The 57,671-nt window shown below is 44.2% G+C and carries 55 protein-coding genes and 1 other RNA gene (1 of these 56 running past the window's edge); 16 read left to right on the top strand and 40 right to left on the bottom strand.

Going from position 1 to position 57,671, the window contains the following annotated elements:
* From AC1DPK_RS27155 to AC1DPK_RS27145, 3 genes are all read right to left on the bottom strand, one after another.
* Positions 1–1,268: the 5' end (the start) of a LamG-like jellyroll fold domain-containing protein gene (locus tag AC1DPK_RS27155; RefSeq protein ID WP_477512229.1), read on the bottom strand. 2,341 nt of this gene lie to the left of the window's left edge; the window shows 1,268 of its 3,609 coding nt (coding positions 1–1,268); the start codon lies at positions 1,266–1,268; its stop codon lies off the left edge, out of view.
* Positions 1,269–1,508: 240 nt separating this feature from the next.
* Positions 1,509–2,312, bottom strand: coding sequence for a GTP diphosphokinase (gene yjbM, locus AC1DPK_RS27150; protein ID WP_076266843.1), 804 nt, complete (start codon positions 2,310–2,312; stop codon positions 1,509–1,511).
* A 17-nt stretch (positions 2,313–2,329) separates the two neighbouring features.
* The gene (locus AC1DPK_RS27145) at positions 2,330–3,427 is read right to left on the bottom strand and encodes a quinone-dependent dihydroorotate dehydrogenase (RefSeq protein ID WP_477512228.1); all 1,098 of its coding nucleotides are present in this window, start codon (positions 3,425–3,427) and stop codon (positions 2,330–2,332) included.
* Positions 3,428–3,601: 174 nt separating this feature from the next.
* Between AC1DPK_RS27145 and AC1DPK_RS27140 the strand changes: the two genes are divergently transcribed.
* The gene (locus AC1DPK_RS27140; RefSeq protein ID WP_179089760.1) at positions 3,602–3,742 is read left to right on the top strand and encodes a hypothetical protein; all 141 of its coding nucleotides are present in this window, start codon (positions 3,602–3,604) and stop codon (positions 3,740–3,742) included.
* A gap of 5 nt (positions 3,743–3,747) precedes the next feature.
* Here AC1DPK_RS27140 and AC1DPK_RS27135 read toward each other — a convergent pair whose 3' ends face one another.
* From AC1DPK_RS27135 to AC1DPK_RS27125, 3 genes are all read right to left on the bottom strand, one after another.
* Positions 3,748–5,142, bottom strand: a complete 1,395-nt coding sequence (locus AC1DPK_RS27135; RefSeq protein ID WP_477512227.1) for a L,D-transpeptidase — start codon at positions 5,140–5,142, stop codon at positions 3,748–3,750.
* 159 nt (positions 5,143–5,301) lie between these two features.
* On the bottom strand, positions 5,302–5,538 hold the full coding sequence (locus AC1DPK_RS27130; protein ID WP_053376893.1) for a ferredoxin: 237 nt from the start codon (positions 5,536–5,538) through the stop codon (positions 5,302–5,304).
* 56 nt (positions 5,539–5,594) lie between these two features.
* A complete protein-coding gene (locus AC1DPK_RS27125) occupies positions 5,595–6,881 on the bottom strand; it encodes a DNA polymerase IV (RefSeq protein WP_441881032.1) in 1,287 nt (428 codons plus the stop codon).
* 202 nt (positions 6,882–7,083) lie between these two features.
* On the opposite strand from AC1DPK_RS27125, the gene cimA reads away from it, so the two are divergent.
* Complete coding sequence (gene cimA, locus AC1DPK_RS27120) at positions 7,084–8,700, top strand: citramalate synthase (protein ID WP_076266839.1); 1,617 nt, start codon at positions 7,084–7,086, stop codon at positions 8,698–8,700.
* A 64-nt stretch (positions 8,701–8,764) separates the two neighbouring features.
* On the opposite strand, the gene AC1DPK_RS27115 is transcribed toward cimA, so the two are convergent.
* Positions 8,765–9,304: a TlpA family protein disulfide reductase gene (locus AC1DPK_RS27115; protein WP_441881031.1), complete on the bottom strand. Its 540-nt coding sequence runs from the start codon at positions 9,302–9,304 to the stop codon at positions 8,765–8,767.
* A gap of 253 nt (positions 9,305–9,557) precedes the next feature.
* Between AC1DPK_RS27115 and AC1DPK_RS27110 the strand changes: the two genes are divergently transcribed.
* Positions 9,558–10,013 carry a M67 family metallopeptidase gene (locus AC1DPK_RS27110; protein WP_441881030.1) on the top strand — a complete coding sequence of 152 codons (456 nt, stop codon included), beginning with the start codon at positions 9,558–9,560 and terminating at the stop codon, positions 10,011–10,013.
* On the opposite strand, the gene AC1DPK_RS27105 is transcribed toward AC1DPK_RS27110, so the two are convergent.
* From AC1DPK_RS27105 to AC1DPK_RS27095, 3 genes are read right to left on the bottom strand one after another with little or no spacing between them, the layout of a single operon-like run.
* Positions 9,999–10,733 carry an exonuclease domain-containing protein gene (locus AC1DPK_RS27105; protein WP_477512226.1) on the bottom strand — a complete coding sequence of 245 codons (735 nt, stop codon included), beginning with the start codon at positions 10,731–10,733 and terminating at the stop codon, positions 9,999–10,001. The two genes, AC1DPK_RS27110 and AC1DPK_RS27105, sit on opposite strands and share 15 nt — an antisense overlap.
* 12 nt (positions 10,734–10,745) lie before the next feature.
* Positions 10,746–11,813: a DUF294 nucleotidyltransferase-like domain-containing protein gene (locus AC1DPK_RS27100; RefSeq protein ID WP_441881029.1), complete on the bottom strand. Its 1,068-nt coding sequence runs from the start codon at positions 11,811–11,813 to the stop codon at positions 10,746–10,748.
* Between the two features lie 42 nt (positions 11,814–11,855).
* Positions 11,856–13,220 carry an ammonium transporter gene (locus AC1DPK_RS27095; RefSeq protein ID WP_477512225.1) on the bottom strand — a complete coding sequence of 455 codons (1,365 nt, stop codon included), beginning with the start codon at positions 13,218–13,220 and terminating at the stop codon, positions 11,856–11,858.
* A 607-nt stretch (positions 13,221–13,827) separates the two neighbouring features.
* On the opposite strand from AC1DPK_RS27095, the gene AC1DPK_RS27090 reads away from it, so the two are divergent.
* Together AC1DPK_RS27090 and AC1DPK_RS27085 are read left to right on the top strand one after the other, a co-directional pair.
* On the top strand, positions 13,828–14,253 hold the full coding sequence (locus AC1DPK_RS27090) for a MerR family transcriptional regulator (RefSeq protein WP_372238962.1): 426 nt from the start codon (positions 13,828–13,830) through the stop codon (positions 14,251–14,253).
* Between the two features lie 35 nt (positions 14,254–14,288).
* Positions 14,289–14,969: a zinc metallopeptidase gene (locus AC1DPK_RS27085; RefSeq protein ID WP_076266832.1), complete on the top strand. Its 681-nt coding sequence runs from the start codon at positions 14,289–14,291 to the stop codon at positions 14,967–14,969.
* Between the two features lie 94 nt (positions 14,970–15,063).
* On the opposite strand, the gene gltC is transcribed toward AC1DPK_RS27085, so the two are convergent.
* Complete coding sequence (gltC, locus tag AC1DPK_RS27080; RefSeq protein ID WP_477512224.1) at positions 15,064–15,960, bottom strand: glutamate biosynthesis transcriptional regulator GltC; 897 nt, start codon at positions 15,958–15,960, stop codon at positions 15,064–15,066.
* A 34-nt stretch (positions 15,961–15,994) separates the two neighbouring features.
* Positions 15,995–16,642: a rhomboid family intramembrane serine protease gene (locus AC1DPK_RS27075; protein WP_477512223.1), complete on the bottom strand. Its 648-nt coding sequence runs from the start codon at positions 16,640–16,642 to the stop codon at positions 15,995–15,997.
* A 103-nt stretch (positions 16,643–16,745) separates the two neighbouring features.
* Between AC1DPK_RS27075 and tpx the strand changes: the two genes are divergently transcribed.
* Positions 16,746–17,264 (top strand): thiol peroxidase, encoded by a 519-nt coding sequence (tpx, locus tag AC1DPK_RS27070; RefSeq protein ID WP_076266829.1) that lies wholly within the window; start codon positions 16,746–16,748, stop codon positions 17,262–17,264.
* 77 nt (positions 17,265–17,341) lie between these two features.
* Here the strand turns inward: tpx and AC1DPK_RS27065 are convergent, their stop codons facing one another.
* The 4 genes from AC1DPK_RS27065 to cshA form a co-directional block, all read right to left on the bottom strand.
* On the bottom strand, positions 17,342–17,731 hold the full coding sequence (locus tag AC1DPK_RS27065) for a DUF1499 domain-containing protein (protein WP_083681704.1): 390 nt from the start codon (positions 17,729–17,731) through the stop codon (positions 17,342–17,344).
* 113 nt (positions 17,732–17,844) lie between these two features.
* Positions 17,845–18,027, bottom strand: a non-coding RNA gene (ssrS, locus tag AC1DPK_RS27060) — 6S RNA.
* A 48-nt stretch (positions 18,028–18,075) separates the two neighbouring features.
* Entirely contained in the window at positions 18,076–18,852 is a 777-nt protein-coding gene (locus AC1DPK_RS27055; RefSeq protein ID WP_076266827.1) for a YesL family protein, read from the bottom strand.
* Between the two features lie 181 nt (positions 18,853–19,033).
* Positions 19,034–20,650, bottom strand: a complete 1,617-nt coding sequence (gene cshA, locus AC1DPK_RS27050) for a degradosome RNA helicase CshA (protein WP_339203532.1) — start codon at positions 20,648–20,650, stop codon at positions 19,034–19,036.
* A gap of 194 nt (positions 20,651–20,844) precedes the next feature.
* On the opposite strand from cshA, the gene AC1DPK_RS27045 reads away from it, so the two are divergent.
* The 3 genes from AC1DPK_RS27045 to AC1DPK_RS27035 all read left to right on the top strand — a co-directional run bounded on the left by AC1DPK_RS27045 (position 20,845) and on the right by AC1DPK_RS27035 (position 23,403).
* The gene (locus tag AC1DPK_RS27045) at positions 20,845–21,645 is read left to right on the top strand and encodes a YitT family protein (protein WP_441881083.1); all 801 of its coding nucleotides are present in this window, start codon (positions 20,845–20,847) and stop codon (positions 21,643–21,645) included.
* A gap of 144 nt (positions 21,646–21,789) precedes the next feature.
* Entirely contained in the window at positions 21,790–21,978 is a 189-nt protein-coding gene (locus AC1DPK_RS27040; protein ID WP_076267060.1) for a hypothetical protein, read from the top strand.
* 228 nt (positions 21,979–22,206) lie between these two features.
* Complete coding sequence (locus AC1DPK_RS27035) at positions 22,207–23,403, top strand: putative glycoside hydrolase (RefSeq protein ID WP_441881023.1); 1,197 nt, start codon at positions 22,207–22,209, stop codon at positions 23,401–23,403.
* Positions 23,404–23,476: 73 nt separating this feature from the next.
* On the opposite strand, the gene pfkA is transcribed toward AC1DPK_RS27035, so the two are convergent.
* From pfkA to AC1DPK_RS27020, 3 genes are read right to left on the bottom strand one after another with little or no spacing between them, the layout of a single operon-like run.
* Positions 23,477–24,445, bottom strand: coding sequence for a 6-phosphofructokinase (gene pfkA, locus AC1DPK_RS27030; RefSeq protein WP_076266824.1), 969 nt, complete (start codon positions 24,443–24,445; stop codon positions 23,477–23,479).
* A 29-nt stretch (positions 24,446–24,474) separates the two neighbouring features.
* Complete coding sequence (locus tag AC1DPK_RS27025) at positions 24,475–25,557, bottom strand: tetraprenyl-beta-curcumene synthase family protein (RefSeq protein ID WP_477512222.1); 1,083 nt, start codon at positions 25,555–25,557, stop codon at positions 24,475–24,477.
* A gap of 23 nt (positions 25,558–25,580) precedes the next feature.
* Positions 25,581–25,898, bottom strand: a complete 318-nt coding sequence (locus AC1DPK_RS27020) for a hypothetical protein (protein ID WP_076266822.1) — start codon at positions 25,896–25,898, stop codon at positions 25,581–25,583.
* 134 nt (positions 25,899–26,032) lie between these two features.
* Here AC1DPK_RS27020 and AC1DPK_RS27015 point away from each other — a divergent pair, with 134 nt between their 5' ends.
* Positions 26,033–27,220: an MFS transporter gene (locus AC1DPK_RS27015; RefSeq protein WP_083681702.1), complete on the top strand. Its 1,188-nt coding sequence runs from the start codon at positions 26,033–26,035 to the stop codon at positions 27,218–27,220.
* A 133-nt stretch (positions 27,221–27,353) separates the two neighbouring features.
* On the opposite strand, the gene AC1DPK_RS27010 is transcribed toward AC1DPK_RS27015, so the two are convergent.
* From AC1DPK_RS27010 to AC1DPK_RS27000, 3 genes are all read right to left on the bottom strand, one after another.
* Positions 27,354–28,073, bottom strand: a complete 720-nt coding sequence (locus AC1DPK_RS27010; protein ID WP_076266821.1) for a YebC/PmpR family DNA-binding transcriptional regulator — start codon at positions 28,071–28,073, stop codon at positions 27,354–27,356.
* 294 nt (positions 28,074–28,367) lie between these two features.
* On the bottom strand, positions 28,368–28,565 hold the full coding sequence (locus tag AC1DPK_RS27005) for a cold shock domain-containing protein (protein ID WP_054024152.1): 198 nt from the start codon (positions 28,563–28,565) through the stop codon (positions 28,368–28,370).
* Between the two features lie 83 nt (positions 28,566–28,648).
* Positions 28,649–29,350 (bottom strand): methyltransferase domain-containing protein, encoded by a 702-nt coding sequence (locus AC1DPK_RS27000; protein WP_477512221.1) that lies wholly within the window; start codon positions 29,348–29,350, stop codon positions 28,649–28,651.
* 146 nt (positions 29,351–29,496) lie between these two features.
* On the opposite strand from AC1DPK_RS27000, the gene AC1DPK_RS26995 reads away from it, so the two are divergent.
* The 3 genes from AC1DPK_RS26995 to pepF all read left to right on the top strand — a co-directional run bounded on the left by AC1DPK_RS26995 (position 29,497) and on the right by pepF (position 32,030).
* Complete coding sequence (locus AC1DPK_RS26995; RefSeq protein ID WP_076266819.1) at positions 29,497–29,730, top strand: hypothetical protein; 234 nt, start codon at positions 29,497–29,499, stop codon at positions 29,728–29,730.
* Between the two features lie 132 nt (positions 29,731–29,862).
* On the top strand, positions 29,863–30,045 hold the full coding sequence (locus tag AC1DPK_RS26990; protein ID WP_076266818.1) for a hypothetical protein: 183 nt from the start codon (positions 29,863–29,865) through the stop codon (positions 30,043–30,045).
* Between the two features lie 194 nt (positions 30,046–30,239).
* On the top strand, positions 30,240–32,030 hold the full coding sequence (gene pepF / locus AC1DPK_RS26985; protein WP_477512232.1) for an oligoendopeptidase F: 1,791 nt from the start codon (positions 30,240–30,242) through the stop codon (positions 32,028–32,030).
* A 73-nt stretch (positions 32,031–32,103) separates the two neighbouring features.
* On the opposite strand, the gene AC1DPK_RS26980 is transcribed toward pepF, so the two are convergent.
* Positions 32,104–32,451 (bottom strand): winged helix-turn-helix transcriptional regulator, encoded by a 348-nt coding sequence (locus AC1DPK_RS26980; RefSeq protein WP_477512220.1) that lies wholly within the window; start codon positions 32,449–32,451, stop codon positions 32,104–32,106.
* A 188-nt stretch (positions 32,452–32,639) separates the two neighbouring features.
* On the opposite strand from AC1DPK_RS26980, the gene AC1DPK_RS26975 reads away from it, so the two are divergent.
* Positions 32,640–33,368: an SDR family oxidoreductase gene (locus AC1DPK_RS26975; protein ID WP_441881019.1), complete on the top strand. Its 729-nt coding sequence runs from the start codon at positions 32,640–32,642 to the stop codon at positions 33,366–33,368.
* 74 nt (positions 33,369–33,442) lie between these two features.
* Here the strand turns inward: AC1DPK_RS26975 and AC1DPK_RS26970 are convergent, their stop codons facing one another.
* From AC1DPK_RS26970 to AC1DPK_RS26905, 14 genes are all read right to left on the bottom strand, one after another.
* Positions 33,443–33,937, bottom strand: coding sequence for a DinB family protein (locus tag AC1DPK_RS26970; RefSeq protein ID WP_441881018.1), 495 nt, complete (start codon positions 33,935–33,937; stop codon positions 33,443–33,445).
* A gap of 203 nt (positions 33,938–34,140) precedes the next feature.
* A complete protein-coding gene (locus AC1DPK_RS26965; RefSeq protein ID WP_477512219.1) occupies positions 34,141–35,001 on the bottom strand; it encodes a DUF92 domain-containing protein in 861 nt (286 codons plus the stop codon).
* A 79-nt stretch (positions 35,002–35,080) separates the two neighbouring features.
* On the bottom strand, positions 35,081–35,842 hold the full coding sequence (locus AC1DPK_RS26960; RefSeq protein ID WP_441881016.1) for a glycerophosphodiester phosphodiesterase: 762 nt from the start codon (positions 35,840–35,842) through the stop codon (positions 35,081–35,083).
* Between the two features lie 24 nt (positions 35,843–35,866).
* Entirely contained in the window at positions 35,867–37,159 is a 1,293-nt protein-coding gene (locus tag AC1DPK_RS26955; protein WP_477512218.1) for a CapA family protein, read from the bottom strand.
* A gap of 100 nt (positions 37,160–37,259) precedes the next feature.
* Positions 37,260–38,726 carry a protoporphyrinogen oxidase gene (hemG, locus tag AC1DPK_RS26950; protein ID WP_477512217.1) on the bottom strand — a complete coding sequence of 489 codons (1,467 nt, stop codon included), beginning with the start codon at positions 38,724–38,726 and terminating at the stop codon, positions 37,260–37,262.
* 5 nt (positions 38,727–38,731) lie between these two features.
* Positions 38,732–39,685, bottom strand: coding sequence for a ferrochelatase (gene hemH / locus AC1DPK_RS26945; RefSeq protein WP_430054089.1), 954 nt, complete (start codon positions 39,683–39,685; stop codon positions 38,732–38,734).
* Positions 39,678–40,748: a uroporphyrinogen decarboxylase gene (gene hemE, locus AC1DPK_RS26940; RefSeq protein WP_477512216.1), complete on the bottom strand. Its 1,071-nt coding sequence runs from the start codon at positions 40,746–40,748 to the stop codon at positions 39,678–39,680. The genes hemH and hemE overlap by 8 nt, the downstream gene beginning before the upstream one ends.
* 220 nt (positions 40,749–40,968) lie before the next feature.
* Positions 40,969–41,568, bottom strand: a complete 600-nt coding sequence (locus tag AC1DPK_RS26935) for a hypothetical protein (protein ID WP_477512215.1) — start codon at positions 41,566–41,568, stop codon at positions 40,969–40,971.
* On the bottom strand, positions 41,561–43,072 hold the full coding sequence (pilM, locus tag AC1DPK_RS26930; RefSeq protein ID WP_477512214.1) for a pilus assembly protein PilM: 1,512 nt from the start codon (positions 43,070–43,072) through the stop codon (positions 41,561–41,563). The genes AC1DPK_RS26935 and pilM overlap by 8 nt, the downstream gene beginning before the upstream one ends.
* A gap of 16 nt (positions 43,073–43,088) precedes the next feature.
* On the bottom strand, positions 43,089–43,844 hold the full coding sequence (locus AC1DPK_RS26925; protein ID WP_477512213.1) for a prepilin peptidase: 756 nt from the start codon (positions 43,842–43,844) through the stop codon (positions 43,089–43,091).
* A gap of 82 nt (positions 43,845–43,926) precedes the next feature.
* Positions 43,927–44,349, bottom strand: a complete 423-nt coding sequence (locus tag AC1DPK_RS26920) for a type II secretion system protein (RefSeq protein WP_477512212.1) — start codon at positions 44,347–44,349, stop codon at positions 43,927–43,929.
* 73 nt (positions 44,350–44,422) lie between these two features.
* Entirely contained in the window at positions 44,423–45,631 is a 1,209-nt protein-coding gene (locus AC1DPK_RS26915) for a type II secretion system F family protein (protein WP_477512211.1), read from the bottom strand.
* On the bottom strand, positions 45,631–46,677 hold the full coding sequence (locus AC1DPK_RS26910) for a type IV pilus twitching motility protein PilT (RefSeq protein WP_477512210.1): 1,047 nt from the start codon (positions 46,675–46,677) through the stop codon (positions 45,631–45,633). The genes AC1DPK_RS26915 and AC1DPK_RS26910 overlap by 1 nt, the downstream gene beginning before the upstream one ends.
* 15 nt (positions 46,678–46,692) lie before the next feature.
* Positions 46,693–48,357 carry a GspE/PulE family protein gene (locus AC1DPK_RS26905; RefSeq protein WP_477512209.1) on the bottom strand — a complete coding sequence of 555 codons (1,665 nt, stop codon included), beginning with the start codon at positions 48,355–48,357 and terminating at the stop codon, positions 46,693–46,695.
* 263 nt (positions 48,358–48,620) lie between these two features.
* Between AC1DPK_RS26905 and AC1DPK_RS26900 the strand changes: the two genes are divergently transcribed.
* Positions 48,621–52,826, top strand: coding sequence for an Ig-like domain-containing protein (locus tag AC1DPK_RS26900; RefSeq protein ID WP_477512208.1), 4,206 nt, complete (start codon positions 48,621–48,623; stop codon positions 52,824–52,826).
* Positions 52,827–52,942: 116 nt separating this feature from the next.
* On the opposite strand, the gene AC1DPK_RS26895 is transcribed toward AC1DPK_RS26900, so the two are convergent.
* The 3 genes from AC1DPK_RS26895 to AC1DPK_RS26885 are packed head-to-tail and all read right to left on the bottom strand — an operon-like array spanning position 52,943 to position 55,695.
* Complete coding sequence (locus tag AC1DPK_RS26895) at positions 52,943–54,691, bottom strand: hypothetical protein (RefSeq protein ID WP_477512207.1); 1,749 nt, start codon at positions 54,689–54,691, stop codon at positions 52,943–52,945.
* Positions 54,692–54,701: 10 nt separating this feature from the next.
* Positions 54,702–55,190: a PilW family protein gene (locus tag AC1DPK_RS26890; protein WP_430054113.1), complete on the bottom strand. Its 489-nt coding sequence runs from the start codon at positions 55,188–55,190 to the stop codon at positions 54,702–54,704.
* Positions 55,174–55,695: a type IV pilus modification PilV family protein gene (locus AC1DPK_RS26885; RefSeq protein ID WP_430054114.1), complete on the bottom strand. Its 522-nt coding sequence runs from the start codon at positions 55,693–55,695 to the stop codon at positions 55,174–55,176. The genes AC1DPK_RS26890 and AC1DPK_RS26885 overlap by 17 nt, the downstream gene beginning before the upstream one ends.
* A gap of 189 nt (positions 55,696–55,884) precedes the next feature.
* Between AC1DPK_RS26885 and AC1DPK_RS26880 the strand changes: the two genes are divergently transcribed.
* The gene (locus AC1DPK_RS26880) at positions 55,885–57,108 is read left to right on the top strand and encodes an MFS transporter (protein ID WP_076266798.1); all 1,224 of its coding nucleotides are present in this window, start codon (positions 55,885–55,887) and stop codon (positions 57,106–57,108) included.
* Positions 57,109–57,671: the final 563 nt, after the last annotated feature.

The following is a 57,671-nucleotide window of genomic DNA, read 5'->3' as shown; positions in this document are numbered from 1 at the left end:
TTGATCTCTTGAATCGTGCTGCCTTTCAGTTCAATAACCCATTTCTCGCCAGCAATTGTACCGACGCTGTTGAATGGGGGAACCGGTGTCCAATCATCCATAATATCTGCTGGATCTGCATTAAAAGCAATTCTATCCACTTCAATCCGATCCGCATACACTTCAATAAAATCAGCCTGAGATACCGGAAATTCAAAGCGGCTGACAAGCCCTGCATTCGTTACAGCAGAGTAGCCATGCTCTGCTTCAATGTACGACATCGAGCCAAGATTCAGAGCCGTATAATCCTTCTGGAAAATAGAGCGTTCATCGCTGTTGGTCAGATGGGAGTGCCCCGACAACGTAATAACCTGCGGGTAACCCGCCAGATCACTGTTTAGGTTCGGATTGGACGCCTGCTGTCCATCCATTACCGTTCCTGTGATCGGCTGATGAATGCCTACAAAGATCGGTTTATTTTTGTTTAATGGATCAGCCGTAATTTCTGCCAATCTGCCCTTAAGCCAATTGCGCTGGCCTGTATCCGAGTTGTAGTTGTTTCCGTTCAAGAAGAAAAAATAATAACCGCCGATTTGAGTTTCATAATAGCCGTTGGCTTGTGATGTGAACCAATCCGCTGGATAATGCTCATTCACTTTTGCAACTGTCGCGTCATGATTTCCCATTGCAACATGCATCTTTGTATTGGTCATATTTTTTCTAGCTAGATTCGCTTGGAAAATTTCCCTTACCATTTGATGATCGTTCGGTTTGTCTCCCCCGTTATCGTTGATCATATCACCTACAACTAGGATGGCATCAGGATTTGGGAAGATTGATGCGATAGTATCGAAATAGCTTTCATATCTTGGATCACCTGTCGTGCGCGAACCTACATGAACGTCTGACATCGCTACAAATTGCAGCAGCGGCTTTTCACTTGTTTTAATCAGGTAACCAAACGTTACCGCTTTGCTCGTTACGCCATCCTTTATCGCAATCGCGCTAAGGTTTATGGTTTTGGCAATCGTGATTGGATTATTGTCAGCTTTTTTGCTTTTCTCGTTAGGCAGCGTTCCATCAAGTGTATAATAAATACTAGCATCACTTGTTTTAGAGCTTAATACAACCGCTATCGCAGCCTCGTAACGTCCTCCAGCGACAGATGCTTCAGGTGCTTGTACCGCACCATCGGCAGCGCTTGCTGATCGAACGAACCCTTGTGCATTGGAACATAAAACAGCCATAACTATGAAAACCGCTAAACTTYTCCTCCACTTAAAAAACAAATCAATCACTCCTTTTAATTTCTTGTTTCATGTGCATTATATATGTTTTAATTGGTTGTATTGTTAAACAGAAGTCATTTTAACGTTTGTTTATTGTAAATGATGGAATGGGCTCCACCTCCCTTGGACAATAAAAAAAGACGACTTCTCACTCTATAATGGAGTGAAAGTCGTCTTCAATGTTCATTTTGCCTAACTATCCTAAATCCAATTCACATTGGTTTTGCGCCTGCTTTTATGCTAGCTTTGGTTTGCTTTCTTAGCTTTCCCAATGGCTGTTTGAATATCAAGCGAAAGCTGATTAAGCTCATGATAGTCCTCTTTTTCAAATTTCTCGTTAAATTTCATTTGAAATTGAGCAGCTTCTCGAACCCGATTATAAAAATACAAATCTTGAATGCCTTTAAGCACCTTCGAGACCACGTTGGACTGCTCCTCGAATTCGGTCTGCGCATCCAAAATCTCTTTGCGTATGCTGGTCATTTCTGTATCCAGCTGCGATGCGGCTTCAGCCGCTTTCTTCAACCGCTCACGCACATCCTCAGGCAAGCTTTCTTTAAACTTGTAGTTTAATGAATGCTCGATTGTCGCCCAAAAATTCATCGCTAACGTCCGTATTTGAATTTCAGCCAACACGATTTTGTATCCTAGTGCTGTTTGAACCGGATATTCTACAATCATATGGTAGCTTCGGTAGCCGCTGTCTTTGAAATTCGTAATATAATCCTTCTCATATACAAGGGAAAGATCTTTACGCGTGCGAATCAAGCCAGCTACGCGGTGAATATCATCCACAAACTGGCACATAATGCGAATACCTGCAATGTCCTCTATACCCGTATCCAATTGATCCGAGGGGACTTTGAGACGCTTGGCCTTTTCCAGAATACTAGAAATTCGCTTAACCCGGCCGGTGACGAATTCTATCGGCGCGTAAGCTTCTCGTATCTTCAGTTCGACCCGCATCGTTTTAAATTTCACTTTAAGTTCTTCAACCGCTTGTTCATAAGGCTGTAAAAAAAGATTCCAGTCTCTACCGTCCATCCGGCCGCCTCCTGTTCTTAAACGTGATCTGCACCAACTGCTTCGGCAATATTGCGGTAGCCATCTTTGCGTAAACATTCCTTCAGTCCACTCGTTAGCTCTCGCAGCACTCCAGGCCCTTTATAAATAAGCGCCGTGTAGATTTCTACAAGTGAAGCTCCCGCGCGGATTTTATCGTATGCGTCTTGTGCTGTAAAAATGCCGCCCGAGCCAATAATGGGCAGCTTGCCTCCTGTTTGGCGATATACCGCCCGAATAACCTCCGTTGAACGATCTCGCAGCGGCTTGCCGCTGAGCCCGCCCGCTTCGCCAGCATTCGAATGCTGAAGGCCTTGGCGCGATAATGTTGTGTTTGTTGCAATTATACCTGAAACTCCGCTTTCCATAATAGTCGCAACGGTAAGCTCCATCTGTTCATCTGTCATGTCAGGCGCAATTTTGACGAGAACAGGTTTTGCTTTTGCTCCTGTTTTCGCCGCTTGCGTGTTTATTTCCTTTTTTACAGCGGCAAGCAAATTTCTCAGTTCTTCACCATGCTGCAAATCACGCAAATCCGGGGTGTTCGGAGAGCTGATATTGACGACAAAAAAGTCGCCGTATGTATACAATTCGCGTATGCAGGTCTGATAGTCCTCATGAGCAAGTTCATTTGGCGTTATCTTGTTTTTGCCAATGTTAACCGCTATCGGGATTCTATTTATTTTGCGGCGTGACAGCTTCTCTGCCATTGCCGCTGTGCCATCATTGTTAAAGCCCATCCGATTAATAAGCGCTTCGTCTGATGGAAGGCGGAACAATCGCGGCTGCTCATTGCCGGCTTGTCCTTTTGGCGTTACCGTACCTACCTCAGCAAAACCAAAACCTATGCTTGAGAAACCGTCCGCGGCTTTGCCGTTCTTATCAAGTCCAGCAGCAAGTCCAACAGGGTGCGGGAATTGCAGTCCGAATAGTTCTGTAGCAAGCTCAGGCGACTTTGCTACGCCATACATCGCATTCATCAGACCATTCAGTCCTGGAACTACACCGCCGGCTGCTAAGCCGTCAATCACAAGATGATGGGCCCTCTCAGGATCCATTCGAAAAAAAATAGGTTTTAAAATTGAAGAATAAATCAACTTACTCACTCCGATCTTAGATGTATGCTCTATCTGACAGTTTATCTTTTTTGCAGCAAAAAGAAAAGAGCCTGCACGCAAGGTGCAAGCTTCCATTGTATTGCGGCTTGTCTAGAAAACGATTACAATGAGATCATATTATTTATTACTATGAAATAGAGAGGTTGATTGACGATGAGTTCACCAAAAAGAAGACCGGCTACAATAAAAGCGAAACCGAAGGATGAAGTAAACAAAAAAGCGCTTGTATGGATTGGTTCAATCGTCGGCGTAGTTGTTGTAGCTGTCGCGCTGCTTCTTATTTTCACTTCGTAAGCGGTCTACGTCAACCATTTATAGATTTTCAAGGGATTGGTTTCGTTTTGGAGCGGCTCCAGCTGAAAGCGTTCTGCTGGCTGCTGCACCTTAGACGGAAGCGTCCCATTTTTTATTTTGACAACCGTTCCTAGCGGCACCATATCAAACAACTCCTCCACATCAGCTTTGCCCATGCGGATACAGCCAAGTGATTCGTCTTTGCCAATACTGCCGGGTTCATCCGTTCCATGAATCGCGTACAGCGTATTCGATAATGTCATTCCTCGGCTTCCGAAGTTTCCATCGTCACGCCCATTCGGATTTCTAACCTTTTCACTTATGTAGAAGCTTCCCTCAGGTGTTGCATCGCCTCCGAGGCCCACCTTATAGCTGCGCACAATGATATCCCCTTGAATAACAGCAAGTCGATAACTCGCTTTATCTACCACGACCTCTAGCGGCTGGCTCCACTGTTTATCCAAAATTCCATTTGTGCCTACTATCGGACTCGTTCTTTTTTCGCTTTCCTCTTGCTGCTGATTTCCTGCTGCTTGTTCTTGCTCTTGGATTGAACGGTTTTTTTGTGCCTGCGCGGCTTTCAGCTTTCGCAATACAGCCGGAAACATAGAGCGCATACCGCTGCGTTCCCCGGAAAGAACATTGTTCGGATAAGATTGAATGAGATCATCCAGCTTCTCCGGCCACTTTTTATATTTTTTCTCATATTGATAGATGCCGCTTGCAAGCGTCCAGTGCGTCTCTTGCTGCACGCTCCATTCCTTATATTGTGCTGCTGCCGAGCTCGCCTCAGAAGGCTCACACTCGCAGGTAAGGCGGTCATACATCGTTACATCCAGCTTACTGCTTCCGTTTTCCTTTTCTATAGACATGAGCAGTCTAGTGTTCTCTGTCCATTTCCGCCAGCCCTCATCTTCCTCAAGGCGAGCTGCAATGGTATGAAGAGGTGCTTGTTTGCCGGCTGCGATGAGGCTGTTCCATGCGCTGCCGACTGGATTTCGTTCTTTACGCGGTATAAACACAACGCCAATTGGATTCACTTCAACTACAGCTATCGGTTCAGGCTGCTCTGGCCTTTCCTTGAATACGGAAGTGCTAGCTGGAGCAAACAATGCAACGAGCAGGAACAATAGAGCTAATGCTCCTAATTTACGAGCTCGTCTTTTTTTCTTTTGCTGCAAATCCCAATCTTTAAGCAGCTGCAATTGATTTTCCGATAACGGATGACTTTCATGCTCGAAGGCATCGTATACTTCACCAGCTTGCAGGAAGCAATAATTCGCTTTGCCCTCCTTGCCAGCGAGCTTGTATTGCTTGCCTAACAAATACCAACCCATTTGGTTATCAGGGTGCTGCTTTACAAATTGCTTCAAATAAAAAATATCTTCCGGAGAGTCCATCCCCCATCCTCCCGACATGTGGTATATATCCTCTATATCGGCAGGCAGGGAGTTTGATTGTAATCCCGAGTCCATTTCTGTTTTTGCTGCATATACAAAAAAAGCTCCTCACCGCTGCATAGGCCAGCGAGGAGGAACTTTTTTATCATCACTCAAAAATTAGTAATTAAAAGGAACGTCTGCAATTTTGATTGAATCTGTCGGACAGCCGTCAGCTGCATCCTGCAAATCATCGAACAAATCTTCAGGAATTTCAGTGTTGCCTGTATTACCGTCAGCTTTATAAATAACTTCTGCAAGACCTTCGTCATCATAATCATAAATGTCAGGAGCAGTCGCTCCGCAAGCTCCACAAGCGATGCACGTATCTTTTTCAACCCAAGTAAACTTACCCATGGAAATCCCCTCCCAAATAAATAAACGGAATAATCTCGTCTCTGTACAGTCAAGCTTCATTCATCAATATATAACAAACTATCGTCCTTTTGCAAGGATGTACCGCGAATTCGTTTATTCCTAATTAAGGTTGAAGGATCATCACCAAGCATTCCTGCCGTCAAAACAGCATCTTCTCCATACTTGTCGCGGAGCTGATCCATCGCTTTAGTCAACGCTTCTTTTCTCGGCTGTTTCTCGTAGCTGAACAAATCAAGCTGCAAGGCAGTTTCCGCAAGCAAAGTGAGGTTCTGGAGCGTTATGCCAAGCAGCCGAATCGGTTCACCTTCCTTCCAATGCCGGTCATATAGCTTGCAAGCCTCCCTATAGAAATCTTCACTCGATTCCGTAGGTGCTGCAAGGGTGTGGGAGCGGGCAATCGTCGTCATATCCGGCTTGCGAATTGTGATTTGAACCGTGGTTGCGACCATCTTCTGCCTTCGCAGCCTGCGACCTGTCTGATCCGCCAAATTAAGCAGCACCCGGAAAACGTCGTCCCGCGATGTAATATCGCTTGGAAGCGTGGTCGTATGACCGATCGATTTGTTCCGTTCCCGATTTGGGTTAACTTCAGAATAATCTAGTCCATGGGCAGCTGATTTCATCCAAGAGCCAACTACGCCAAAATGCTTATTCAGCATCGTTTCTTCCGATGCCGCCAACTGGCCAATCGTCCGAATATTCAGCTTGCTAAGCTTATCAGCCGTTTTTTTGCCGATGCCAAACAAATGATCGCACGGCTTATCCCAAAGCACCTTTTGCACATCACGAATCCGCAGCACAGTCAGCCCGTTTGGTTTTTTCATGTCGGATGCCATCTTTGCAAGCAGCTTATTTGGAGCTAAACCAATTGAACAAGGAAGAGACCACTCAGACTTGATCCGCTGCTGCAGCGAAGCCGCAATATCAAGCGGCGAGCCGAACATTTTCGAACCGGTAATGTCCATATAACATTCGTCAATCGAAACAGACTCAACGAGCGGCGTATATTGTCTAGCGATTGCCATAAAGCCATGTGAATATTTGCGGTATAATGAAAAGTCCGGTTTGATTAATATAAGCTCAGGACAAAGTGTTAGTGCCTGTCTGACTGTCATTCCCGTCTTTATCCCTCTGCTCCGTGCTGCATAAGAACAAGTGACGAGGATGCCCTTTCGCTGCTCAACGCTGCCGGACACCGCAGTTGGTTTGTCCTTATATTTCTCCGGCTCCTCAGCCTCATGTACGGAACAATAAAAAGCATTCATATCTAAATGAATGATAACTCGGCCCTTAGCCGGATAGAACTCATTCGTATTCGTCATAATCGCGCAACACACCGCCTAACCTAAGCCATAAGCCTACATAAGCTTATCCACCCAAGCATACAATTCCAATAGGGTCAAGTCAACGAAGCACGCGTGAGCTGACAAAAATTCCTTTTGCCCCCTCTACTTTCAAGGCGACAAGTGTTATAATACTAAATTATGATTTGAAAAGGCATTCAGTGAAGGAGGCGTCCCGTTAATGACAAAAAACATATCTATATTCGATACGACGCTGCGTGACGGTACTCAAGGTGAAGGGATCAGCCTGTCGGCAGATGACAAATTAAAAATTGCCCAGAAGCTCGACACGTTGGGCGTTCATTATATTGAAGGCGGAAATCCTGGAAGCAACAGTAAGGATATTGAGTTTTTTCAGCGGATCAAAGCTTTCAATTTAAGCGCCAAAATTACTGCCTTCGGCAGCACTCGTCGCAAAAACAGTTTGGCAGAGCAGGATGCCAGCCTTGTTCGCATCGTGGAGTCCGGTGTTCCGGCCGCTACGCTTGTAGGCAAGTCATGGGATTTCCATGTACATACCGCCCTGCAAACGACTTTAGAAGAAAACATGTCGATGATTTTTGATTCCATTGCTTTTCTAAAGCAGAATCAAATGGAAGCCTTGTTCGATGCCGAGCATTTTTTCGATGGCTACAAGAACAATCCGGAGTATGCCATTGCTGTTTTGAAGAAAGCACAGGAGGCTGGCGCCAACTGGCTCGTCCTATGCGATACGAACGGCGGCACATTGCCTAGTGAAATCCATGAAATCGTTTCACGCGTGAAGCAGGAGCTAACGGCTCCTATCGGCATTCATACACATAATGACTGTGAGCTGGCTGTCGCAAACTCTTTAGCAGCAATCGAAGCCGGAGCACGTCAAGTACAAGGCACGATTAACGGCTACGGCGAGCGCTGCGGGAACGCGAACCTATGCTCCATCATCCCTAACTTACAAATCAAAATGAATTATGACGTTTTGCCAGAGGATAAGCTTCGCACATTGACGAGTACTGCTCGATATATCAGTGAAATTGCGAATGTCCACATGCCTGTTGGTCAAGCTTATGTCGGCAATGCCGCATTTGCTCACAAAGGCGGCATTCATGTCTCCGCCATTATGAAGGATTCCAAAACCTATGAGCATATTCAACCAGAGCTTGTTGGCAACAAGCAGCGTATTCTAGTCTCTGAGCTCGCAGGACAAAGCAATATCATATCCAAGGCGAAAGAGCTTGGACTTGATGTCAACGCAAATAATGAGAAAACAAAGCTCATTATGGATCAAATTAAAGAGCTCGAGCATCAAGGCTATCAATTTGAAGGCGCCGACGCTTCTATGGAGCTGCTGCTTCGTGAAGCATTCGGCAGCGAAGTAAAAGAATTGTTCAAGGTTGAATCCTTCAAAATGCTCGTAGAAAAAACAAACGGCCAAATGATTTCAGAAGCGATTGTAAAAATCAACGTTGGCGGCCAACAAGTTTATATGGCTGCTGAAGGCAACGGACCTGTCAACGCCCTCGATAACGCCCTGCGCAAGGCGCTGGTGCAGTTTTATCCGGAAATCGTTGATATCCATCTATCCGATTATAAAGTCCGTGTAATCGACGAGAAGGACGCTACAGCAGCTAAGGTGCGTGTTCTTATCGAGTCGACAGGACTAAACAATACGTGGAGCACAGTTGGCGTATCAAACAACGTCATCGAAGCAAGCTGGGAAGCTCTCGTAGACAGCATTCGTTATGCCCTGCTTAACATGGTAAAGGTTGACAGCACGCTCGTTGATCCTCACGATCGCATGGGCCTCGTCAATCATTAAAACAACAAAAAGAGTCGAACAGGCTGTTCACGCCTGCTCGACTCTTTTTTGTTGTTGCTGCCGACTACATCCATTTCTCAATCATGCGTTCCCACTCCGCATAAGGAATGACGCCATTGATCCGCTCTCTAATGACACCCTCACTGTCAATAAGGAACGTTGTTGGAAACGTATCTACCTTATACTGCTTCGTCACATCGCCCACCCGATCCATTAAGATTGGAAACGTGAACTCGTATTCTTTGACAAAGTCTCTAGCTGCCCGTTCTTTATCAAATTTCGTAGCATTAACGCCAACGAGTGAAATTTTTTCCCCGTATTGCTCATGCAACCGCTGCAGATCCGGCGCTTCCAGCTCACAAGGGCCACACCAAGATGCCCAGAAATTAACGAAGGTCAGTTTATCCTGTTTGCCCCCTATTTCATAGGACTTCTCATCAAGATCAGGGAGTTTAAAGGTTGTCGCTTGAAATCCTGCTTTCGGYTTAAAATCGACTGAAGTGGCTGCTAGCGCTGCTGAATCCGAGTCATCATTTTTATATTGAAATACAGCTAATCCTGCAAACAGCAACGCAATCGTAAATAGTGCTGCGACACGCTTCATGAGGTTCCATCCTTTTTTTCACATTTTCAAATGCCTATATCGCTTCATGGTATCATGCACCGTATAGAAGCTCAATACACAGGACAAATTAGCCATCAAAACGTCATTTTTAAAGAAATGGTTCTTATCTATTCTCTGACGACTATTATGGGTAAGTTAAGTATTATTCATACCCAGCCTTATTGAAGTTAGCGGACTTAAGCCTATTTCGTTATACTTAATTCATTCGCATTATAAAAAAGGAGGCATTGTGTTGGAATCACAGCAAACGCGTGGATGCATAACCAAATCGGCATACGAGCGGCTTATTCAAATATGTGCGGATGCTCAACCTTTAGAGGCATGCGGCATTATGGCAAGCAGCCAATCCTTACATTCCATTGCCACTGATCAAAATGAAGCCATTATAGATATCGTTATCCCCATAACTAATAATCATAACGATCCCATGCATTCGTTCTCGTTTGACCCGACCGAGTGGACCGCTGCTTATTATGACATGCAAAAAAACCGACAAACGCTTGTCGGCTTATTTCATTCGCATCCGCGTACTAAGGCTATTCCGTCTTCTAGCGATACTGACGGTTTCCTGCCCGCTTCGGAGCTTTCCTATTGGATTGTTTCACTGGAGAACATGAAATCGCCTGACGTTAAGCCCTATCGCCGCTCGGAAGGTTCATTTATTCCACTGCAGCTAGTGCTTGCTTAAGTAGGCATACAGATCGCCGAGTGTCGTAATATTTCGTTCCAAAATACGCGTCAAATAGTTCCGCCACAGCTTTGCTGTCATGATTGAATCCTGCAAAGCATGATGCCGCTCTGTAATTGGAATACAGCAGCTCTCAAGCAAATCATCGAGACTGTATCCTTCCAGATTGGGCTCGAGCCATTTGGCCACCATCATCATGTCCAGCACTCTGTGGTTCAAATTAATCTTTGACGTCCTCCACAATGCCGCGTTCAGAAATTGCTTATCGTGGCCGGAAGCATGAGCGATAAGCAGCCTTCTGCCGACAAACTCCATAAAATCATGAAGCACCTGCATCAAATCAGGAGCATCCTGTACCATTTCATTCGTAATGCCGGTTAGTTCGACTATCACTTTCGGAATTCTTCGTTTAGGATTCACGAGACTATAGAAGGTTTCACTTTCAACAAGTTCGCCATCTCGAAACAATACAGCGCCAAATGAAATAATTTCATCTCCGTTATTCGGATAAAAGCCCGTTGTCTCTAGATCAAAAACAATGACCTCCAGCTCTCGAAGAGGCATATCGAACATTGACTGCTTGCGCTGCTCTTTGTTGACATTCCGAATAAACGCCATTTGCTGCGCATTTTGCGAGCCTAGCATAGAAGCGATGGCAGGCGTAAATCCTCCCATTTTGTATAGGTTCCACATGCGACCGACGCCTTTTTGTTCCTTCATTTCTCCACCGCCTTACGTAAACCTGCCCATTGTTTGCTTAAAAACCGTTCGTTGCAGCCTCTTGCCAAGACGCAGTCCGCTCTTAAGCTCATCCGTCATTTCCTTCGTAAGCTTATGGCTCGACAGCTTTCCATTGTTGGCATATAAGCCATCTGCGTTTTTCTCAGTCGTCATTAGACGGAGCCGGAGAAAAATCCGAAAAGCTTGATCATAAATAGCCCCGTCAGCTGATGACATCTTCCCTGCCTTTACAAGCATTCTAATTCTTTCAAGCGTAGAGGTTTCACGGATGCCTTCTTGTATGGATAATAGCCGAATCGAATTAACCATAGGAATATAGGCGCCATATTTAATATCCAAGCTTCCCGCTTCCTCGCCATACTGCTCCTTTAGCAATTGGCCAAAAAAGCCTAACAGCACCTTATGCCGAAGCGTATTATCCAGCATCCGCTGCAGGATGATCTGGTGGTTAAGCATATCAATAAAAAACAATTCTTTAAGCTGTTCAACGAGCTTATAATCACCGTAAATACAGCGGCCATCAGCAATAATAAGCAAATAGCGCACTGCCTCCCAAGCAGGCTCTTCAAACCAAGCACCCAGTTTAACGCCCCACTCCGAAATGGACAAACACCAGTCGGAGTTGCTGCTAAGCACATTGCCCTCACAAGGCGGGTAACCTACATTTTGGAGATTTTTTACAATGAGCGCACTTAAATTCAAAAAATAGTTCTTAACTTCTGTTGAATCAGCCACTGGATCCTGATAGACAACTCCGCTGTCTTGATCGCTTGACAAAGTTTGCTCTTGCCGACCGCCGCTGCCGAACAATACATATGCGTAAGGCACGGGGGGAGAACCATTCCCCCTCCGTGCCATTTCCGCTTCTGCGAGGATAATCGAGCGCTGAATCACCGCATCGTGCACCTCATTTAATTGTTCATTAAATTGTTCGACTGGACGCGTTGGGAGAAGAGCCTCCATATGCTCGTGAACCTGATCCCGCAAGTTTCGCAGCCTATCCACATGATCAGCTGAACCAATCTGCTTAAGCAGCTGCAATCGCACCGGATCACTCATGCGACGCTCTCTCCTTTCGGTCAGTCCATCGCGTATCTTCTATTAGCCTTGAATGTTTTGACCAGCTTTTTTCATTTGCTCAGGATAACCATAAGCTCCATGCTCACTCAGGTCAAGACCGATAATTTCTTGCTCCTCTGTTACGCGGAAGCCCATCACAAGCTTCATAATACCTAGAATAAGGAATGATGCAGCGAGTACGAATGCGCCAACGACTACTACCGATTCGAATTGAACCCAAAGTTGCTTCCAGCTGCCTGTGTCGACCAAGCCGCCTGTGCCTACGCCCACTTTATCAGCGAGTTCTTGTGTTGCAAAGATCCCGTTGGCAAGCGTACCCCACACACCAGCCGCGCCGTGTACAGATAGAGCATAGATAGGATCATCAACTTTAACTTTCTCGAAAAATTTCACACTGTAGAACACGAGCACGCCAGCCACTAAACCGATTACAACTGCCGCCCAAGGAGCGACGTAAGCACAAGAAGCTGTAATTGCAACTAGACCTGCTAGCGTACCATTCAGCATAGCCGTAATGTCAGCTTTGCCTGTTACTGCCCAAGAAATAAGAAGTGCTGCAACGCCGCCTGCGCCTGCTCCAAGCATCGTGTTGAATGCTACATATCCAAAAAATCCATCGCCAATCGCTACCGTGCTGCCTGCGTTGAACCCAAACCAGCCCACCCATAGAAGCAATACAGAAAGTGCTGTGAATACTTGGTTATGTCCCAAAATCTCATTCGCAGAGCCGTCTTTGTTAAATTTACCAATACGAGGTTTAAGTAGTACAGTCGCTGCAAATGCTGCAAGCGCACCCGTTAAGTGAACAACTGTGGAGCCCGCAAAATCTTGTGCTCCATCTTCAGCGAGCCAACCGCCGCCCCAGATCCAGTGAGCTACTACAGGGTAGATTATGGCAATGAAGAATACAGTAAATACGATATAAGCTGAAAGTTTAGCTCTTTCTGCAAAACCGCCCCATGCTATGGAAAGCGAAACCGCTGCAAATGCTAATTGGAACAAGAAGAATACAGTACTTGGATAGCTCTCGCCTTCACCAGCTGCTAGGGATGGATCGAAGAAGAAATTGCCCCAGCCGATCAATGCGTTAATTCCGCTATCGCCGCCAAATGCGATGCCGTAGCCGAAAGCCCAATAAATAAGTGCTGCCAAACCCGTTGTGAAAATCGTTTTGCCAGCAACGTGACCAGCATTTTTCATCCGTGTTGAGCCTGTTTCAAGAAGAATAAAACCGCCTTGCATGAGAAGAACAAGAATGAATGAGAGCATAACCCATAGAGAGTTGAGACCCATGTTCAACGTTGCTGCGGAAGGATCCTCTGCAAACGCCATTACCGGGAACAAGAAGGTGAAGATTCCTAAAGCTAACATCGTTTTCTTAATCATTACGACCACTCCCTAAATGTTATATTTCCTTACACGTTAAGAAAGACTTAATGTCATTATAGTCAGTAGTGCTCAATTTGACAATACGTTTTAACTATTTTTATAAAAAAAATCAAACGTTCGGCATATAATCTAACACGAACGTTAAGAAATGAGGCAAATCAACGCCAAAATCGTCAGCTGAAACTCCTTATTCTTCGCATTTTCACTCTATATAGGTATTGGTTCCTACTTTTTCTAGTTAAAAACGCAAATCACTATGACTCACACCCGTTTCATGTCACCTAAATTACGTTATATAGAAGAAACACATGAAAACGCCCTGTCGAAATTGAAAATTGACACTAAAATTGTATAGTCATGTAACACGTTTGACTGTATGGTTACTTTCCTATTATCATTAGAGGAACAATAGTTATACGTTTTCCCATAAGATGGTGATTGTGAAATTCACCTCAATAGGTAATGATGTTCTTTTAGACATGACGAGCTAAAACAACAAACCTGTTCTTTGTCGACACATCATCTCAGAATGAGATGAAACATAAGCTTAGTACGCAAGCGGAATCTAGTTTACTTATATTTTGAACGAATGGAGGATTTGAAAATGTATCGTATCGGAGAACTATCCAAGCTTGCGCAAATCAGTGCACGAACCATTGATTATTACACTTCAATCGGTCTAATAGAGCCTGCAGAGCGTTCCGCCAAAAACTATCGCCTCTATTCTGATGAAACTTTGCAGCGTCTGGAACGTATTGAACAGATGAAAAAAGATAAATATACATTAGATGAGATTAAGGCCACAATTGAAAGCTGGAGCAAGATTACACCTGAGGAGCAGGTCTCACGTAAGCTTACGGACTTGCAGTACCATCTAAGCCAGCTCGAGCGTGAAGTGAAGGAGTTAGAGCCTGTTATTAAGAAGCTCAAGCCTCGTCAAGCCAATCACCTCTACACGCGTCTTATGCCGCAAACCGCAGCTTGCATAGAGGCACTTATGCTTCTCATTAACAAAAGCTCCCTCATGTAGCTATACATTTCATCAAAAATTGGAGGAATGACTCAATGGCGTTTATCTATGTTTTAATCGTACTTGCATTTATACTAACAATTTGGGCTCAATTCCGAGTCAAAGGAACGTTTAAAAAATGGACGCAAGTTCAAGCCAACAGTGGTTTGACCGGTTACCAGGCAGCACGAAGAATGCTTGATTCTAACGGACTTCATGATGTTCCGATCGAGCCAGTACGCGGTACACTAACCGATCATTATGATCCGATTCACCGAGTTGTACGTTTGTCGGAGCCTGTGTATTATGAAAATTCAATTTCAGCGATTTCAGTCGCTTGTCACGAAGTCGGCCATGCCATACAGCATGCGGAGCATTACCCAATGCTCGTGCTCAGACATCGTATATTCCCAGTCGTGAATTTTGCATCCGGCGTAGCACCATTTTTATTTATTGCCGGTATTCTATTCTCAGCACTTAACCTAATTGGGCTTGGCATCATATTTTTCTCAGTAGCAGTTGCCTTTCAGGTCATTACACTTCCGGTTGAATTTAATGCGAGCAACCGAGCAAGAGACATTATGGTTGCTGAAGGGTTCATAACGAATGATGAGGAACGCGGGGTCGCAAAGGTGCTTAACGCAGCGGCTTTAACGTATGTAGCAGCGGCTCTCTTGTCCTTGCTGGAGCTTGTCAGATATATCTTAATCTTCGTAGGCGGCAGCCGTCAAGAATAAGCTTCCGTGCCTTATAGCTAAACAAAAGAGGAGCAGTTCCCCTTCGGTCTTCATCGACCGACAGGAACTGCTCCTCTTTTGTTTGTTCTTTTATCTATTTTATCGTGTTCTGGAAATAACGAAGCAGAAAACCGTGAAACACTTTCGCAACTAAAGGCAATTTCTCATTTGAACGCTGAATAAGTCCGATCGTACGAGTCACCTGAGGTTCGATCACCCTTACTTTAGTCGGCTGCAATGGCCCTGTATAGTGAAGCGCCATCTCTGGAAGAAGGCTTACGCCCATCCCAGCGGCTACCAAACCACGAATCGTATCCGTCTCTTCCCCTTCAAAACCGATTTTCGGCGTAAAACCTGCCTCTTGGCAAGCTCCCCAAACGATCGGCCTAAGCGAATACCCTTCGCTGAACAATACGAACGTCTCATGCTCCAGCTCTTTCAGTTCAATCGATGCTTTGTCTGATAAACGATGCCCCGGCGGCAATATCGCATATAGCTCCTCTGTCAGCAATACTTCGCCGCAAACGAATTCATGTTCATCAGGGAAAGGAGATATAAACGCCAAGTCAATCTCGCCTTTCACCATGTCACGAATAAGCGATGGATACATCCCCTGCTTAAATTTAAATTTCACATTCGGATGGAGCTTGCGGAAAGCTGCCACAACCTGTGGAATTAATGAGATCCCAAGGCTATGCGGGAAGCCCAGTCTAATTTCACCCTTCTCGKGGTCAAGAAATTCATGTATTTCAATGACAGCACGTTCCAGATCAGCCAATATCACTTCAGCCCGCTTTAGAAAAAGCTGACCGACTGGTGTGAGCTGCAAATTTCTACCTTTTTGAACGAACAGTTTTACGCCAAGCTCTTCTTCAAGCTGATGAATCTGCCGGCTTACTGCAGATTGCGCCACATGCAGCTCTTCCGCCGCTTGCGTTACATGCTCTTTTTTCGCTACTTTTACAAAATAATGAAGCTGACGAAGTTCCATACCGGTTCAATTCTCTCCCGTACTTACATAGTTTTTATGAGTATCGCTGTTTCTTTTGAGTCTTTATTCGGTCAAAGAAATGGTAGAGCAAGAAGCCTGCAAGAGCGCCGCCAACATGTGCCCATAAATCCACTTTGGCAACTACAATCGAATAAATAACCCCAAATATTAATATCGTGTACACCGTTTTACGAGAGCTCTCGTCAAGCTGAGCCTTGCGGAACAACGATATGAACAGAAAGGCGCCATACACGCCGTAAATAGCCCCAGAGGCTCCTACACCCACATGACCATAAAGATCGTCTTGCAGCACATTTACGAAAGCGCTCATCGCATTTCCCGCAATCCCACAAAGCAAATAAAATATAATATATCTCGTTTGTTTAAGCAGATACTCTAGCGGCGGTGCAAACACGAGCAAAGCAAACATATTGTAGAGCAAATGCTCAAATCCCGCATGCATGAACATGCTTGTTATATAACGCCATGGCTGTTCTAATCCAAATGGATCATTCACAGGGTCAGTATAAAACGCACCATAATTGTATGCATGCAATTGATCATTAGGATCGCCATTCCATAATACGACAATAAAATAAATAATATTCAATAAAATTAATATTGATGTTACGGGATACATCTTTAAGTAAGAGCGAAAGCTCTCATATCGCAAGAAGATCACGAGTACATCCCCTTTCTCAATCCAACAATTGGACAAGGTTGTTTCATAACGATTATAATAAATCTGGTATTGACCATATCTTATTAGAGGAGGAAATTTACAAATGACACAAGAACGTAATGGAGCTGCCACATTCAAAGGCAACCCGATCACATTAGTAGGACCAGAACTTAAAGCAGGGGACAAAGCCCCAGATTTCAATCTTAACAAATCACTTGTTGAAAATGTTTCCCTCAAGGACTACTCCGGTAAGATCAAACTAATCAGCGTTGTGCCTTCAATCGACACTGGCGTTTGCGATGCACAAACTCGTCGCTTTAACGAAGCTGCTGGCGAACTAGGCGACAATGTTGTTGTCCTAACGGTCAGCGTTGACCTACCGTTCGCACAAGCACGCTGGTGCGGTGCTGCAGGTATCGACAAAGTTGTGCTGCTGTCTGACTACAAAGCGCATAGCTTTGGTGAATCATATGGCGTATATATTAAAGAACTTGGTTTGGATCAACGTTCGATCTTCGTTATCGATGCTAATGATACGATCCAATATGTTGAATATTTGCCTGAAATGACAGAGCACCCGAATTACGAGCAAGCAATCAACGCTGTAAAAGCACTCGTGTAAATTCAAAACAAAGAAGTTTTTCAGCACTATTGCAAACAAAGCGAGTGAAGGCTACCCTTCCTCGCTTTGTTTATGAATTAATTATTTACTTTAAATGCAGCTAGCTTCTTATCAAGCGTACGATATAAATCCATAATGACTCTGTAATTAGAACCAAGATCCCCTAATGAGCCGCGGGATGCTGAATAAATATCGACAGCTGATTGGAGCGGATTTACGCTAATAACGGAAACGGTAATGTCCATCGTTCTTCCAAATGCTGTGCGCTTCTCCAGCACAATCTCCCCTACGGATTGCACCTCATGAAGCACCTTATATCCTTGCATTTTCTTAAGAGTCGATATCACTTCTTCCCAAGCCTTATCTTTCGACAGCTTGTAGAAATGAGATTTGAGCATTGGATCCTTAGCCCTGTCGCCCGTCTGTTCATGACTGCGCAGCAGCCCGATCAAGGTCCGCTTCAACAACAACGATCTCCCCCTCCGGCATCTATGTACATTACTCTATATGATACCATGATTTGTCCCATGAAAAAAGAGCTATCACTGGATTTAACCAGCAAATGCTCTTTATTTGAAAATGAGAACCCGCCTATGCCGTCCGACTCACATGTTTCTGAACCCGCTTACGCAGGTGGGTGACCGCAGAACCGCTTTTGAGATCCCCTTTCGGGGGCATGTCAGCTGCGTCTCGATGTTGGTCTCCCGTGAAACAGCCATTGGTTCAAAACAGCGTAAAGCCGTAACGAGCATCGCAGGAGGTATTGCTTATTATAGACTGAACAAAAGAAAAAGTAAACTTTGATGGGCTGTTATTTACTGGAGCCGCTCGAATCTTCCTTAACTAAATCGATACGGTCTAGCTCAGCTGCCTTCTCTGCTTCTTCTTCCTCTGCCAAACGCGCTTTCTCCGCTTGGTCTTGAAGCTTCTGGTAAATCAAGTTGAAGTTCCAGAACGCCAGGTAAGCGATGATGCTGCCCATAAAGAAAGGAATAAGAAAAGTGAATCTAGTACTGAAATACATAACCGCGCCGCTCATAATCGCTGTAGAAAGCGAACGGAAAGGTTTGCCGATCGTAATGAGAACAGCGTTTTTCAGTAATTGAAACGTTTTCATATGATAGTGGACAAGCATAGAGAAAAAATTAAATAGCGATACGATTAACAGCAGCAAAAATGCAATGAAAATGTATGAAAGCAAATTCAATTGTTCACGATATACGATAAAGTCAACAACCATAATCGCAAGCAGTATTGTATAAATAATACCGCCYAGCATACTTTGCTTATAATTTTCCTTGTAGCCGCGGAAGAACGTTTTGAACAGCGCAACGTCACTCTCTCCCATTACCCATTTGCGCGCAACCGCAAACATAGCTGCTGTTGCTGGAAATAAGGAGAACGGCGCGACGACTGCCATCGCAATAAGAGCGGAATAGATTTGATTGACATCCTGTGACAAAACCAATCCCCATGCAAAAAAAGCGAATGGAATCGAACAGATCAACCACAAAACATTAATAACTGCCAATCTCATGATCCATTCCGAAATTCGGTAAAACCCACCCATTAGCCCCTTTGGTTCCATCGGATCTGCCTCCAGAAAAGTAAGATTACTCCCACTAGACTACAAAGTGTAGCGGAATTCGTATATCTGTTTTGTAATAAGACAACCAATAGAATAATAATAAAAAAATCGAGGTCGTCCAGATGCCCGTTAGGGATCACGGACTTCCTCGATTTTTTTGGTTACACAAGGGAAACGATTATTAGTTATTTACATAACCGTCGGAAGAGCTTTTTGGACGACGGTTTTCTGGACGTCCTTCGCTGCTTCTTTTACCAGCGTAGCCGCCGCCACTGCTGCTGCCGCCACGGGACTCATAGCCACCGCGTGAGCTGCCGCCAGTACTGCTGCCGCTGCTGCGTCTGTCATCGCGACCGCGATATCCGCCGCCACCGCTGCCGCCAGTGCTGCTGCTGCGATTGCCGCCGTATGAAGAGGACGAACCGCTGCGGTTGAATGGACGACCGTTTGAACGAATGTCCGGCTTGCGTTTTTTCGCGCGAAGCGGATCTTCCGGTGTCAATTCGATTTCTACGTTTTTCTTCTCGCCAGTCAGCAATTTAATTGCTGCTGAGAGCAAGTGAACGGAATCATATTGCTCAAGCAATTGAATCGAAATCGCTTTGTACTCAGAGAACTCTTCGTTTTGAACGACTTCAAGAAGACGTTCAGCTGTTACGCGTTGTTTGCCTTCAATAGCTTCTGCGATGCTTGGAAGCGGCTTGCGGTTCATCTTCTGACGCGTGACTTTCTCGATGAAATGCAAGTGGTCCGTTTCACGAGGTGTAACGAATGACCAAGCTGTACCTTCTTTACCTGCGCGGCCTGTACGACCGATACGGTGAACATAGCTCTCAGGATCTTGCGGAAGGTCAAAGTTGATAACATGCGTTACGCCGGATACATCAAGTCCACGAGCAGCAACGTCAGTCGCTACCAATACATCGATGCTGCCATCACGGAATTTACGCATTACGCTGTCGCGTTGGTTCTGCGACAAGTCGCCGTGCAAACCGTCTGCAGTATATCCACGTTTTTGAAGCGCTTCGCTAAGCTCATCAACCCGACGTTTTGTACGACCGAAAATGATAGCTAGCTCAGGGGATTCCATATCAAGCAAGCGGCTAAGCGCTTCGAACTTCTGGCGCTCATGCACTTCAATATAAGATTGCTCAATAAGTGGAGCTGTGATTTGTTTTGGAATAACTGAAACATGCTCAGGGTTTTTCAGAAATTGCTGTGCAAGCTTCTGAATGTTTGCTGGCATTGTTGCAGAGAACAGCATGGTGTGACGCTCGTCTGGCACTTGCTTAAGGATAGATTGAATATCCTCCATGAAGCCCATATCAAGCATTTCATCTGCTTCATCCAAAATAACGGTTTGTACATCTTCAAGACGGATTGTTTTGCGGTTGATGTGATCAAGCAAACGTCCTGGTGTACCAATAATAATTTGAGGCTTCTTCTTCAATGCACGGATTTGACGACCAATTTCCTGTCCGCCATAAATCGGCAACGAGCGAAGACCTTTGTACCTTGTTAGCTTCCCGATCTCGTCAGCCACTTGAATAGCGAGTTCACGGGTTGGCGTCATTATTAATGCGACAATGCGTTCCTCGCTTGTCGGAATTTTGTTAATGAGCGGAATTCCGAATGCCGCTGTCTTTCCTGTACCCGTTTGTGCTTGGCCAATTAAATCTTGTCCCGCCATAGCAATAGGGATAGCTTTGTCTTGAATCGGGGTAGATTCCTCGAATCCAAGTTCGGTAATTGCTTGTAACACTTTTGGTTCCAAGCCAAATTCAGCAAATGTTTTCAAACTTTTCTCAAACTCCTTTTATCTGCAGCCTACTTAAGAATATCCAAATCATTATAGCACACAATCAATCGTGAATACCAGCAAACCAATTTAAGACATACTAAGCATGCCAAAATAAAGGAATTAAACAAGTCGGTTGCATTGGAGCGATTTTATTGAATCCGCATTCCCTGCGTTACCTTTTTACAATCCCAATGATGACGGTAGGCGCCTTCCTTATCGCACTGGGCTTCAATTTTTTTCTAATTCCGCACCAGCTGCTTAGCGGTGGAATATCTGGTATTTCCATGATGGTCGGCTATATTACGGGCGGAAACATCGCCTTGCTTTATTTTATCCTCAATGTGCCGGTGCTATTATGGGGATGGTTTATCGTAGGTCATCGCTTTATTATATGGAGCGTCTACACCGTTGTCGCCTCTACGGTATTCCTACAGGTTATACCCGTCATGAAAATTGCGGATGACCTTATGCTTGGCGCTGTATTCGGCGGGATTATAGTCGGGTTTGGCAGCGGCTTAACCCTTCGGTACGGCGGCTCATCAGGCGGTTTCGATATTATTGCCTCAATTGCAACGCGAAAACACGATTGGCCAATAGGCATGATTATATTTTTATTGAATGGCGTAGTCATTGCAGTGTTGATTTTGTTTACGAAGGACTGGAATTTAGCCTTATACTCGCTCGTCGCTATTTTTTCCGCTGGAAAAGTAGTAGATCTCATCCACGTGAGGCATATTAAACTTACGGCCTTCATCATCACGACCAAAACCGAAGAGCTGCTCGCAAAGCTGCTCTTGCACCCGCGCGGAATTACAATAATAAAAACACGCGGTGCATATTCTTCGGGTGATCGCGATATGCTGATGACTGTAAGAACGAAATATGAAATAGCAGAGCTTTGCAAAACGATTACCACCATCGACCCGCGTGCATTCATTAACATCGTAGAAACGGTTGGTGTCATCGGCGATTTTTACAAGCCAAAAGACTAAATCATATACGCAGGTATGGATTTTACACCGTATCCCTATGTTTTTGAAAATGATCCTGATATAATGTTTGTATCCCGTAGTTTGGTTTCTTGCCATATGATTTCCCCTAAACATTAGATATGAAAGGGTGAGGCTCAGGTGGATATGGAAACGGTCAAATTGTCTCAAATTGTAGAGAAGCTAGCCCCAGAGCTCAGTCCTTTTCTTACGAAACGCGAATTGGACATCAGCATTGTGCTGCGTGACGGTCTTGCAGTATTAGAGCCTGCTGACGCAATGGAAATTGTGCAGCACAGTATTTGCAATCAGCAGAGAGAAGCTTTGTTACAATGACAATGCGGGACACACACGGATTATTTATGCGCCAGTCGAGTCACACTCGGCTGGCTTTTGTTTGTTTTGCAGGAAAACGGCGGCGATAATCACCTATTCGCAAGTCTTTATTTCAGCTTTTTAGCAAATTTTCAATATGAGTTTTATGACAATTGTAAAAAAGTTAATGACCCAGACATGCCATCTGCTTTATAATTTGAACAGAATAGCTAACGGGGAGAGAGCAAAATGGACAACATCATTTCAACATTGCTGCTGCTGTACAGCTTGCTCACTGGAAGCGGAGAGCATAACACCGCAGTGAAGCAGCTAGCAATTGCATACTTAAATTCCGCAGCTGGCCAAACCATCATTGATCCGGATGCAGCTGCAAATGGAGGCGAAATCTCAGGAAAAAATCACGCTGGACTCATCATAAAAGACCCGCAGCCTGAAACACCGCCGATCAAAGGAATCTATGTAACTGCTCACAGCGCAGGCGGTGCGCGCATGGAATCGCTTTTAAAGCTGCTTGACGACACGGACCTCAATAGTATGGTGATCGACATTAAAGATGACAACGGCTACATTACATATCCTACTACAACACCCGAACTGCTAGAGGTTGGCGCTTCGAAGAAATATATCCGAGATATTAATGAACTTATGCTTACTTTAAAAAAACATAACATTTATCCGATAGCCAGAATTGTAGTTTTCAAGGATACGGTACTTGCGCGAAAGCAGCCTGAGCTGTCTTTCCTCCAGCAAGACGGAACGATATGGAAAAATAATCGCGGTGAGAGCTTCGTAAATCCTTATCGCAAAGAAGTATGGGATTATAATATTGCTGTCGCCAAGGAAGCAGCAAAGCTTGGCTTTAAGGAAATCCAATTCGACTATGTTCGGTTCCCTGAGGGCTTTGATAACAAATCAGATACACTGACCTTCAGCAAGGCTGATCAGAGCCGCGTGGACACAGTCGCTGGATTTGTCAAATATGCTAGAGAACAGCTTCAGCCGCTCGGTGTTAGGGTTTCGGTAGATATATTTGGTTATGCGGCATCCGTACCGACAGCCGAAGGCATTGGCCAAGATTTTGTGAAAATTTCAAATGATGTGCATGTCATTTCACCTATGGTTTATCCTAGTCACTATAGTACAGGATGGTTTAAACAAAAGGATCCTGACAAAAGCCCATATGAGACTATAAAAGGCGCCATGCTTGATACGCATAAGAAGCTTGATCCGGGTACGGAGGTTAAACCGATTATTCGGCCGTGGATTCAAGATTTCACTGCAAGCTGGTTAGGCGCTGGTCATTTTGTGAAGTATGGCAAAACGGAAGTCGAAGCTCAGATTAGAGCTTTGAAAGAAACAGGCATCAAGGAGTTTCTCCTATGGAATGCCGGAAATAAATACACTCCTAACGTGGAATATGATTAGCTTACATCCTATTAGACACAAAAAAGTCCACCTTCGCTAACAAAGCGGCGGTGGACTTTTTTTATATTTATTTTTATTGGGATAAACGAAGTGCCAGCTCGTACATATCAGTGTCAAATGGTTTCTTCGTATTGACAACAAGATCAATATCAGTCGTTACGAGCTCGCCTTTAACAACGCCGCAGCCTTTGCCTGAATCGCCAGCCATTAGCTGTCTAACGGCAAAGTCACCAAGACGGCTTGCTAGAATACGATCGATTGCCGTCGGCGTACCGCCGCGTTGAATATGTCCAAGTACAGTTACACGCGGCTCAATTCCGCTATTAGCAGTAATCTGTCTTGCTACTTCTTCACCTTTGCCCGCACCTTCTGCTACAACAATAATTGAATGACGCTTGCCTTTGGCAAAATTCGTCTTCATACGCTCTGCAACCTCAGTCAGTTCAAAAGGAACCTCTGGTACAAGAATCGTCTCCGCACCGCTTGCTAGACCAGCATGCAAAGCGATATCGCCGCAATGACGTCCCATAACTTCAACGACGGATGAACGCTCATGCGATGACATCGTGTCGCGAATTTTGTTAATTGCATCTACTACGATGCTAACCGCGGTATCAAAGCCGATTGTAATATCCGTAAACGGAATATCGTTATCAATCGTTCCTGGAAGTCCCATCGTTTTAATGCCCAGCTTGCTTAGCTTATTAGCGCCATGATACGAGCCGTCGCCGCCAATAACGACCAAACCGTCGATACCTCTAGCACGAAGCACTTCGGCACCGCGCTGTTGGCCTTCAGGTGTCATAAACTCCTTGCATCTAGCTGTTTGCAAAATTGTACCGCCGCGTTGAATAATATCACCAACGCTTCTCAAATCCATTTGTCTAAGGTCGTCATTGATAAGCCCTTGGTAACCCCTTTGAACACCATATACATCTAAACCGTGATATAGTGCACTCCTTACAACAGCACGAACGGCTGCGTTCATTCCTTGCGAATCTCCTCCGCTTGTCAATACTGCGATTGATTTGACTGCAGACATGGTCATTCCTCCACATTTTTTATTTATAGTTAAGCCTGTTGTTTCCGAATCCAGATGCTGTTAATAAGGAAAAACAGACGCGTAAGCGGGCTGTTCTTCATTAGCCTCCTAGAAACATTTCTGACATCCGCCTGGTGGCGAACCTTCGGGTCTGACAAATATAAGGCTAAGAGCCCTTCAATAATCAAACTATGAAAACGAGAAGCAGGAAGCTGCTTCACATCCTCACGCGCTCGGTTCACAATCGTACCGAGACGCTCAACAAGCAGACTGTCATTATCATAATAATTGCAAAAATTAAGGTCTCCGCCTACTTGATCCTCTTCTTGATCGATTAAATAATCGAGCAGGATATGAAGTCCGCAAACATGCGGAAAATAAATATTTTTGATCGCTGCAGCGTCCTGCGTGGATAAGCATGGCTCACTTGCGGCTAGAAACAACATAAACATGCCCAGCGTCGAACCTGATGCCGCAGCAAATTCATTCCATTTCAGGTTTGGATAGTTCCCTCGATGCTGCTCCCACCATGCAAACAAATGCTCCTCGCGCAATTCCTTGCGTATATGCTTGTACACCTGCAAATCGCCATATAAAGTGACTAGCTCGATCACATGCTGTTGAACACTTCCATAGGAAGGCAATTGCGCGACATGGATCTGACAAGTTCGTACCAGGTGATGCAAATAACCCCCATCATCTTTTTCATCGCGAAATGCATAATAATCCTGAAGCTGAGCTTCGGGATTGACGGCATCGAGCATCGATTGATGCAATAATCGAAAATCATTCGGATCAAGAGAGGTGCTGCGATCGCATAAATTATCCAAATAGTCGCTAATGGTCTGCAGCGCAACAATTAACGGTATGAGCACATGTCTGTGCTCTAAGTTCGCCGCTGCATAAACTCCGCCGCCTTGGCAATGAAACTTCTTGCTATCCATACTGCTAAGAGCTTGTGTTCGCAGCTCAGCATCTGGTATTCGCAGTGCAAATACGCGATGTTGCTCGAGCTCTCGCGCCACTTCGGGAAGTACATATTTATATACGCGATGCATGAGCTTTAGTGGGCTCTGGGGCACTCGATGGCCTGTCAAAGTCGTCAATCTCATGATGCACCTCTCCTCAAAATCGTTCATGAATGCCAGCGCGGCTCTAATTGCTGCTCTAGGCGATACCAAATATGAAGGTCGTTTATCCTACTTGCATAATCGGCAATTTCATAGTTTAGTATACAGGATTGCTCAAAGCTATCTTCTTCAAACAGCTTTGCCTGCTTTTCATTGATGAACGCTTCAAACTCTTTCACGCGATCGGGGATCGTCCCACGAATGAGTTCCCACTGCTCTACGATCGCAAGCTGCACAGCTGCTGCATACTGCTCCCATTCCATTTCCAGCACGGGAATACGGATCCGAAGCCGTTCATTCCAGTCAAAACGATAAGCACCCATTGTAAACCTCCGCCTCTAAATGTATCATCTCAGCTCATAATAATCCAGCTTCAAATCTCATTGGTTCGATAACTAATCCATGTTATACTGAGAACCATATTGTTTTTGTAAAGAGATGGAGTGAGCTTTAAAAGATGGACACATCTGAGATTGCGCCAGCAGAGCGCTCTTCGACTGCACGCAAGGAAACACTTTCACTACGAATTTACAGCTTCTCTTCTTATTCTACCGCTGCGATGGTTGTTTCCTTTATCCCGTTATACTTTTTGGATAGAGGTTTCTCTGAGCAGCAAATTGGAATTATTTACTCAACAGGACCATTCATATCAATCTTTGCAAATATCCTTCTTGGGATAGCCAGCGACAAATTCAGAACGATAAAAAAACTTCTTATGATCCTGTTATTTGGACAGCTTGTCATGATTTCATTGCTTTTCCCTATTGAAAACTTTGCTCTTGTTTGCCTTGTTATGATGGGCTTTTATTTTTTTCAGACACCTATTAATCCATTAAGTGACAGTCTGCTGTTATTATCAAGTCAATACACCGGAACGCCATACGCTTTAATACGAATATTCGGCTCGCTAGGCTTTGCAGTAACGGCTTATACGTTCGGACTTATTCTAAAAGAAATTGGCTCACAGTGGACGCTTCCGCTAGCACTTTGTACCATAGCCATCACCCTCGCCTTAACGACGAGAATTAGAGACTATCAAGGAAGCGCTCGGAAAATCGATTTTTCTGGATTCTTTAAGCTTATTCGCCAGCGTGATGTCCTATTGTTCTTTTTAATTATTTTGACCATTTCGATCCCGCACCGTATGTACGAGGGATTTCTTGCCGTCACCATGCGCCAAATGGGAGCAAGCGATTCTTTGGTTGGACTTGCATGGCTCGTGTCCGCGATGAGCGAGATTCCGATCTTGTTTCTACTCGGCAAATACGGCCATAAATTTAAGGAGCTGCCGCTGCTTATGATCGCATCCATCATGTATGCTGTCAGACTATGGCTGCTTAGCGATATTCAAGATCCACGCTGGGTAATTGCTACCCAAGCCATGCACAGCGTTTCGTTCGGCATTTATTTTTCAACTGCGCTGCGTTATTTGTCCCACCTTATTCCTGACGAGTTCCGCGCATCCGGCCAAGCCGTTTATGCCGTTGTCTGGACTGGACTTGCCGGTGTGATCAGCGGCATGTTCGGCGGTTATATTTATGAGCATTTCGGACGCGAGACCTTCTTCCGTATGGGAGCTGCCTTAGCACTGGTTGCAGCGGCTGCCTTCCTTACAAGATACTTTTTCAGTCGAACGAACCGATAACCAGCTCTAGTTCAACCAAGCAATATGCCTTCCGTGTCACAAATGAAATCATTTCTTATAGTTAAACAAAGGCTGCTCCAGAAGGCGTATCACCTACGCTTGGAGCAGCCCTTTTTTATTGCTTAAGCAGATACTATTCTACAATTTCAAAATTGGAGTATACATCCTGCACATCGTCGTTATCTTCAAAAGCATCCATCATCTTAAGCAGCTTCTCCGCATTTTCGCCATCGACTTTAACAATCGTTTGCGGAAGCCAGCGCACGCCAGCATTTACGAAGGAGTAGCCTTCCTTCTCAAGCGCATTTTTCACCTGCTCGAACTCATGCGGATGTGTCAAAATCTCAAAGCTTTCGTCATTGACAATAACGTCCTCAGCTCCGGCTTCAAGCGAAACCATCATCATCGTATCCTCATCTGTCTCATGCGCTTCACGATCGACAACAAGCAATCCTTTATGGTCGAACATATAACCTACACAGCCGCTCTCACCCATATTGCCGCCACGTTTATTAAACGCAGAACGAACGTCAGCTGCTGTACGATTCCGATTATCCGTCAAGCATTTAACCATAATAGCTACGCCGCCTGGGCCATAACCCTCATACATAATATCATCGTACTCGACGCCATCGCCTGCACCAGCTGCTTTCTTGATCGCACGCTCGATATTATCGTTTGGCATTTGCTCCGCTCTTGCGTTGGCAATCGCTGTTTTCAAACCAAAGTTCGAATCTGGGTTTGGTCCGCCTCTGCGGGCTTGTACATAAATTTCACGTCCAAGCTTGACGAACTTGTTATTTTTAGCCTGATCGGCCTTTCCTTTACGGTCTTTGAACAATTTAAATTTCATTATGCTCGCTCCCCTGACAAAGTTTCCAAGCAACAGTTTATCATTGCAAATAGGTCTTGGTCAATGAAAGCAAGCGCAAACGGCGGTTATTTCACGTTATCTATTGATCTGATTATGGCTTAGAAATTCGTATCCTAATGATGGTTTAATAGTCCAGCTTCAAAATATATAAAAAATGCTTTGATTATTTATAAAAGGCTGACAATAAAATTTAAAAATACTAATAATGGTAATATGTTCATATTAAAAAAGGGCTCCCCGCTTCCAGGGAGCCCTCTCCATTCGCACATTTTCTTATAGTTTAATGACGTTGGCCGCTTGAGCACCGCGGTTACCTTCAGTAATGTCGAATTCAACCGCTTGCCCTTCATCTAAAGATTTGAAGCCATCGCTTTGAATCGCTGAGAAATGCACGAATACGTCTTCTCCGCCCTCTGTTTGGATAAAGCCGTAGCCTTTCTCTGCATTAAACCATTTAACTGTTCCTTTCAATTGAACAACCTCCTAAATATGACCGCCGTTTTATTTGAACGTGCGAGTAAAATTATTATAGCTATCCCATTTCAAAAAAGCAATTAAAGTAAAATTTTCAAATATTGACTAGATCCAGGGATAAACGGAAGGTTGGATTCTCCAAGCTCTGTGCGCCCTCCGTTAGCAGCTATCATCGCAATCAGGTTATCTAGTTCCGAATAAGGTTCCCAGTTAAGCGATATAAGCGGATAAATTCGAATTTGACCGCCTGGCTTACAAATACGCATCAGTTCCAGAACAGCCTGCGAATGAAATTCATGACCAAATTGATTCGCATACAAAAACATAAAATGGCTGCACAAAATGAGTGAAAAGCGATTCTCCTTGAAGGGCAGCTCTGGAAGCTTGCCATCTATATAGATTTGTTTATTCTCGTTTCTTAATACATCGGCTTTAAATCGTTCAATGGATGCTTCGCGTCCAGCTCGATGATTCTCAACCGACCCGTAATAGCTCCAGTCAAAATGCTCCTGAATTTTTGCAATCTTCGCCGTTGATGTTTCGATTTCCTCAGCTGCCTCAGAGATCCATTGCTCAATTCCTGCCCCGTAGCGCGGATCAACAGCAGTTGCTGAAAAACCTCTCTCATTTACTTCTGCAGTAAATGACGAACCCCCGGCTGCAACATCAAGAATTTCCCCTCTAGCAAGATCCTCCTGCTGTAAATCAAACATCCTTAAATACTCTTCGTAGCTTCTGCAAGTCATAGCGACTCCCATTTGCTCATAGCCCTGTTTACTCATTCTTGCACTCTCCTCTGCTCGTCTCATCTCAACTTTTCTCGTTACAGCTATAGCTTCTTCTTGCAGCGTCGTATTGATTACCGCCGCCATAATGGCTATGATGATAAGAATACCATAATTAACTACTATAAGGGTGGAATTTACGCATGTTTAAGAAACACGAAATTTACAAGACCGACAAATACAATATGTTGACGGTTGAAGTTCAAGGCAAAACACTTATTGTTCGGGAAATTTCTGATCAATGGGGCGAGGACACACATACTTTTATTAGCCGCCCTGAGATGCTTCACTGGGCACAGAATCGGTTTCGCGCAGCCGACTTTGTTGGACGCGAAGATGAACTAGCATCCATTATGAGTGCGCTAAAGGAAGTATAAGCAGTCTATTTCTAACCAATCAGCAGGATATTTCACACAGCGCGGCGAACATATCGTTACGCATTTGTGCATAGGTAAAATTAGAATGCTGCCTTTTGAGGCCAGCTTACAATCAGGAGGACTTACCTTCAAATGGATGCTACCGCTTCAGTTATTTTCATTATTGCAGCCTTCGCGCTAGGAGCCATCGTTATCATGAAACGAGATACCTTGCCTCCTGGCATACGCAGAGGTCTTGCACTTGTATCCATTGGATTTATTGCATTTGCGTTTTTTCTGATCGTATATGCTTTTTTCACAATGGGTACAGCTTAGCCGGCAGGCAGCTGAATATTCGTTATCCCGTACGGACATAGTAGAAACAAACTGTGTCCTGAGGTGATAACTGGATGAAATGGCTTCCCCTGCTGCTTATTTTAAGCCTCGTGCCAGGTGCTACCGCTACAAATGAGACCGCGGCACATGCAGAGCATGCTTTACCAACCTTATCCATACCAAGGAGGAATTCGATGAATCACGTACCTAAACGTTCAGAATCGGCACCTGAGACCCGCTGGAAGCTAGAGGATATTTTTGCAAGCCAAGCGGCATGGGACAAGGAATATGCAGAAGCAAAAGGATTAATCAAAAAAATATCCGAATACCAAGGCAAATTAGCCGATGTCGCGCAGCTTAAAGCTTGCTTCGAGCTTGAAGATGAATTGTCACTGCATGTTGAACGGCTTTATGTATATGCAAATATGAAGCATCATGAGGATACGGCAGAACCTACTTATCAGGCTCTTTCCGAGAAATCCAAAAAACTAAGTGTGGAATCCGGCGAAGCATTATCATTCATCACACCTGAGGTTCTCAGTCTATCCGATGAGCAGCTGGAGCAATTGATAACGAACGATTCCGTTGCCAAATTCCGCCATACACTCGAAGAAATGCGTCGCCAGAAAGCTCATATTTTATCAAAAGACGAGGAAGCGCTGCTTGCACAAGTAGGCAATATGAGCTCCGCTCCCGGTACAATCTTCAGCATGCTGAACAATGCAGACCTCAAATTCCCAAAAGTGAAAAACGAAAAAGGCGAATTGGTTGAGCTGACACACGGCAGTTACATACAGTTCCTTGAGAGCAAAAACCAAGACGTACGCCGCGAGGCATTTAAAGCAGTGTACGAAACATACGGCAAGTTAAAAAATACACTTGCTACAACATTGACGGCTAACGTTACAAAAAACAGCTTTTATGCAAAAGCTCGCAAATATGACTCCGTGCTGGATATGTCCCTTTATGGTGACAACATTCCGCAGGAAGTATATACAAACCTCATCAACACCATTCATAAGCATCTGCCGTTGATGCATCGTTATATGGAGCTTCGCAAAAAGCTGCTCGGTTTGGATGAGCTGCATATGTACGACTTGTTCGCACCGCTCGTTGACGAGTTCAAAATGGACATTACGTATGAGGAAGCCAAAAAAACAGTAAAAGAAAGCTTGAAGCCACTGGGAGAAGATTATTTGAAGGTGCTGCAAGAGGGCTTCGATAATGGCTGGATTGATGTGTACGAGAATGAAGGCAAACGCAGCGGTGCTTATAGCTGGGGCGCTTTCGGCACGCATCCGTATGTATTGCTCAATCATAATGACAACTTGAACAGCATGTTCACATTGACGCACGAAATGGGTCATGCTCTGCATTCCCATTATTCGGATACAAATCAGAACTACCGCGACGCACAATATACGATTTTCCTTGCTGAGGTTGCTTCAACATTAAACGAAGCTTTGTTGATGGATTATCTCCTTAACAAATCAACTGATCCAAAAGAAAAAATGTATTTGCTCACTTATTATGCGGATCAGTTCCGCACAACCGTATTCCGTCAAACGATGTTTGCAGAGTTCGAGAAAATCATCCATGAGCGCACGGAGCAAGGCGATTCGTTAACGCCGCAAGACCTTAGCAAAATCTATTATGATCTTAACGTTCAGTACTACGGCTCAGGCTTGGTCGTAGATAAAGACATTGAAATGGAATGGGCTCGTATCCCCCATTTCTATAACAGCTTCTATGTGTACAAATACGCAACGGGCTTCTCAGCTGCAACCAGCTTCTCCAAACAAATATTGGAGGAAGGCGAGCCTGCGGTTGAGCGTTATCTTGGCTTCCTCAAAAGCGGCGGCAAAGACTTCTCGATTAATATCTTGAAAAAAGCCGGCGTGGATATGTCTTCACCTGAGCCAATTGAGCAAGCAATGAGCGTCTTTGAAGAGCTTATTGGTCAAATGGAGCAATTGACGAAATAACCGAAATACGTAAAGAGACCGTCAAGCCTGCTTGACGGTCTCTTTGCTGTTTATTTTTAAGGAGCTGGATTGATTATTTCATTTCCTTCGTACTAACATAAGCCAAATGTTCCCTACCCCAGCCGCACATGCTGTCAAGCACCGAGGTCAGTGTTCTTCCGTGTTCAGAAATGCTGTACTCCACCCTCGGAGGCACTTCTTGATAGATAACACGGGTAATGAGCTCATCCTCTTCGAGCTCGCGAAGCTGCTTCGCAAGCGTGCCTTGCGAGACTTCAGGAATAAGCCGTCTTAGTTCACCAAATCGTTTGGTCCCGTCAATTAATAAAATAAACAATATAAGCGGCTTCCATTTCCCGCCAATCATATGAAGGGTGGTAAGTACACCTTTTAGCCTCGGTTCCTTCAAATCCGTAATCATCGTATCACCTCCACTATCATCATACCTCATGTTATTTGCATGCGCACGTTAGTCCCAGTCATTATATATTTTTATGATTAGTACGATTTTTCGTACTAAGTACGAACAAAGTGCGTACTTGGCAGTCTTGTTTTTGTCATGAATAATAAACATTAGAAGTGATTTGACTGCAAAAGGAGAATATGATCATGTCTAATTTTTCATTAAAAAATAAACGGATCGTCATTATCGGAGGAAGCTCAGGAATTGGCTTAGCGACTGCAAAACAAGCAATAGAGCAAGGGGCTCAAGTTGTCATTGCCGGCCGGTCCAAAGAAAGGTTGGATGCAGCACGGCAGTACTTAGGTCATGAGCATGTTGAAGCCTATGCATTAGATAACAAGAATGAACTGGCGCTTCAGTCTTTTTTCGAGCAGATCGGTCATTTCGACCATTTATTTACACCGGGTGCCTCCTACGTTCGAGGTCCAATTACATCAAGTGCTGAGGTTGCACACAGCTGCTTTAATTCAAAATTTTGGCCGCAGTACAATGCGGTGAAATACGCTGCTCCATTTATTAACTCGAATGGCTCAATCGTGCTCATGTCCGGTGCTTTTGGCCAACGGCCGCTTGAGGGCGGCGCTTCCTATGCTGCCTGCAACGGGGCTATCGAAAGTCTTGGCAAAGCGCTGGCGGTTGAACTTGCTCCCATACGTGTCAACGTTATATCTCCCGGCACCATCCATACGAATTTCAACTGGGAAGGTGCAGAACAGGAAGTCAGAGACCAGTCTTATGATGCCTATGCAAAAATCAATCTGTTAGGCAAAATCGGTCAAGCAGACGATGCAGCCCATACTACGATTTATTTAATGACTAATGCGTATACAACTGGAAGCACCCTTTTCCCTGATGGCGGATATATTTTGCGTTAAGCAGGTATTTTGTAGAGCTCGGATAACACCAAAAGATTCCTTAGCAATGGCAAGGAATCTTTTGGTTCTGAAATCTATTCGTATGACTTTGGGCGAACCACTGATGTGGATGTGTATTCCTCTTTCAAACATAGTTTTGCAATATAGAATAGTTGTCCCATATGTTCAGAATAATGGGCAGCACATTGATGCAGCATATCCAAGTTCGTTCTTTCCCGGTTCCTCACTGTTTGGGTTTGTCCCAACGCTTCATCCGAAATCGTCTGAATCGTATCGATGACCAGCTGCAGCCTATCCTGAATGATCGTTTGCAAGGCTGCCTTCTTTACATATTCAGCTTTGAACTCATCGTCACGGCTTCTCTTAATATCTACACGTAAAATACCTTTTACGATTCTCTCTTCAATATTGCCATCTATGTGATTGATCAACATCGATATGCTGTGACTTGATGGATCAGGCTGCCAATTCAACTGGTCATCATCAAGCTGTTCGATCGCCTTCAGCATTCTTTTTCTGATTTCTTCAAATTTATTGGTTAACCACTCTCGATTAAAACTATCGTTCATAAGAGTCCCTCCTTGTGTATTGGAAGTCTTTTCATTTACATATTTATGTAAATTTTAACGAGATAGATATAGGATAACAATAACATAGATTACCTTTTTTTGTGGTTATTGATAGGGTTGATCATCGTGTAGATTGAAAAAAAGACTGATCAGGAGAATTTCTTCATCCTGATCAGTCTTTTCACAATAACTACTCGCATCGGTCACAGAAAAACTTGACCGATCCCCCATGCTAGCACGCCTGCGAATAACGACGACATAAGGTTCACTCTGTCGTTGTTCAGCCAGGCGAAGCCGCGCACTTGCTCCGCCGCACTGCCGCAATGCGCGGCGCGCTCGATCTCGCTGCCGCATACCCGGCAGCGATACATGGCCTGGCCGGTTGCGCCGAGCAAAGAGTCGGCGAACGCCCCGGCCAGGCCAGCGGCGGCTGCGGCGGCGATATATACCGCCGCCGAGCCGCCAAGCGTACCCGCAGCAGCCTCTGCTGGCTGCGGGGCCGCAAGCAGCAGCGCGGCAACGGCGCCGATGAACACGGCGCCTGCGAGCGCTGCTGCGCTGCCGAGCGGCGTGACACCGCCGCTCGTTCCAGGCGTGACCGGCTTGCCGCTCGTCACCGATCGCGGCGCCGTCTTACTTAAGGCCCCGATCTCCGTGGCCCATGTATCCGCGTTTACAGCAGCCATCACGCCTATGTAAGCGAACAGCCACCCCTCATCAGGCCAGATTGCATGAGCGGCGCATAATAGGAGTCCTACGCCGCCATTTGCCCATACTTGCCCTGCATCACGGCGGCCAGTCTTCGCATATTTGGCTTCGGCAGCTTCCTTCGCTCTATGTTTTCTCTTCCACTTCGACCATACACTTGATGAAACAAAAAAACCGATCAATAACCCAAACCAGACCGGTTCACCTAGTGTTACGAAGCCGGTTCCCATTATGATCGCCGAGCACGCGCCTGAAGCGGACAATGATTTCACATGATAGGCTGCTGCTGCAATAAAGCAACTGCCCACTAAGCCGATAATCAGACGCAACCACCATTCATCTATCCATCCTACCATCTAGCGAGCAACCTCCTGCTTATACACAACCCATACATGCTTGCTATCTTATCCCTTGCACTCTATTTATTATTTTTAATCATTTTTTTCTATTTACTACTTCTAATTCCATGCTTTCAGCCCGCAGCTCATGCCAGCGTTCCGGGTAATTTGTACATATTAATAATTCCGGATCAAGTGCAGCAATTTTACGGATCGCACGTTTCTCATTGATCGTCCAGGCCATAATTTGAATGCCTGCATTTTTCAATAGTTCGACTCGTTCCTTGTTTAGCTTGGAATAGCTGATCGACAAAAAATCTGCTCCAAGCTCTTTTAGCTCTTTAGGCAGCGAATTCCGCCAGCCGTCAATAATAATACCGGTACGAATTTGGCTGCATAGGCGCTTCATTCGGTATAATGTACCTTCATGAAAGGACGTGATGACTACTTCACTTTCCGCTTGATATGCCTGTATACATTCAAGCACCTTCTGCTCGATCAACGGATAACGGATGCCGTCCGTCTTCAGCTCGATGTTAAGCTTGCAGTGTCCGACTGATTCTTTAAGCACCTGAGCAAGGGTCGGAATATGCTCGCCTTGATACTTTTGTGAAAACCAATTGCCCGCATCCAGTGCTGCAAGCTCGTCAGCCGTCTTTTTTTTCACATCGCCTTTTCCATCTGTCGTTCTGCGCAGCGTGTAATCATGAATAACCATCGGTACATGATCCTTTGAAAGATGAACATCAATTTCAATCCATTCAATTAGTGGATCAGCGAGCGCCAACCGTATAGCTGCCATCGTATTTTCCGGCGCGCGGCTAGACCAGCCTCGGTGCGCTACGCACGGATTTTTCATTAAACGATCATCCTCTCACTCGGCTCATTGTTCAGGTGCAATGCGTCCATCCTCATTCAGCTTTACGCCAAAGGAGACCGATGTTAGCCGATCGAGTAACGCTTTTGCTTTTTCTCCCTCTAATGGAGTAGGCTGCGCATTAACTGTAAACATCGGATGAAACGTCATCTCACAATCCCCGTTTTTAGTGCATAAAGCGTCAAGAACACCGGTCTCGCCCGCTGTCTCCTTGGGATATGAGCTAAAAATAAAGTTTCCTAAACTGTATGCAATCCATTTTCCTTTATACATTTCGAAGCCTTGCAGCACATGCGGGTGGCTTCCGATCACCAGATCTGCTCCCGCATCGATATATTGTTTGCCAAAATCCTTTTGATACGGCTCGGGCTGATCCACTCGTTCCTTGCCCCAGTGCACCATCACGACAACGATATCTGCTTCTTTCTTTGCTTTCGCAATCGCTTCCGTCGCACGCCGAGTATCATAGGTTTCAGCTAATCCTGCTGTATTTTTATCCGCTTTCCATGAAGAAAACGGAACCACTTTGCTCAGTCCGATGTAAGCTACCTTAATGCCCCGAACCTCTTTGATCACCGGAGTGAACGCCTCGGTATCATTATTGCCCGCCCCCATATGCGATAGGCCTGCTTCATCCAAATATTTCATCGTGTCGAGCATACCTTCAACGCCTTGGTCAAGCGCATGGTTGTTGGCTAAGCTCAAAACATCAAAGCCTGCATTACGTATCGATGGAAGAACATCAGGCGAACCTTTAAACACATATGGCGTTCCGGTTACCGGAGTACCACGCTTCGTTACTGGAAATTCCAAATTGCCAGCCGTCAGATCCGGTTCGCTTAAGTAAAGCATGGCAGGTTGATAGAGATACTCATAGCCTTCACGGGCAGTGATGGCGCTCACATAATCAGCAACGAGTAAATCCCCTACAAAGGAAAGGCTGACTCTCTCTTCCTCGCTGCCGGCTCCGTTAGGATCCGTTATAGCAGAAGTATCTTCCTCTTCATTCGGTAGATTGGATTCTGTGTCATTTCCAGACAAATCGACGTCTTCTGTTAAATCCGGCTCGTTTTCTGACCCTTTATCACCTGTGTTAACCGTTTGATTTTGTCCTTTATTCCAATCACCTGCGAAGCTTAACAAACCTTTTAGCTTATCTGAATTTTCAGCCGCAAGCCAGGCACCTAATACGATTATAATGATGCCTAGCAGCGACAAATTAACGAAAATGAGTCTTCGAAGCCTCTTTTTACGTTTAGACCTATCCTGCTGATGCGTTTCAGAACGTGATATGTGCATGGAAGATGGCTCCTCTTTAATAGAATCAAAGTCTATGAATAGCTAGACTCTTCCATTATAGCAATGATCCACCTTCGCGGGGAGAACTATTATTACGAGCTTACTTTAATAGTTCTTGAGCAGCTTCCTTGCCCTGTCTTATGCAGTCCGGAAGACCTACTCCATCGAACGCTGCACCTGTAATCCAAACTCCTGGCAGCTCCTTTTCGAAGCGTTCTCGCAGCTGTTTCATATTCTCAACATGACCCACCGGATATTGCGGCATGGAGCGCGGCAACCTCGTAATTTCAACAAACAAAGGCTCTGCTTTTATGCCCATTGTTTCTTCAATATCTCGCCGCACAGCCTTAATAAGCTCAGCATCCGGAAGCCTAACGCTTTCTTCATCACCCGACCGTCCGACATAGCAGCGTAGCAGCACCTTGTCATTCGGACTCGAATGCAGCCATTTATTTGATGTCCATGTGCAAGCAGTAATTTGCAATCCTTCTGAGCGAGGCACTACAAATCCCGATCCGTCAAAATCGAGCCCAAACGTCGCTTTATCAAATGCCAGTACGACGTTCGCTACCGATACATAATTAATAGCGCGCAGCTCATTAACTTCTGTCAAAGGCGCAAGCAGCTCTGCCGCGTTATATGCAGGTGCCGTCATCACGATTTGATCCGCCCACAGCGTCTCGCCGCTATCAAGGACAACCTCATAACGAGCTCCCTCTGACGCATTCGAAACAGCTTGATCGCTGCTTAATGCTAGATCCGCACATCGTTTAATTTCCACAACCTTTGTACTGAGTCGTCGCTGCACTTTGCTCAAAGCTTTATCTAGTGCGTTAACTAGCGAAGACAAACCACCCTTGAACGTCAAAAAAGTTCCACCCTTTGCGACGGCTGGAAGCGCTCCTGCAGCAGCACTCACTTTACGGTTATGCTGCATGCCGCGAATAAGGCTGCCATGCTTGCGCTCTGACGCGGCAAACTGCGGAAACGTAGCTTGCAGACTTWACTTTTTCAGATCACCTGCATAAATACCTGCAAGCAGCGGCTCTGCGATGCGCCGCATCACTTGATTGCCCACTCGCCGTTCCAAAAAACCGCCAAGCGACTCATCGCTTTGCTCCTTGCGAACAGGAAGCACCAAATCCATCAGCGCCCGCAGCTTGCCGCCCCATGACAATAAGCCTGTTTTCACGAACGGCCCAATTTCAGTCGGTACCCCAAGCACGAGTCCCGCAGGCATCGGAAACAGCTTTCTTTGATGCAAAATATATGTTTTTTTCGCTCCTGGATTCGTTGTCGTAAGCTCGTCCGCTATGCCAAGCTCCTCCGCCAAATCAATGATGGCAAGCTTGCGAGCCAAAAAAGAATCCGGCCCTTTCTCGATGACGAACCCGTCACGCTGCAGCGTATTAATTTTTCCGCCTAAGGCAGGAGCCCCATCTACGATGGTTATCTCCAGCTCCCTGCCTTGCCGCTCCGCTTCCCGCTGCAAATAAAAAGCGGAGCTCAGTCCGCTGATCCCTCCGCCAATAATGACAATTCGATCAGGTTTTCCGATTCTCCGCATCTCATTCATTCCTTCCCTTGGCTGTCCAAAGCCTCGATGACCGATTCTGCCAATGTTTCCATATATAAAGGATCACGATTCAGCATCGCAATTCTATCCAAAGTCATATTCAGCTCTTTCGCAGCAGCTTGTGCTTCAATATCAAGATCGTACAACACTTCCAAATGATCTGATACGAAACCGACTGGTGCAACAAGTACCGCTTTTACGCCCTCTTCAGCGAGCACTGGCAATGTTTCCAAAATATCAGGGCCAAGCCAAGGATCTCTTGTTCGTCCTGCGCTTTGCCAAGTAAACTGCCAATCCTTCACGTTAGCTGCTTTCGCAACCGCTGCGGATGTTTCAAGCAGCTGCTGCTCATAAGGATCACCAAGCTCACGAATTTTTTCAGGCAAGCTATGCGCGCTAAAAAGCACCTTCACACGCTCTTCACCATCTGTAGCAGCATCCAAGCGTTCTAATCCAGCTACAACGCGATCCGTAAGCGCCTCAAGCAATTTCGGATGCATATGGTATTGCTTTACGAAAGTCATCGCGATACCTAGCTCTTTCGCCTTTTCTTCCGCACGCTTAATATAACTGCCCACGCTCATCGTTGAAAAATGTGGCGCAAGCACGATTCCTACCGCTTGTGTGATGCCGTCCTTCGCCATTTGCTCAACACCGTCTTCAATATACGGTTTTGCGTGCTTCAAGCCCTGGTAGCATGTGAATTTGTTAGGAGCCAGCTGCTCTAGTTTGTCCTGCAAGCCGGCAACCTGACCGTTCGTATTTTCACGCAGTGGGAAAACCCCGCCAACAATCGCTTCATAACGACCTTTAAGCTCAGCAAGCAGCTCAGGCGTTGGTGCATTGCCGCGGCGAATATGCGTGTAATACGTTTCAACATCATCCATCGATTCCGGCGTTCCGTAGGACATTACAAGTACGCCTATTTGTTTCGCTTTATGCTCAGACATGACTAGTCTCCTTATGGCTGCGTGCAGCGATTGCCTTTTTAGAATACGATTGTACGAATGCAGTTAACTGAGCCAGCTTCTCAAGTGATGCTTCAGGGAACAAACCATGACCAAGGTTGAAAATAAATCCTGGCTCCTCTATTCCGCTATCAATGATCTCTTTCGCATACGACTCAATCACGCTAATTGGCGCAGTCAGAATTGTAGGATCTAGATTGCCTTGCACGGCAAAGCCATGATCCAGTCTCCGACGGCCTTCTGCAATCGAAACCCGCCAGTCGAGACCGATGACATCTGTTTTGACATTTAATAGTTCCGGAAGCAGCTCTCCTGAGCTTACGCCTGGGAAGTAAATTTTCGGCTGCGGCAAGTCTGACAATTCTGCAAAAATACGCTCAATCGTCGGCAAGACGAATTTCCGGAAATCCGCTGGCGTCAAAGCGCCTACCCAGCTGTCGAACAATTGAAAGGCTTTACCGCCTGCCGCGATATGCGCGCGCAAATAAGTGATGACCATGTCGCCAAGCTTACGCATCAATTCATGCCATAGCTCCGGCTCGCTGTACATCATTTCTTTCGTACGCAAATAGTTTTTGGATGGTCTTCCTTCAATTAAATAGCTGGCAATGGTGAATGGCGCACCAGCGAACGTAATTAACGGCACTTCCAGCTCACGGTCTAGTATCCGAATCGTCTCGATGACATGGCCTAGATCRCCTTCCACATCAATCGGCTTCAAGCGCTCAACATCAGCAGCCGAACGAATCGGGTTCGCAATTACGGGCCCAATATTAGCTACGATATCAAAATCAATTCCGATAGATGCTACTGGATTCATAATATCAGAATACAAAATAGCTGCATCGACGCCCAGCTTACGAACCGGCATCATCGTTACTTCAGCCGCAAGCTCCGACTGTTTGCATATTTCAAGCAAAGAATACTTCTCTTTTATTTTGCGATACTCAGGATCATATCGTCCCGCTTGTCGCATGTACCATACAGGTAATTGATCTACTTGTTCCTTCCGGCAAGCCCGTATGAAACGGTCGTTATAAGACATTCCCGTTCCCCATTTCTATGTATTTTCCTATGCTTCCATTATGCCCTTTTTCCGCAAACCTAACAACCGCCGACACTCCACTTCCTATGACAATAGTATGACAATCAGCAGCAGGTTGCATGAAGGATGTATGAATGTTCAAATAAAAAAAGCACGAGAGACTTGGAAATCAACACCAAATCGTACTCGCGCTTTTATTTATTCGTGATTAGCAGCAGCATTATTCAGCTGCTTTTGGCAAAATCGGATTATCAAGCATAAACGCATACGAGGGATCAAAAAAGGCTGTAATTGAAATTTCCGCAGAAATGGATCCGCTAATCGCCATTGAATATCGGATATTATCAACGATGACCAAACGTGGCAGCTTCTGAACCTCAACAAGCCAGCTCCGTATCTGTTCATAACTGCCTTGTATGACTAACTGCGTCTTCAACTCTTTTACACTTGGATACATCGGTTCTTTACTTCCAATTAAAGTGTTCAATTGGTTCGTTTCCGATACACTAAATGAAACACTGCTCAGCTTTGTTTGTGTACTCAGTCCGATCTCCTTCAAACTGATAATCATTTGCTCCGTATTGTCCCAAAGCGGCAAAGTTGCTTGAATCTCTTGCTCGGGCAATTTCCCTTTTTCCTTTTTGTTGCTAAGTGCTTTGGTCAGCAGCTCGGTCGTTTTTTGCAGCTGAGCAACCTGATCTTTTTTGTCCCCAAGCTTCTTATAAGCCGGTTGAAGCATCGTCACATAGCTTACTAGCAAAATGAGAAACATCAGCATGATCGCGAGGATGATGAGCGAATGGTTTTTGTTGTTATCCATTAGCAGCAACTCCTCCTTCTTCTGTCGTTCCCGTAGTTTCTTGTGTTTCGCTTTCCAGTTGACCCTTCCATTTCATCTCGAAGTGGGCGATTTGCTGTGTTTCTGTCCCTGTAAAGCCTTGAAGCAGCGCTCCGCCTGAAAAAGGCAGCGTTCTTAAAACATTTAAATAATCAGCAACATCCTTCATATCAACAAATTTCACGATAAGCGCTATGGAGCCCGGCTTGCTGTACTCCATCGTTTGAATAGCAGCGAGCGCTGGCAAATGGTCTTGCAATTGATCAAGGACAACAACGGCATCTTGTCTATGCTCTCGAATGCTCTTAATAACTGACTCTGGATCAACATCGAGCTGACTTTGCTTATTTAGATTAGCGAGCTCTTGTTCTAATAGAGCATTGCTTTGCGTCAGAGCGTCAGCTGCTTTCGTTTGCTTTTGCAAACTTGAGCTAGCCCCTGCATACAAGGACACAATAACGATTAGGCATGCAAACCATAGGACACCTGCAACGACAAGCTGAGCAGAAAATTGCTTCTTGTTAATGATTCTCTCTGGAAGAAGATTTATAGCCTTATCTTTGTTTTCTCTAATCGCAAGTCCAAAAGCCATGCGGTATTCGTCCGCTTCATTGCCTTTCATCTGAGGAGATGAGGAAGCAAAGCTTTGGCTTTCCACCAGCATGTCAGGCTGCAGCAAGCTGAACTCACTAACGAGCTGCTCTTTTCCTATTACATTGCCTGTTACAAGAGTATGGGTTATTTTCGATTGGCCCTCGTGAATACTATATTGATAAAAGTTTAATAGTCTCGAAATTTCCGCATTGATGCTAGCTATTAATTCCGGAGCAAGTCCCGTCTCTTTGATCGCTAGCTGCTCATATTCATTCATGACTCGCATAAATACGGGCTGGCTATTATGGAACATATAAATTTCAATATTCGAATCATCCAAATTAATCAGCATCGTGCTCTCAAGCTTTGTATCATTTTTCTCTTTAATAGCCCGTGCTAGAGCAGTAGAAGCTAATTCAGCATACTTTACCTTTAGACCCGCACTCTCTAATAGTGCCACGCACTGCTGAATCCATTTGAGCGGCGACACATAAACGAGCACTTCACTTCTATCATTTGCTGAAGATATGATCACATAGTCGTATACTGGTTTTTCAAATGGCAAATGAAGGGCTGTTTCGATTTCAAGCTCGATCAGCTGCTTTAATTCCTTTGCATTTGACGATTCAATAATAAGCTTACGAATAATTACTTGAGAAGTCGGTATCGATACAGTAACAAATGCCCCTGTTAACTTTTCAGCTTTTACCCAGTGCTTAAGCTGATTACGAAGCTCCTCAACCGCTGTAAATTGATCCTCTACTATCAATCCTGCTGCAAAAGGCAAAAAGCCGCTTTTTTCGATTTCCCAGCCCTTTTTCTTCTTCGCTTTCACATATCGAACACCTGTATGATCGATTGTCAAACCTATTCGGTTCAATCCCGTAATCATTAATCATCACATCCTGCTACTCAAATATCGATAAGTAAAACGAAATCCAATCCTCGCTATAGGCAAAGGCTAATAATGCGCCAAACACAAGAAAAGGGCCAAAAGGTATAGGCTGTTTTCTCTGCACGATACGCAGCAGCAAGAGAGCCCCACCTACGAGAGTTCCTGCTAAACAAGCAATCATAAAAGCTGGAATTAAATTTTTAAATCCAATAATCCAACCGAGCATCATAATCAGCTTCACATCGCCCATTCCCATCCCGCCGCGAGTCACAATTACGACCAGTAGCAGAACACCCCCGCCAAGCAGAGCTCCCCACACATGAATCCAAAAGGAGTCCAGCGGATAAATAAGACGAAGGATGATAAACAGCGGCGCAAAAGCAAGTAAAATTCGGTTCGGAATAAGCATATATTTCAAATCAGAAACGGTGATGATTACTCCCATACTGACGAGCAATAAACCAATTACCATTTCCCACGAAATTCCAAAAGTTAGGTATATCCATAAAAACAAAAGACCTGTCKCTAGCTCTCCTAGCGGATAAACAACAGATATCCGAACACTGCATTGTCTGCATTTCGCTCTGGCAAACAGCCAGCTTAATACCGGAATAAGATCTCTAGCTTTCAAGCGGTTCCCGCAATTCGGGCACTGCGAAGGCGGATTTACAATGGATTGTTTCATTGGGACTCGAAGTCCTACTACATTAAAGAAAGAGCCAAAGATGAGGCCGAGGATGAAAAGGTAGGTGGAAAATAATAAGTTCATTTTATAAGGCCACTTTCTTTATCAAAATAAGTGATTCGAAAGTGGATCATCCCATCTTTCGAATCACCGACTATAAAGCTTCTTACTTTGACATTAATTCAGCTTTTGTATATTTTTCTACAACAACTGGTGTCGCATCAGCTCCAGTAGCCAGTACTAAGTACTCCCCAGTTTCTTTACTCACATCAATCTTAGTTCCTTTAGGGTTTAGAGCCTCTTTAGTGCTAGGCAAATATATTGGACTTTCTAAATATTTTGCTGTTTGAAGCTCTTCTAATGTTATATTTCCTATTGTTCCATTAGTAGATGTTGCATGTAACCGTGCAGCGTCATAAATTTGGCGGGCAGTTGCTAAATTGGAATCTGTTTTACTTTTACTAATAATATTCCCAATCAAAGGAACCGCGATTACCGCGATAACAGCCAAAATAACGATTACTGCCAAGAGCTCGATTAGCGTAAAACCTTTCTCTTCCTTCTTAAAACGTTTCAATAACATTTGCATTTGTAATTCCTCCTGAATATAGATTATTTATGAATAGCAGCAGATAGATGAGCGGACTCATCGCATCCTGTGCTTACCCAACAGTAGAATATAAGCTAAACATCGGCAGCATGATCGCCATAACGATCAAACCAACAACGCCAGCCAGAAATACAATTAATAGCGGCTCTATTAACGACTTAAGACGGTCAACTGTGTTGTCAACGTCCATTTCATAGAAATCAGCTACTTTCGAGAGCATCTGATCGAGCGCCCCCGTTTCCTCCCCGACAGCTATCATTTGCGTAACGAGCGGCGGAAACACCCAAGATTTTTTGAGCGGATCGGATAAAGGACTACCCTGTCTTAGCGAGTCACCTGATTTGCGGATTACTTCTCCGATTACCTTATTGCCAACGACTTGCTCTACGATAGCCAGAGACTGCAATACCGGCACGGAACTCGCATACAGGGAAGAAAGTGTCCTAGTCATTTGAGCGATAGCGCCCTTCTGGAGCAGCTTGCCGAAAATCGGAATCTTCAGCTTCGCATAATCAATAAAGTAACTTCCTCGCTCCGAGCGTATCGCAAATTGATAGGCAGTGAGGATAGCTACTAGAGCCAGCACCCATATATACCACTGATTAGATATACTATCGCTTAATGACAATACGACTTTCGTAATCATCGGCAATTCTGCGTCAAATGAAGCAAACATCGTGACGAATTGCGGCACAACACCTTGAAGCAAGTAAACGACCGCCGCGAGAGACATTATGCCAACTACAATCGGATAGGTCATCGCCGATTTGATCTTTTCCTTCGTCGTATGTGCTTTTTCGAAAAATACAGCAAGACGATCCAGCGTACCCTCTAAATCTCCCGTTTCCTCGCCTGCGCGAACCATGCTGATGAACATAGGCGGGAAAATCCGCTTATGCTCCTGCGCTGCTTGCGAGAACGAAACCCCTCTTAGCAAGGACGAGTTCACATCAACTAAAGCCTTTTTCAGTGGTTTGCTCTCCGTCTGCTCAGACAAAATGGCGGTTGACTCGACGAGTGTAACACCTGCACGAATGAGCGTTGCAAACTGTCTGCAAAAAATAATGAAATGAATCCCTTTTACTGGATTCCCAATATACAGCTCGGTCGATAAGACCGTATATCGAACCTCTTGAACCGACAATACCTTTAAGCCTCGTTTGCGAAGCTCCTCTACTGCAGTAGCTTTATCCATGCTCGAGAGCTTGCCTTTGATCAGCCGTCCGGTGTTTGCTTTGACTTGATAGTTATATTGCGGCATTAGAGTCCTCCCTCCACCAAATAAGATTTGGCTACTAGCGGATCAATCATGCCCTTTTGCAGTAATTCCTTAATCGACATATCGAGAGTATGCATCCCTAACGCTCGACTCGTCTGCATCACGCTTCTAATTTGATGAACCTTCTCTGTACGAATTAAGTTTGCTACTGCCGGAGTATTGACTAGAATTTCTGTCGCAGCAATTCTGCCTTGACCGTTTATTCGAGGAAACAAACGTTGAGATATGACTGTCACTAGAACCGCAGCTAGCTGTGCTCTAATTTGCGCCTGCTGATGACCTGGAAAAGCATCGATAATACGATCAATCGTCTGAGGCGCATCCGTTGTATGTAATGTAGCCAGTACGAGGTGGCCTGTCTCTGCAGCCGTTACCGCAGCAGCAATCGTCTCCAAATCTCGCATTTCCCCTACCAAAATCACATCTGGATCTTGCCTAAGCGCAGCACGCAAGCCATTTGAGAAACTTCTTGTGTCACTGCCTACCTCGCGCTGATCAATGATCGACCCTTCGCTCTTATGTACGTACTCAATCGGATCTTCCAGCGTAATAATATGTTTCCTCTGAGTACGATTGATATAACCTAAAAATGCAGCTAACGTTGACGATTTCCCACTCCCAGTCGGGCCCGTCACAAGAATTAACCCTTGTGGTTTATTGGCAAGAGGCGCAATCATCTGCGGAAGCTGGAGCAACTCCAATGTAGGAATTTGCGTCGGTATTAATCTTGCCGCAATACTTACATTGCCCTGCTGCCGATAAATATTAATCCGGTAACGGGAATAGCCCGTCATGCTGTAGGAGAAATCAATCTCACCGTGATCCTGAAAATATTGCATTTGCTGCTCATAAAGCATCGAACCCGCCATTTCCATCGCTTCCTCTGAGTTAACAGGCTCGACTCCACTTGCTTTTAAACCGCCGTTTACCCGAAATGTTGGGGCAGAGCCAACCGAGATATGAAGATCGGATGCTTTCTGCTCATGGGCTTGCCTAAGCAGATCCATTATTTTCTCTTTTGCAGACATGTTACCACCCTCCGCCTAATGTGCTACCGTCTCGCGCAGCACTTCCTGCAGCGTCGTAATCCCACGTGTTACTTTTTCCAAGCCGTCGTCCATCAATTGAATCATGCCTTGCCCTGCTGCCGCTTCACGCAATTGTTGAACGGATGCCCCTTCGTTAATAAGCTCGCGCAGCTCATCATTCACAAACAATACCTCGTGAATAGCAACTCGACCGCGATATCCAGTATTGTTGCAGCTTCCACAGCCTTTGCCCTTTATAAGCATCTCTATCTCAATTGAACGACTTCTCAAAAATATTCGTTCCTGGTCGGTCACGGCATGCGACTGCTTGCAGTCCGCACAAACGCGTCGGACAAGCCTTTGCGCAACAACGCCTACGAGAGAGGAAGCAATCAAATAGGGTTCAACGCCCATATCTCTAAAACGGGTAATCGTACTAACCGAATCATTCGTATGTAAAGTCGACAATACCAAATGCCCTGTCAACGATGCACGGATCGCAATTTCTGCCGTTTCGCTGTCTCGAATTTCACCCACCATAACGACGTTCGGATCTTGCCGCAAAATAGATCGCAGTCCTGCTGCAAATGTCAGCCCGATATTCGGACTCACATGCACCTGATTGATGCCTTCCAGCTGATACTCAACAGGATCTTCAATCGTAATAATATTCGTATCTTCCTGATTCAAATGCTGAAGTCCAGAATATAAAGTAGTTGTTTTACCGCTGCCTGTAGGGCCAGTTATAAGCAAAATCCCGTATGGCTTGTCGATCATTTCTTTAAATAAGGTGAAGTTATGCTCGTTGAAGCCCAGCTGGTCAATCGCCTTCACACCAGTACTTAAATCGAGAATCCGCAATACAATTTTTTCACCGTGAATTGTAGGAAGTGAGGATACGCGAATATCGACATTTTTAAAATCAACCTGCATCTTAATGCGTCCGTCTTGTGGCAGTCTGCGTTCCGCAATATTGAGCTTTGCCATAATTTTGAGCCTGGCTGTGATAAAGCCTTGCATTTGCTTCGGAACCGTCTTCTCCGTTCTAAGCACACCATCCACCCGATAACGAATCGATATTTGCATCTCGCCTGGGTCCACATGAATATCCGATGCCCTTAGTTGAACAGCTTGCTGAATCATCTGATTCACAAGGCGAACGACGGGCGAATCTTCATCCATCACTTCTATTTCTTGAATATCATCTGAAGAAGAAAGATCGACCAGCATCTGATTCATGGAATCTTGAAGACCGTAATGACGAGCAATAGCTCTTTGTAGTTCATCTCTGCTTGAAATGGCTGGTTCGATACGGAAGCCCGTGCTCATTCGTAATTCTTCTATTGCAAAATAATCAAGCGGATCGGCCATCGCGACCATTAGCCTTCCGCCTTCTTTTTGAATCGGAATAGCTTGGTAACGTCTTGCCATGCTCTCTGGAATAATCTGAGCGATTGCCGGATCTATTTGAAATTTGTATAAACTCACATGTGGGATACCAAGTTGGAACTCTAAAACCTCTATTAGTTGCTGTTCGGTAATATAACCTTGTGTAATGAGCAAGTCACCCAGCTTTTGTTTGGTCTTACTCTGCTCACGCAACGCTTCCTGCAGCTGCTCCTCAGAAATCAGCAAGCTCTCAACAAGCAAATCTCCTAGTCTTTTTTTGATTGCCGCCACAGCTTCAACCCCTATCTCTATCCCTATTCCAATGCAAATAAATAGTTTTATATAATTGGTTCCATATACCTACTTAACATTGAATCCTATCTTTAAATCTACAATATTCGCTCTCTTATATGTATTTCGCTTGTTTATCTTGCAACAACTAGCGTTGTCGCTTACACTGATTATATCCTACATATGGCAAATTACAACAGTTTTCATTGCAATTTTTAGGTAATAAGACTCATTTGATTTTAGTTTATAAGGAGGAAAGGATCATGAATCTATCATTTCTGAGGAAAAGAGTTTCAATCGTTTGCATTATTACGATACTAGCTATGACTTTTACATACATCGGGGTTAAGCCTTACTTAGTTAAAGCAGCAGTGCCTAGCACTACGATTACATTGAGTAATAATTCGAAGTTTGTTTCCGTGAAGAATGATTCAATTAGCGTAAACACAAACCAATATTTCTTAGACGAGTTGTTTGAGCTTGAGGATCATGGCAATGATCTCGTGTCTATCAAATCCAAAGGCACCAACAAATATCTTTCCTATTCCACATCATCCTCTAATGTAAATAAACTTACAGTTTTAACAAAAACGAATCCTTCAGATAGTGAAAAATTCGTGAAGCAAGCGGTTTCTGAAGGAATTGTTCGATTTAAAACGAAAAATACAATTAATTCCTCGCAAAAATACTTGGAAGTAAATTCAAACACTTTAGTTGCTAAAAACGATACAGAAAATGATTCTCAAAAATTCAATCTTTCTATTAAAAGGCTTCGTCCTACTGTTAACGTATTGGAAATTACCGAATCAGGATCTTCTGATCTGACTGCTGCGGTCGGTACAACTAACCTAATTACGATAAAAACGTTAAGCATGAAACAATTTGTTGCTTCACGCGAACAGCTAGATGGGAACTATGACGCGATATATATTGGCAAGGGTAGTTATAGTATCACACTCCCTACTCAAAGCTCTACGTCAAGTGCGCATAATACTGCTAGCAAGCAAAATGATATTACTCAATTAAAAGCAACAGAGATTATTAAAAACTTCGTTGACAAAGGACTCCCAGTTATTCTCTATAGCGATTCTACAGACAGAAGCAAAAAAGGATTACTGCACCAGGCTGATTTAGGAAGTGGCAATAACATAAAAGAAGCTCTTTTGAAAAAAAACTTCGCCATCTACAACCAAGCAGGAAAGACTAAAAGCAATGTAATTTTTGTGAACAATAATGACATTTCTAGCCAAACTAATTTTGTATCGAAAATCAATCTTCTTGATAATGGGAATATCCGACCGTTACTCACCCTAACCGAGAAGCCTGATGGCTACACATCAACTTCGACAAAAAAGTATTCTCCTGATGAGATCATCACATTTAAGTACGCAGTCGATAACCTTGGCGATGTCGCTTCTAAAAACATTAATTTAAACTTATATATTGGAACTGACAGTTCTCTGCCGTTTGGTGCTGAACAATTTGTTACTTCTCAAACGGTTACAGAGAAAAGCGGTACGCTTACGTATAAGCTTCCACCCGGATACTCTGGTCTTCAGTATTGGAGACTCGAGCTATCAGAATTCGGCAGTCCTTTAAAAGATATTCAAACTGGGGTATACCGCTTCCAAGATGAGAAAATTAATATTAAAGTACTTCAAGTATTGCCGAACAAAAACACAAACGACAGCAATCTAAACAATAATTTACAATCAAAAGATTTAATAACTAATGATTATGGCATTACGATCGATACGACCTCAATAACTAATTTTAATAATAGCGGGTACAACACATTAAACGGAAAATATGACATGCTCATATTCGGATTTGTCGATGAGTACAACAACTTTGCACCAATCGGTAATAACGCAACAGCTGCTGTACAGCAGTTCATAAGTACAGGTCAGAGCGTTATGTTTACGCATGATACTATYTTTGTGAATAATAATAGCGAAAGTCAAAACTGGCTCAATAAATTCCAAACGACAACTGGACAAATTGCCCCACGTACAGACATGGGACTCGGAAATCCACTACAAGCTACATCAACAGAAAAAGTAAATGAAGGACTATTAACGCAATACCCTTTTTTATTAAACGAATCCACACAGGTCGCTACGACGCACAACCAGTATTTCACTCTTGATTTAGAGGACGCTACTGTTATCCCTTGGTACAATATGATCGGTGGTGTCCGTACTTCCGGTGACAGCTGGAATCATTATTACACGTATTCAAAAGGCAATGTGACCTATTCAGGTTCAGGTCATACAAATAAAGGCTTCCCAGCGTGGGAACAAAAGTTGTTTATCAATACCATGTATAGAGCATTTATGGGATCTAATCATGCTCCTCAACTGACTGTCTACAGTCCAATTGAGTATAATCAAGTCGACAATAACTTTATCCCCTCCTATCAGGATCTTCTGATTAACTACAAGGCTGAGGATTTCGACTTGAACGATCGAGAACTAACAACATCAATAAATCTGATATACAACGGAAAATCTTATCCATTAACAACTAACGAAAAGATTCTTTCAGGATCAACCGTGAATAAGACCGTTACTAATCCTCTTCCAAACGGCGGAGATTTGAAAGTCCAAATTATCGCAAGCGATGCTAAAGGTGCTGAAGTTGTTAAATTCATAAATGTAAAGGTTGTTAAAGTCTCCTCCAACCTTGAACTGAATCGCACCGTTTCCAGTAATGTCGATCAGGAGACCGTTGGAAAGGATACAGCAGCAACCTTCACCTATACGCTGACACCTAAACCAATAAACAGAAACGAAGCGCTTGCCGCTGATCGAATGATCATTACATCGTTGAAATTTAAAGAAACGTTTCCTGCTAATTTAGAGATAGGAGCACTTCCGCCTGATTTTAATAAGATCGGTACTTTGGCTACAGGCTACACAGTCACTGGAACAATTAAAGATATCAAATATACGCTTTCTGGAAACACATACACAGCTAATCCGTTTACTTTCAATATTCCGGTTACACCGAAAAAAGACGGGTCTTATCCATTACTTGATGCCGTATTAGATTTTAAAGATATTGGTGAGCAGGCATCCAAAAAGCTGCAATTCCCACATTATGTATTAAAAGCAATTACTAAAATCAAGACGGTGACTGTAAATAATAAAACGATTTTAGTAGGTGACAGACTGCCTTTGATCCCCGTATTTACGCCTGAAGAACCTACTAATAAACAACTGATTTGGACGTCTGATCGTCCTACTGTTGTTTCCATCGATAGCAGTACTGGCATTATTACAGGCATCACATCAGGTACCGCAAACATAACTGTGTCAACAACTGATGGCAGTAAAATTACAACAAGCGCAGTCGTTACCGTTATTAGCCCAGGGCTTAATATTACAGGCCCTGAAAATGTCGCCGTCAATGAATCCATTATTCTGGAATCAAAACTATTTACAGCAGATTATGAGAATATCACATCCTATAACTGGAAAGTCACATCAAACACTGGAAATATAAGCTTAAGCAACACCAGCGGCAGCTCAACGAATGTACAGGGATTATCAGCTGGGGATGCAACCATTACCCTAAAGGTGACTACTGATCAGACAGATCCTGTAACGAACAAAAAAAGAGAATATACCGCGACAAAGACAATATCGGTATACAAGAAGCTAATAAGTATCGATTTAGCTGATGCAACGCTTTTACTTAACGAAACAAAGCAAATGACACCTGTGTTTAATCCAGTCGATGCAAAAAACAAAGCGGTCACCTGGTCATCGAGCGATACCTCTATTGTAACTGTCGGAAGTGACGGTAAAATTACAGGGGTTGGCATTGGAGCAGCAACGATTACAGTTACAGCTTCGGATGGCAGTGGGATATCCAAAAATGCATTAGTAACCGTGACATTACCGAACCCAGTCATTAGTGGACCAAGTAATATTCCATTAGGTACGAGCATTGCATTATCGGCTATCATTCCTGCTTCTGGCAATGACCCGATTAAAAAAGCAGTTTGGAGTGTTACAGAAGGAAATGCGAATGGTATTTTGGATTCACAAACACAAACTTCTGCAACACTTAAAGGCATAAAAGCTGGCAATGTAGAAGTTAAACTAACGGTGACGACGAACACAGGGCGTACTTACGTTTCTAACAAGCTAACCATTGAAGTAAACCAAGTTAAATTGAAATTATCGAACACTAAAACAGTTACTCCTGGAACAGAGTTGGATTTGTGGAATGAACTCGGTTCAGATCCCACTTATGGTAAAACAAACATTAAGGATTCGCTAGTTTGGAGTAGCAGCGATTCTTCAATCGTTAGCGTTAGTTCTGACGGTAAAATAAAGGCCCTTAAGCCTGGTTCAGCAACGATTACAGCAGTCTACTCACATGATCCAAAGGTCAATGCTCAAATTACTATTATCGTTACCTATCCGCCTTCTCCGACAGACGGAACAGACAGATACTAACGGTCAAAGCCGCCAAGCAGCAATAGCTTGGCGGCTTTTTTTCTTTTCATCATCATGACGCAAAAAATAGCCTTCAGAGTATAGGACTGCGTATTCTGAAGGCTTTCGCATCTTTATTAATCTCCTAATTGCTTACTTCCAACCATTACACTTATTTGCTTGACGCGAGGCAAACCTGAGTACTGGTCTTCAAAGATCTTATTATTGTATTCCACAATAAATCTAGAGTCCAGCTTGCCTACACTGCTATCTTGCAATGGAAAGTCTATACCTGATTCATCTGATTTTTCTTTCACATTCCCTAAAACAGCATTAATGGTTAGGTCGCCTTTTGCAAAAAAACCGCCGTTCAACCAAAACGTTGAACCTACCCCGTAGAGCTCCGCTTTGCCTTCTGTATAAAAGAAAGCATCTAGTCTATTTTTTTTAATGCCTTCCCCTTCATATTTCCCATAATTCGTGAAGGCATCAAATCGATTTAGCAAAATGTTTTTCTTTGAAATGAGTACCAGCTGCTTCGTTGTCCCGTCCGTTTGATCTCCTTTTAGTTCAGCATCCTCAATCGTTGTCTCATTAGAACTTGAGCCTGCTCCTAAACAAAAAATCGTGCTGTCCACCTTAATCTTTTTACCTTTAATCGACACGTTGCCCGTTACAAGTATATTAGCTTTAAGATCTAAGTAATCAGAACTAAGATTAACAATCGTCAAATCACCATTTACGATAAACCATTTCCCTGAATTTCTTGCATCTTCTGAATAGGTGAGTTTTTTAAAATCTACCCCGTTTAAAGTCAGATTCCCTTGATGTATGATGGATTCCGATAAAACCGAATTGAATACATTTATGTATTCCTCATATTTAATGATCTCAGCCTCGTATCTAGCTACATCAAGCGGGTCATCCTGATTTGGAAGCGTCGGTTGCGTCACAATTGCAACTTTTTTCAATCCCATATTACTGAGTTCATCTATAAAAGGATTCATATTATTTGCATTAAATACCGTTTTCAGCTTTTCTCGAACGCCAATACTGTTGCTGGTTGCTTCAATTGCTTTGTCAATAAATGACTCATCAATATTAATGGATCTGAATTTGCCATTATCCTTAAGATGAATATTTTCATATTTAATACCGAGAACTCTTTGAAGTTCACTCTCATCATTTGTCGATAAGCTTTTATAAACGACCGGCTGAGCTTTATCAGTGCTTTCAAAATATTTGATGGCATGAAATGAAGGCACAAATAGATTTCCATCTAGCCTTGGATATTGAGTAAGCTGCCGATCTCCCAGTGATTTATACCTATATTCTGCTCGGTTGGAAATCTTCAACTCATGCCCTGCATAGACGTTACCCATTGCATACGGTGAGCCGTTAATAATAACATCCTGTTCCGAACCATAGGCATACTGCAGAAATTCTGGATAGGAATCAATCAAGACATGCTGAACCATTTTTCGTTTAACTCCATTTACAACAGCTTCAGAGGTAAGCTTAAGCTTGTAACTTTGAAGGTTGCTTCCACTTTCCACCTTAATATCAGTTATCTCTGCATTAGCCCCATCCAACTCAGTACTCGTAAGCTTCGCTTTAAAATTATCCAAATTCTGAATTTGAGTCATATATTTCTGTAATTCCTCAGAGCTAATATCCTCTCGTCCATCATATTCGGAAATCAGATAAGACACGGCTTGATTAAGAGACTTTTCTGCTAGATGAAGGCTTTGAACATCGTTCTCGCGCGTCTCTGTTCGAGTTGCTCCGCCTAAACTAGCACCTAAAATGGCTGTCCCTAATATCGTAAATAAAAGAATCATAAAAATAACGAGCAATAACGCATAGCCGCGTTCATTTCGAATCATGGCATATCTCCTAGAAGCCAAATTTACTTTCCAATGCTAATTGCTGTGTTTTTCCAGCGTGGGTTTGATTAAGCACAAGCTTTATCTCAATAAGTCCTGTACTGCATGCCCCAGGCTTCTCACAAATGAGTTTGATAGTAGACGCTGGAGCAATCGTTGACTTTATTTTGAGATCGCGGTTTCCTACCATTATTTCGCCATTATCGATCTTGATCATCTTCACTTCGGTGGGATCGTTTTTGGACAATTCAATACCATACCCCGTTGACCCTATTAAATCTGGCGCAAAAGTATACAACTCGTTAATAACGGAGGACATAACTAAATCTCCCTCATCACGCAAGGAGTTTTCAATCTCGATCTTGTTATAAGTGCCAATTCCGAAGACGAGAACGGAATATATGATTCCTCCAAATATCGAAAGCAAAGCCATTGATGCGATGAGTTCAATTAATGAAATTCCTTCTTCATTTCGTAGCTTACTAACGTATTTTCTCATTTGTTATGTAGCCCTCCACCCTTGTTACCTCACGAGCATTGTTGCTGCCCCCAATAGGCTCTACAAGAACGTTAATCGGGATTAAATAATTCGCTGTTTTTCCTTGAAGCGAAAGATCGGTCATAATGTCTTTCTGATATTCAATCGATATTTGATATGCAACACCGTTAATCGTTGGGTGAAGAACCTCAAATAATATATCCCCATTCGAAACCAGCTTTTTCACTTCTTCAGAGCAGCTTGTCGCCCCGCATGAAATCTCTGTTTTGCCATCCACAACAAAGTATTTTTTGATCGGATCAAATTCTTGCTTCTCCATATAAAACAAAGCATTCCGTGCTAGATTCACCATAACTGTCTTATTCTGATTCCCTTTCGCATAAGTGAGTGCATTCGTGAAAAATGCTGTCATTGCTAGAGCAACGATGGATAGTATTGTAAATGCAGCCAGCACTTCAATTAGTGAAAAGCCCGCTTGTCCTTCTGCTTTCTTATAAAATCTCATTTGTGATTCCTCACCCGCTTCTTCATAGCCACCATCGACATAATTAATTCCTTTTTCTTCTAATCTCAGTTTACTATAGCTAGGTATATTTTTCTATGACAAAAGAACAAGTTTCGACATTAATATGTAATTTTAATAAGTCATTAGAACCATTTTTGTTACCTTGATCACATATGTTATAATTTTCTTATGGAACAATGGAAAAAAAATCTGATCGTGTTGTGGTTCGGACAGTTTCTCGTTATGGCTGGGATGACGATGATCATTCCGTTCCTGTCCCTCTATTTGCAATTTGATTTAGGTTTAACCGATAAGCATGAGATCGGCGTGTGGGCTGGGCTTATTTTTGCGGGCAACTTTGTGACGTCATTTATTTTTCAACCTATATGGGGAAAGATGGCTGACAGGTACGGTCGCAAAATGATGCTTCTCCGCTCTGGTTTCGGTATGTCCATCGTTATGGTATTGATGGGGTTTGCCACAACTCCATGGCACTTGCTGCTGCTTCGAATGGTGAATGGGACAATATCCGGCTTCAACCCTGCATCTATCGCATTAATTTCAGCAACAACGCCAAAAAATAAGATGGGCTTCGCGATGGGTACGATTCAATCAGGAGGCATTGCCGGAACGATACTTGGCCCATTTATTGGCGGCTTGCTCGCGGATTCTATTGGCTTTAGGCCGATCTTCTACCTGACAGGAGCTTTGCTGTTCGCAGCCTCGCTGCTTGCTCTATTTGTTGTAAAAGAACCGTTTGACCGCATGAAAGCAGCTGCTCGCGTGCAAGCCTCCGTCATCGAAGGTTTTCGGAAATTAAGCGGCATTCCTCAGCTTACTGCGTTATTTGCCGTCACTTTTCTCATTCAATTCGCTATGATGAGCCCCATGACGCTTATTCCGCTTTATGTTCAGGAGCTTCACGGGACAACGGCCAACCTTGCTTTCTTGGCAGGCTTCGTCGGATCAGTCACCGGTCTCTCCAATCTCGTGTCCTCGCCGCTGCTCGGTAAGCTTAGTGACCGAATCGGCGCAGAACGTGTACTTGGCGTAGCGCTTGTTGGTTCGTCGCTCGCCTTTATCCCACAAGCGATGGCAGGCACCGTATGGCAATTGCTCATTGCCCGCTTTTTTCTTGGCATCTTTCTCGGGGGGCTTATCCCAGCCGTAAACTCCCTTATTCGAAAATACACACCTGACGGCATGGAGAGCCGTTCCTACAGCTTCAACACCAGCACAATGAGTCTAGGCAACATGATTGGCCCGATCACGGGTGGTGCCCTCTCCGGTTGGATCGGCATTAAAGGTTTATTTCTTTTATCTGCGGTCATGCTCATGATTAACGCTGGATGGGTATGGCAGTCGCTGCTTCGCAAGCGGCCACAGCCAAAAGAGCCGGTCAAGGACGGCTGATCGATTACATGGTGACAGCAAAGGGTCATGAAGGAGAATGTAAATTCCTTCATGACCCTTTTTTAGATTAATGTTGTACCCTCGTTGTACATGCACATAGGTTCTTAATGAGTTCAAACGATACGACACATGCGACATCTACGTATGAGCACACATATGCGCTTAAAGATTACTCCCAACACGCCAGATAGAAACTGTAAGAACACATAGGTTCTTACAGCTCACAAATTGACGCTGCTTTTACCCGATAAGCACACATATGCGCTTACAGCCTACTTCGAGCACTCCCAACACGCTAGATAGAAGCTGTAAGAACTCATAGATTCTTACAGCTCACAAATCAACGTTACTCCTACCCCATAAGCACACATATGCTCTTAAAACCTATATAGCCCCCTAATCCATTTGGACACACCCACTCCTTTCAGCTACACTAAATTTATGGTGGGGGAATGACCAGTGAGAAGACGATTTAGATGCCCGGTTGAAGCGAAAAAGGAGCTTGTTGTAGAAGTGTTAGCTGGTTACCGTACGGAGGTTGTAGCCAGAAAACATGGTATGTC

It is taken from the genome of Paenibacillus sp. 01T424 (assembly GCF_056398745.1).
This window is presented reverse-complemented; position numbering and strand designations above follow the sequence as displayed.

What these genes read in the sequence shown, in the direction of transcription:
- AC1DPK_RS26975 (WP_441881019.1), top strand. Translation starts at nt 32,640, where the DNA reads ATGTCTAATTTTTCATTAAAAAATAAACGGATCGTCATTATCGGAGGA.
- AC1DPK_RS26895 (WP_477512207.1), bottom strand. Translation starts at nt 54,691, where the DNA reads ATGATTCGAAATGAACGCGGCTATGCGTTATTGCTCGTTATTTTTATG.
- AC1DPK_RS26885 (WP_430054114.1), bottom strand. Translation starts at nt 55,695, where the DNA reads ATGAGATTTTATAAGAAAGCAGAAGGACAAGCGGGCTTTTCACTAATT.
- AC1DPK_RS26955 (WP_477512218.1), bottom strand. Translation starts at nt 37,159, where the DNA reads ATGCACATATCACGTTCTGAAACGCATCAGCAGGATAGGTCTAAACGT.
- hemH (WP_430054089.1), bottom strand. Translation starts at nt 39,685, where the DNA reads ATGTCTGAGCATAAAGCGAAACAAATAGGCGTACTTGTAATGTCCTAC.
- AC1DPK_RS27020 (WP_076266822.1), bottom strand. Translation starts at nt 25,898, where the DNA reads ATGGGTGCTTATCGTTTTGACTGGAATGAACGGCTTCGGATCCGTATT.
- AC1DPK_RS27040 (WP_076267060.1), top strand. Translation starts at nt 21,790, where the DNA reads ATGGAAACGGTCAAATTGTCTCAAATTGTAGAGAAGCTAGCCCCAGAG.
- AC1DPK_RS26920 (WP_477512212.1), bottom strand. Translation starts at nt 44,349, where the DNA reads ATGCAAATGTTATTGAAACGTTTTAAGAAGGAAGAGAAAGGTTTTACG.
- pfkA (WP_076266824.1), bottom strand. Translation starts at nt 24,445, where the DNA reads ATGTCTGCAGTCAAATCAATCGCAGTATTGACAAGCGGAGGAGATTCG.
- pepF (WP_477512232.1), top strand. Translation starts at nt 30,240, where the DNA reads ATGAATCACGTACCTAAACGTTCAGAATCGGCACCTGAGACCCGCTGG.
- AC1DPK_RS26965 (WP_477512219.1), bottom strand. Translation starts at nt 35,001, where the DNA reads ATGGTAGGATGGATAGATGAATGGTGGTTGCGTCTGATTATCGGCTTA.
- AC1DPK_RS27000 (WP_477512221.1), bottom strand. Translation starts at nt 29,350, where the DNA reads ATGAGTAAACAGGGCTATGAGCAAATGGGAGTCGCTATGACTTGCAGA.
- AC1DPK_RS27045 (WP_441881083.1), top strand. Translation starts at nt 20,845, where the DNA reads ATGATGACGGTAGGCGCCTTCCTTATCGCACTGGGCTTCAATTTTTTT.
- AC1DPK_RS27140 (WP_179089760.1), top strand. Translation starts at nt 3,602, where the DNA reads ATGAGTTCACCAAAAAGAAGACCGGCTACAATAAAAGCGAAACCGAAG.
- AC1DPK_RS26960 (WP_441881016.1), bottom strand. Translation starts at nt 35,842, where the DNA reads ATGAAAAATCCGTGCGTAGCGCACCGAGGCTGGTCTAGCCGCGCGCCG.
- AC1DPK_RS27130 (WP_053376893.1), bottom strand. Translation starts at nt 5,538, where the DNA reads ATGGGTAAGTTTACTTGGGTTGAAAAAGATACGTGCATCGCTTGTGGA.
- AC1DPK_RS27095 (WP_477512225.1), bottom strand. Translation starts at nt 13,220, where the DNA reads ATGATTAAGAAAACGATGTTAGCTTTAGGAATCTTCACCTTCTTGTTC.
- cimA (WP_076266839.1), top strand. Translation starts at nt 7,084, where the DNA reads ATGACAAAAAACATATCTATATTCGATACGACGCTGCGTGACGGTACT.
- AC1DPK_RS27085 (WP_076266832.1), top strand. Translation starts at nt 14,289, where the DNA reads ATGGCGTTTATCTATGTTTTAATCGTACTTGCATTTATACTAACAATT.
- pilM (WP_477512214.1), bottom strand. Translation starts at nt 43,072, where the DNA reads ATGATTACGGGATTGAACCGAATAGGTTTGACAATCGATCATACAGGT.
- AC1DPK_RS27135 (WP_477512227.1), bottom strand. Translation starts at nt 5,142, where the DNA reads ATGGACTCTCCGGAAGATATTTTTTATTTGAAGCAATTTGTAAAGCAG.
- AC1DPK_RS26995 (WP_076266819.1), top strand. Translation starts at nt 29,497, where the DNA reads ATGTTTAAGAAACACGAAATTTACAAGACCGACAAATACAATATGTTG.
- AC1DPK_RS27015 (WP_083681702.1), top strand. Translation starts at nt 26,033, where the DNA reads ATGGACACATCTGAGATTGCGCCAGCAGAGCGCTCTTCGACTGCACGC.
- AC1DPK_RS26915 (WP_477512211.1), bottom strand. Translation starts at nt 45,631, where the DNA reads ATGCCGCAATATAACTATCAAGTCAAAGCAAACACCGGACGGCTGATC.
- AC1DPK_RS26880 (WP_076266798.1), top strand. Translation starts at nt 55,885, where the DNA reads ATGGAACAATGGAAAAAAAATCTGATCGTGTTGTGGTTCGGACAGTTT.
- AC1DPK_RS26910 (WP_477512210.1), bottom strand. Translation starts at nt 46,677, where the DNA reads ATGTCTGCAAAAGAGAAAATAATGGATCTGCTTAGGCAAGCCCATGAG.
- AC1DPK_RS27010 (WP_076266821.1), bottom strand. Translation starts at nt 28,073, where the DNA reads ATGAAATTTAAATTGTTCAAAGACCGTAAAGGAAAGGCCGATCAGGCT.
- AC1DPK_RS26970 (WP_441881018.1), bottom strand. Translation starts at nt 33,937, where the DNA reads ATGAACGATAGTTTTAATCGAGAGTGGTTAACCAATAAATTTGAAGAA.
- AC1DPK_RS27100 (WP_441881029.1), bottom strand. Translation starts at nt 11,813, where the DNA reads ATGAGTGATCCGGTGCGATTGCAGCTGCTTAAGCAGATTGGTTCAGCT.
- tpx (WP_076266829.1), top strand. Translation starts at nt 16,746, where the DNA reads ATGACACAAGAACGTAATGGAGCTGCCACATTCAAAGGCAACCCGATC.
- AC1DPK_RS26990 (WP_076266818.1), top strand. Translation starts at nt 29,863, where the DNA reads ATGGATGCTACCGCTTCAGTTATTTTCATTATTGCAGCCTTCGCGCTA.
- yjbM (WP_076266843.1), bottom strand. Translation starts at nt 2,312, where the DNA reads ATGGACGGTAGAGACTGGAATCTTTTTTTACAGCCTTATGAACAAGCG.
- AC1DPK_RS27090 (WP_372238962.1), top strand. Translation starts at nt 13,828, where the DNA reads ATGTATCGTATCGGAGAACTATCCAAGCTTGCGCAAATCAGTGCACGA.
- AC1DPK_RS27035 (WP_441881023.1), top strand. Translation starts at nt 22,207, where the DNA reads ATGGACAACATCATTTCAACATTGCTGCTGCTGTACAGCTTGCTCACT.
- AC1DPK_RS27025 (WP_477512222.1), bottom strand. Translation starts at nt 25,557, where the DNA reads ATGAGATTGACGACTTTGACAGGCCATCGAGTGCCCCAGAGCCCACTA.
- AC1DPK_RS27105 (WP_477512226.1), bottom strand. Translation starts at nt 10,733, where the DNA reads ATGAAGGAACAAAAAGGCGTCGGTCGCATGTGGAACCTATACAAAATG.
- AC1DPK_RS26935 (WP_477512215.1), bottom strand. Translation starts at nt 41,568, where the DNA reads ATGGATAACAACAAAAACCATTCGCTCATCATCCTCGCGATCATGCTG.
- AC1DPK_RS26890 (WP_430054113.1), bottom strand. Translation starts at nt 55,190, where the DNA reads ATGAGAAAATACGTTAGTAAGCTACGAAATGAAGAAGGAATTTCATTA.
- AC1DPK_RS26980 (WP_477512220.1), bottom strand. Translation starts at nt 32,451, where the DNA reads ATGATTACGGATTTGAAGGAACCGAGGCTAAAAGGTGTACTTACCACC.
- AC1DPK_RS27125 (WP_441881032.1), bottom strand. Translation starts at nt 6,881, where the DNA reads ATGACGAATACGAATGAGTTCTATCCGGCTAAGGGCCGAGTTATCATT.